This is a genomic window from Cellulophaga geojensis KL-A (assembly GCF_000568425.1).
Lineage (GTDB): Bacteria > Bacteroidota > Bacteroidia > Flavobacteriales > Flavobacteriaceae > Cellulophaga > Cellulophaga lytica.
This window is the reverse complement of sequence record NZ_ARZX01000001.1, coordinates 346,029-403,699: the sequence shown is the minus strand read 5'-3', so window position 1 is coordinate 403,699 and position 57,671 is coordinate 346,029. Positions and strand designations below refer to the sequence as shown.

Here is a 57,671-nt window from a genome sequence, read left to right as displayed (position 1 = left end):
AGTAATTCATACTCATCTTGGTCTAAAGGTTGTACTTCTATAGTAATGTTAGCAAACTCTTTTTTTAGCAATTTAATGGCGTTATTTATGTAATCTACACCAACGGTTTTGTTAGCCTCGCCAGTTACCAATAAAATATGGTTATACCCTTTACTACGCAAAAAGGCAGCTTCTTTTAAAATTTCAGCATCTGTTAACGTGCGTCTAGGTATTTTGTTGGTTAAGCTAAAACCACAATAAGTACATATGTTTTGGCACTCATTACTTAGGTACATTGGTGCGTACATTTGCATTGTATTGCCAAAGCGTTTTTTTGTTAACGCATTACTCATTTGTGCCATTTGCTCTAAATATGGTTTAGCAGCAGGAGAAATTAAGGCTTTAAAATCTTCTAAAGTACGTTTGTTATTTTGCAACGCAGCTTCTACGTCTGCATTAGTTTTACTGTAAATATCAGAAACAATGGCGTCCCAATTATAACTATTAAAAAGTGATGTAAAATTACTCATTTAAAAAAGAGGTTAAAGGTGAGCTTGCTTCTGCTGTTTGTTTTATAGGAGCTAGCTTTGCATTATAGGCTAAACGACCAGATTTTACAGCTAACTTAAAAGCATTTGCCATAGCAATAGGATTTTGTGATACTGCAATTGCAGTGTTTACCAAAACAGCATCTGCACCAAGTTCCATTGCATAGGCAGCATGTGAAGGAGCGCCAATGCCAGCGTCTACAATTACAGGAACGTTACTTTGTGCTATAATTATTTCTAAAAAATCTACTGTTTTTAATCCTTTGTTACTGCCAATTGGTGCGCCTAATGGCATTACGCACTGTACGCCAACATCTTCTAAACGTTTACATAAAACAGGGTCTGCGTGTATGTATGGCATAACTACAAAACCTTGTTTTACAAGTTCTTCTGCAGCTTTTAAAGTTTCTATTGGGTCTGGTAATAAATATTTTGGATCTGGATGAATTTCTAATTTAACCCAATTGGTTTCTAATGCTTCTCTAGATAATTGCGCAGCAAAAACAGCTTCTTTTGCAGTACGCACGCCGGAGGTGTTTGGTAAAAGATTTATTCTAGAATGATTTAAATGTGATAAAATATCGTCATCTTCATTAGCTACATCTACACGTTTTAGTGCTACGGTAACCAATTCACTTTCTGATGCTAGTAACGCATTTTTCATTACGGTTGAAGAACTAAATTTTCCTGTTCCGGTAAATAATCTAGAAGAAAACTCTTTGTCTGCTATTTTTAAATTATCGTTCATCATTTTTACTTTTATCAAATTTGTACACTTGCTCTTGTGTAGCTGGTGTGTTTAATATTTTATTTAGCGTGGCAATGCTATTAAAATTGGCAGTAATTTCTGTTGATGCTGCAATGCCGTAAATTCCTGTTTTTAAAAGCTCAGGAACATCTGCAATTGTAATGCCGCCAATGGCAATTATAGGGGTAGTTGTTTGTAACTCATCTAAAATTGCTTGGTATCCTTGTAGTCCTAAAGTTGGACTCAAATTTTTTTTAGTTTGTGTAAATCTAAATGGTCCAAGTCCAATGTAGTCTACTTCTTTTTTTAATAAATTTTCGCAATCCTCTAAGGTGTTTGCCGTGCCACCAATACTAATCCATTTTCCTAAATGCTCACGTGCCTCTAATGGGCAAGCATCTGTTTTTCCTAAGTGTACACCGTCTGCATTTACTTTTTTAGCAATTTTATAATGATCGTTAATAATTAATCTAGTCTGAAAATGTGAAGTTATTTCTCTTGCCTTTAGAGTGACTTGCAATAAGCTTTCTTCATCTACATTTTTTAAACGTAACTGTACCCAATCCGCACCAGAAGAACACGCTTTTTGTATGTTGGCTAAATGTACTTCTGGAGTCTTACCTTGACTTATATAATGTAATTTGCTAATCATTATTTTTTGTTTTATGTACTAGATAAAATGTTTCATCTATTTTTTTAAATGCCTCTACAGGCTTTTCTGCGCCCCAAACTCCACCTAAAACACCAACACCTTTGTACCCTAATGTGTTAAATTTGCTAAGGTTTTCTGCTGTAACCCCTCCCATACCAACAATTGTTTTGTTTATGTGATTTACATTAAAGCCACGCCCTTTGTAATCTTTTTTTGAAATGGAATTAAAAACAGGACTAAGCAGGTGATAATCAAACTCAAAATAACAATTGTTTAATTCTTCTTGATTATGAAATGAAGAACTTATTGTTTTGCCAAACATATTTAAGTTTTTAAAATACCGTGTAGGATTGTCTATAGTATCTCTACGTTTTTGTTCTTGAAAATGAATGCCTTTTAAGTTAAAGCTATTTATTAGCTCATGATAATAATGTACAACAATACGGTTGTGGTATTGTGACTCTATTTTATTTAGATAATTTGTATGCTGGTCTAGATCTTTAAAAGGTTTTCTTAAATGATAATACTGCAGGCCAGCGTTAAATAATTGATGAAGTATTTCTATTTCATTAGGTACATCTTTTTCTGGGGCTATTAGTACAATCATTTTTATTATTTTTTTTTAAGTTAGGGATTGTAGTGGCATCCTTTTGCCTTTTTTAGCAAAAGATATAACGGAAAGCCCGCCTACGCCTTACGTAGTAAAAGGCGTAGGAACTTCCACTTTATATTACAAATACACTTCTGATCCTTTGTCTTTAAATTCTTTAGCTTTTTCCTCCATACCTTTTGTGAAAACCTCGTCTCCTTTTATTTCGTTTACAGCGGCAAAATCTCTAACCTCTTGTGATATTTTCATAGAGCAAAATTTTGGTCCGCACATAGAGCAAAAATGGGCTATTTTAGCACCATCTGCAGGTAAGGTTTCATCATGGTATTCACGAGCTAATTCTGGGTCTAGTGCTAGGTTAAACTGATCTTCCCAACGGAACTCAAACCTTGCTTTACTTAAGGCATCGTCTCTGTGCTGAGCACCGGGATGACCTTTGGCTAAATCTGCCGCGTGTGCAGCTAATTTATAAGTAACAACACCTGTACGTACATCATCTTTATTAGGAAGGCCTAAGTGTTCTTTTGGTGTTACGTAGCAAAGCATTGCGCAACCAAACCAACCAATCATTGCAGCACCAATACCAGATGTAATGTGGTCATAACCAGGAGCTATATCTGTTGTGAGTGGGCCTAATGTGTAAAAAGGAGCCTCGTCACAAGCCTCTAACTGCTTGTCCATATTAGCTTTTATCATATGCATTGGTACATGTCCTGGGCCTTCTATAAAAGTTTGTACATCATGTTTCCAAGCAATTTTTGTAAGCTCACCTAGTGTTTCTAATTCGGCAAATTGAGCTTCATCATTTGCATCTGCAATGCAACCAGGGCGTAAACCATCTCCTAAAGAAAAAGCAACATCATAGGCTTTCATTATTTCACATATTTCTTCAAAATGTGTGTATAGAAAACTTTCTTTGTGGTGTGCCAAACACCATTTTGCCATTATAGATCCGCCACGCGAAACAATACCTGTAATACGTTTTGCTGTCATTGGTACATAGCGTAAACGTACACCTGCATGTATGGTAAAGTAATCTACACCTTGTTCTGCTTGTTCTATTAAAGTATCTCTAAAAATTTCCCAAGTTAAATCTTCTGCTACGCCATTAACTTTCTCTAAGGCTTGGTAAATAGGTACGGTTCCAATTGGTACCGGAGAGTTACGTATTATCCACTCACGAGTTTCATGGATGTTTTGTCCGGTAGACAAGTCCATTATGTTATCTGCTCCCCAACGGCAAGCCCAAACAGCTTTTTCTACCTCTTCTTCTATAGAAGATGTAGTGGCAGAGTTTCCAATATTTGCATTAATTTTCACCAAAAAGTTTCTGCCTAATATCATAGGTTCTGCTTCTGGGTGGTTTATATTGCTAGGGATAACTGCACGGCCACGAGCAACCTCGTCTCTTACAAATTCTGGTGTTATTTTAGCAGGAATGCTAGCGCCAAAATCTTGGCCAGGGTGTTGCTTAGATAAACGAGTCATTTCATCTATACGTTGGTTTTCACGAATAGCAACGTATTCCATCTCTGGAGTAATAATGCCTTTTTTTGCGTAATGCATTTGCGATACATTTTCTCCTTTTTTTGCGCGCATTGGTTTTTTTAAGTGTCCAAAACGTAAATGATCTAAGTTTTTATCATTTAAACGCTCGTTACAGTATTTAGAAGAAAAACCATCTAATTGTTCTACGTTGCCGCGGTCTAAAATCCATTGTTCACGTATGCGTTCTATTCCTTTATGAACGTCAATATCTTTATTAGGGTCTGTATAAGGACCAGAAGTATCATAAACAGTTACAGGTTGGTTTGGAGTACGACTTTTGGTAAGTGAATCTACGGTGTCACTTAGCTCTATTTCTCGCATAGCAACTTTTAATTCTGGAAATAGTTTGCCAGAAACATACACTTTTTTAGAATTAGGAAAAGGGTGTCTTGTAATACCGTCTTGTTTAGGTGCGGTGTCTTTTTTTTTCATAATAAAATCTTTTAAAGTTTTAGGTTAGCCTCCTTGAGCAGGACGTATTAACAATACATTGTCATGAGGTTGTAAAATAGTAGTGCTCCAGTCTGTTTTTGTTATTACATTGCCGTTAATAGCAATTGCAACACCAAAAATGGTAATTTCTAGAGTTTGTATTAATGTGGCTATTGTAGTGTCTGAGGAAACTACGTGCTCTTTGTTATTTACGTTTATGGGTACCATAACGATACATTTTAAGTGCTAGGGTATAGCGTTAAAAAAATCCAATTAAATCGTAAACTGTGTGTGAAAATGCAATCTCCAGAAACGGAAAAAACATTAAAAGATAGAAATCATAAAAAGAATTCAACTTTTCCCTTCGGCTGTACTAACAGCATCAGGTTCAAAGGGTATTTCTCAGTTCTTAAAAAGAACACCCCTAAAGTTTACATAACAAATGTATTAAATATTTTGTGATAAGACCTAATAAAAAACAAAACTCTTGTGCTTGTAAATAGATCTACATATTTTTAAAGTAGTTGTAAGTTTTTAATTGTGAATGTGTTGTGCTTTTGTTATTTGTGACGTACTTATTTTGTTGTTTAGCATCTATAACTCTGGCTTTTACATTGTCTGATAACTGAATTTGTAAAATATCTTTAACTATTTTAAAGTTGTCTTTATCTTCTACAGGAGTAATTACCTCAATTCTGTGTGATAAGTTACGTTTCATCCAATCTGCAGAGCCAATGAAAAGTTTTTCATTGCCTCCGTTGCCAAAAAGATACACACGCCCGTGCTCCAAATACCTGTCTAAAATACTTGTTACGGTAATGTTTGTACTTTGTCCTTTTATGCCTGGTACCAAGCAACAGATACCACGAATTAATAAGCGTATTTGTACACCAGCATTACTTGCCTTATATAGCAATTGAATCATTTTTTTATCTTCAAGGCTGTTCATCTTTAAAATAATTAAGCCTTGTTTGCCTGCTTGTGCCAATTCAATTTCTTTTTCTACCATTCTAGAAAAAACGTGTCTGCTTGTAAAAGGGGAAACCAGTAATTTTTTAGCCTTTGGAACAATTAAAACACCTTCTAAAACTAGAAAAACCCTATTTAGTTCTTTGCAAATTTTTGTATCTGCTGTCATTAAACCAAAATCTGTATACAAGGTGGCAGTTTTTTCATTAAAGTTGCCAGTTCCTATATAACAATAGGTTTTAAGCTTACCACTAACTTCTTTTTCTATGTATATTATTTTAGAGTGTACTTTTATGCCAGGATAACTATAAATAACTTTTGCTCCGTTATTTTTAAATATTTTACCCCATTTTAAATTGTTGTCCTCATCAAACCTAGCTTTTGCTTCTATAAACACAACCACATTTTTACCAGCTTTTGCAGCGTTAGCAATAGCAGTATTTAGCCTAGATGTTTTTGCCAAGCGGTACAGTGTTATTTTTATAGTTTTTACTTCTTTAGACGAGGCAGCTTCCTCTAGCAATTTTATAACAGGTTCAAAAGATTGGTAAGGGTAGTGTATCAGTTGGTCTTTAGTGTCTATTGCATTAAAAACTGAGTTGTGCTTAGTTAGTAAAGGGTGTGGTAATGGCTCTAGTTTAGTATTGCTTAATTGTTTTTTGGTGGGATTAGGGAAACTAAAAAAGTCTTTAAAATTATGATAAATGCCACCTAAAATAATGTCGGTATTGTACACGTTTAATGTGCTTTTTATTGCATTTAAAAGTGCTGTTGGTGCACTTGCATCTATTAAAGCACGTGTTGCTTGTCCGGTTTTTCTTTTGGGTAAAGCATCTATTATTTTCTGCATTAAATTGCCAGAGAACTCATCTTCAATATACAACTCTGCGTCTCTAGATATTTTTAAGGCGTAGTAATTGGTATTATTTTCTTTGTTTAAATTGTATTTTAAAACATCATCTATAAAAGTAACAAAGTAGGTTTGGTTTGTAGAAGGAAACACAATAAAACGAGGTTTGTTTTCAGGAATTTCTACAAGTTCTATTTCTTCATTATTTTTTAATGTAACTAGGTATGATGCTTCATTTTCTGCAAAAATAGAGTTTTTAGTTGCTGTTTTTTCTGTTTGTATACTAAGCGAATTTTTTAAGTTGGCATTGTAATAGTCTTCTGCAAACTGCTTTTGCTTTAGGGTAAAATCTTTATAATTTATAAGGTGTATTCCTTCTGCCTTTAAATCAGGAATAATTTCGTTTAAAAAAATAGCTCCAAATTCTTGTTGTTGTATATCTACTTGTTTTTTTATTTCGGCTAAAACCTTGTTGGGTTTGGTTATAAGCTTTTTGCGTAACGGCTTTTTAATGTCTTTTATTTGTCTAATGTCTGATACACGAACTTTAAAAAATTCATCTAAATTAGAAGAAAAAATTGCTAAAAACTTTATACGTTCGTACAAAGGATTTTGTTTGTCTTTAATTTCTTGTAAAACTCTGTGGTTAAAACGTAGCCAAGATAAATCTCTGTGGTAGTATTTAGAATTGTAAAGCTTGCTCATAAATAGTAAAATAAGCAATTTATATGTTTTATAATAAAGTTATGTAAGTATTTTGTTAAGTTATTGTTTATGCAGCTTTTAAGTAGTGTTTGTATTTAATACACTTACTAAATAACTTTTATTGCTTGTAAACCATTAAATTTGTGATGTGAAGTTACCACTAGTAAATAAAGAAAAAACAACGGCTTTAATTAAGGATGAAGCAAAACGCTTAGGGTTTATGTCTTGTGGCGTGTCTAAAGCTGAGTTTTTAGAGGAAGAGGCTCCACGATTAGAAAAATGGCTTACCAAAAATATGAATGGTCAAATGGCTTATATGGAGAACCATTTTGATAAGCGTTTAGATCCAACAAAGCTTGTAGAAGGTTCTAAATCTGTAATTTCTTTATTGTTAAATTATTACCCAGAAGATACGCAAAATAACGATGCATTAAAAATTTCTAAGTACGCTTATGGGCAAGATTACCACCACGTTATAAAATCTAAATTAAGAGAATTACAAGAGTTTATTACCAACAATATTGGTGAGGTAGAAGGTAGGGCGTTTGTAGATTCAGCACCTGTTTTAGATAAAGCTTGGGCTGCAAAAAGTGGCTTGGGTTGGATAGGTAAAAACAGTAATTTAATAACACAAAAAGTAGGTTCTTTTTATTTTATTGCAGAGTTAATTGTAGATATAGAACTGGCTTATGATAGTGCAGTAACAGATCATTGTGGTACTTGTACCGCCTGTATAGATGCTTGCCCTACGCAGGCAATTGTAGATCCGTATGTTGTAGATGGCAGCAAGTGTATATCATACTTTACAATAGAATTAAAAAATGAAATTCCTGCTGAGGTTAGAGGTAAGTTTGATGATTGGATTTTTGGATGTGATGTTTGTCAGGATGTGTGTCCTTGGAATAAATTTTCTAAGCCACACAATGAGCCGTTATTTAATCCGCATCCAGATTTGCTATCTATGACAAAAAAAGATTGGCAAGAAATAACAGAAGATGTTTTTAGAAAAGTTTTCAAGAAATCTGCAGTAAAGCGTACTAAATTCTCAGGATTACAACGTAACATAGATTTTTTAGATTAATATTATAATTTAATTGGTACTATACCCTTAAATTTGCACCTTAAAATTAGAAGCAATGAGCAACGAGAAGAATAGAAGAGAAGCTTTAATTTACCACGCAAAACCACAGCCTGGTAAAATAAAAATTGTTCCTACTAAGCCTTATGCAACACAAAGAGACTTGGCATTAGCTTATTCTCCTGGAGTAGCAGAGCCTTGTTTAGAAATAGAAAAAGACAAAGAAAACGCATATAAATATACATCTAAAGGTAATTTAGTTGCTATAATATCTAACGGTACAGCTGTTTTAGGATTGGGTGATATTGGTCCTGAGGCATCTAAACCTGTTATGGAAGGGAAAGCACTGTTATTTAAGATTTTTTCTGATATTGATGGTGTAGATATAGAGGTTGATACTAAAGATGTAGATAAGTTTGTAGAAACTGTAAAAATGATAGCACCTACTTTTGGTGGTATTAACTTAGAAGATATAAGTGCACCTGCTGCTTTTGAAATTGAGCGCAGATTAAAAGAGGAGTTAGATATTCCTGTAATGCATGATGACCAGCACGGTACAGCTATTATTTCTGCAGCGGCATTATTAAATGCATTAGAAATAGCAGGTAAAAAAATTGAAGAAGTACGTATTGTAATAAGTGGTGCAGGTGCTGCTGCTGTTTCTTGTACAAGGTTGTACAAAGCTTTTGGAGCTAAAGATGAGAATATTGTAATGCTAGATAGTAAAGGTGTTATAAGATCTGATAGAGGTAACTTATCTGAAGAAAAAGCTGAGTTTGCATCAGACAGAAAAATAGACACTTTAGATGAGGCTATGAAAGATGCAGATGTTTTTGTAGGACTTTCTATTGCAGATATTGTTTCTCCAGAAATGTTATTGTCTATGGCAAGTAACCCAATTGTTTTTGCAATGGCAAATCCTAATCCAGAGATTAATTATGATTTAGCTGTAAAAACAAGAAAAGATATTATAATGGCTACAGGAAGGTCTGACCATCCTAACCAGGTAAATAATGTTTTAGGATTTCCTTTTATTTTTAGAGGAGCACTAGATGTAAGAGCTACAGGTATTAATGAAGCTATGAAAATGGCAGCAGTTAAAGCCATAGCTAAGTTAGCAAAAGAGCCAGTGCCAGAGCAAGTAAATATTGCGTACGGAGAAACAAGATTAACTTTTGGTGAAGACTATATTATTCCTAAGCCTTTTGATCCAAGATTAATTGCAGAAATTCCTTTAGCTGTAGCAAAGGCTGCTATGGATAGTGGTATAGCAAAACAACCTATTGAAGATTGGGATAAATACAAAGAGGAATTAATTAGACGTTCTGGTAATGACAATAAAGTTGTACGTTTATTACACAACAGAGCAAAAGTAAATCCTAAAAGAATTGTTTTTGCAGAAGCAGATCATTTAGATGTACTAAAAGCAGCACAAATTGCTTATGAAGAAGGTATTGCAGAGCCAATTTTATTAGGTAAAAAAGAAACTATATTAGAGCTTAAAGCAGAGTTAGAGTTTGATGCAGACGTGCAAATTATAGATACTAAAGCAACAGAGTCTAAAGGGCAACGTACATTATACGCTACTAAGTTTTGGGAAAACAGAAAACGTAAAGGAGTTACCTTTTACTACGCCAAAGCTAAAATGAGAGAGCGTAACTATTTTGGATCTATGATGGTAGAAGTAGGTGATGCAGATGGTATGATTTCTGGTTACTCTAGGGCATACCCAACAGTAGTAAAACCTGTTTTTGAAGTTATTGGTAGAGCATCTAATGTGCAAAAAGCCGCAACAGTAAACATAATGGTTACAGATAAAGGACCTTTATTTGTAGCAGATACATCAATAAATATTAACCCTAATGCAGAGGAGTTAGCAGATATTGCTTTAATGACAGCTAACGTAGCTAAAACTTTTGGTTTTGATCCTGTAATGGCTATGACGTCTTATGCTAACTTTGGGTCTTCTAACGAGCCAAATGCTGTTAAGGTTAGAAAAGCGGTGGAAATATTACATACCAAACATCCAAACTTGGTTGTAGACGGAGAAATACAAATGGATTTTGCGTTAAATAAAGAGCTATTACAGAGTCAGTTTCCGTTTTCTAAATTAGCAGGTAAAAAGGTTAATACGTTTATTTTTCCAAACTTAGAGTCGGCTAACATTACCTATAAGTTGCTTAAAGAGTTAAATGATGCAGACTCAATAGGTCCAATTATGTTAGGCTTGCGAAAGTCTGTACATATTCTTCAATTAGGAGCAGATGTAGATGAAATGGTAAATATGACCGCAGTAGCTGTAATAGATGCACAAGAGAGAGAAAAAAGAAGAAAAGCTAAAAACAATCAGTAAATAAAATAATACAAACCAACCTATACCATTCATATGATTACACATTTAAGAGGAAAATTAGTAGAGAAAAATCCAACATTTTTAGTAATTGAGTGTAATGGTGTAGGTTACTTTGTAAACATATCACTGCATACCTTATCCAAGGTGTCTGATGCAGAAAATATTCAGCTGTATACGCATTTACAAGTAAAAGAAGACTCACACACACTTTTTGGTTTTGCAGAAAAATCTGAACGAGAAATTTTTAGATTATTAATTTCTGTATCTGGTATAGGCCCTAGTATTGCACGTACAATGTTATCATCATTATCACCTGCCCAGGTAAGAGATGCAATTGCGGGCGGAGACGTTGCAACTATACAATCTGTAAAAGGTATTGGAGCAAAAACTGCACAGCGTGTAATATTAGATTTAAAAGATAAAGTATTAAAAATATACGATATTGATGAAGTTTCTACTTCTTCAAACAATACAAATAAAGAAGAAGCGTTATCTGCTTTAGAGGTTCTTGGTTTTGCACGTAAGCAAGCAGAAAAAACTGTTGACGTAGTTGTTAGTCAAGACCCAACATTAAGCGTTGAAAACATTATTAAGTTGGCGCTGAAAAATTTGTAATAAGTTTGAAAACAGGGGCAAAAAAAAATCTTTCACCATTATATAGGTTATTAATTATATGTGTGCTTTTCTTAGGTGCGCCAACTTTTGCATTTGCACAAGATGGTGAAGAGCAAGAACAAGATTCTACAAAAACGGGTGTTGCACTTGGTAAAATTACTTTGCCTAATCCTAACAGTATTGTTTCTAAATATACTTATGACCCTGATCTAGATAAATATGTATATTCAGAAAAAGTAGGAGAGTTTAATATTAGTTACCCAATTTATTTAACTCCAGATGAATATTTTGAGTTGGCTCGTAAAGAGGGAATGAAAAACTATTTTAAAGAAAAAGCAGATGCTTTTTCTGGAAAAAAAGCAGGTAGTGAGGAAGCAAGAAAAAATTTATTGCCTAACTTTTATGTAAATAACAATTTTTTTCAATCAATATTTGGTGGTAATACCATAGAGGTTATTCCAACAGGTTCTGTTGCAATGGATTTAGGTGTTATTTGGCAAAAGAATGATAATCCATCTTTATCTCCAAGACAACGTACTAATACTAGTTTTGATTTTGATCAGCAGATACAATTAAGTATGCTTGGTAAAATTGGAGAAAGGTTACAAGTTAGTGCAGACTACAATACTGAAGCTACTTTTGATTTTCAGAATCTAGTTAAATTAGATTATACGCCAACAGAAGATGATATTATACAAAAAATAGAAGTAGGTAATATTAGTATGCCACTAAATAGCTCTTTAATTACAGGGGCGCAAAGTTTATTTGGTGTTAAAACACAGCTTCAATTTGGCAAAACGTTGGTTACAGCAGTTTTATCGGAACAAAGATCACAAAATAATACAGTTGTTGCACAAGGTGGCGGTACGGTAGAAGAGTTTTCTTTTACGGCTTTAGATTATGATGAGGATAAACACTTTTTTTTAGCGCAGTATTTTAGAGATAACTATGATGCAGCTTTAGAAAATTACCCATATATACGTAGTCAAGTACAAATTACAAGATTAGAAGTTTGGGTAACAAACAGAAGACAAGAAACATTAAATGTTAGAAATGTTGTTGCTATACAAGATTTAGGAGAATCTAACACAGACCAAACAAGAATAGGTAAAAGTGGTGGAGCTCCTGCAGGGTTTTTTAACGCTAGTGCAGCAGGTAATTTACCACTTAACAATGCCAATGATTATGACCCTGCTTTAATAGGTAACGGTGGTGCGTTAACAAGTCAAATTAGAGATATAGCAACCGTACAAGCTGGTTTTAATGTGCCAGGTTATACTGTTAACCAGGGCTTTGATTATACAATTTTAGAGAATGCAAGAAAATTAGATGTAGGAAAAGGAGAGTATACTTTTCATCCTCAATTAGGATATATCTCATTAAGTCAGCGTTTAAGTAATGATGAGGTTTTAGCTGTTGCTTTTCAGTACACTTACCAAGGTAATGTATACCAAGTAGGTGAGTTTGCAAATGGTGGTTTAGAGGCAACATCGGTTTCAGCAGGTGCTACTCCTGTGGTAGAAAACAATACTTTGGTGTTAAAATTACTTAAGAGTAATATTACTGCTGTGCAAGATCCTATTTGGGATTTAATGATGAAAAACATCTACAACACAGGTGCGTATCAACTAAGTCAAGAAGATTTTAAGCTTAATATTTTATATGCAGACCCAACACCAAGAAACTATATAACTCCTGTTGCAGAGGGCGCAGGTTCTGGGTGGCCTACAACACCAAAGCCATTACAAGAACGTATTTTATTAGATGTGTTTAATTTAGATAGGTTAAATGCGTATAATGATGTGCAATCTGGTGGAGATGGTTTTTTTGATTATGTAGAAGGTTTAACTATAGACTCTCAAAACGGAAATATAATTTTTACCAAAGTAGAACCTTTTGGTGAGTATATTTTTGATGAGTTAGGTGGTGGTGTTTATGATGTAGATAATGACCAAGGTTATAATGATAACCAAAAAAAGTATGTGTACAGAAATATGTACTCACGTACTAAATCTGCAGCCTTAGAAGATGCAGATAAAAATAAGTTTATAATTAAAGGTAAATACAAATCTCAGGGTATTAATGGCATTCCTATTGGTGCTTTTAATGTTCCAAGGGGTTCTGTACGTGTAACCGCAGGGGGCAGACAATTACAAGAAGGTATAGATTATACCGTAAACTATTCTGCAGGAACAGTACAAATTTTAGACCCTAGTTTGGAGGCTAGTAATACACCAATTAATATTTCGGTAGAAAATAATGCAGTGTTTGGACAACAAACTAGACGTTTTACAGGAGTAAATGTAGAGCATCAGTTTAATGAGAAATTTGTTTTAGGGGGTACTTTTTTAAATTTAAATGAACGTCCGCTTACTCAAAAATCTTCTTATGGTGTAGAGCCAGTTAATAATACAATGTTTGGTTTAAATGGAAACTTCTCTACAGAAATTCCTTTTTTAACTAGGTTGGTAAATAAACTGCCAAATATAGATACAGATGTTCCATCTAACTTATCTATACGTGGTGAGGTAGCTTTATTAAAACCAAACTCGCCTAAAAATGCAAATTTTGAAGGAGAAACTACAACCTATGTAGATGATTTTGAAGGAGCACAATCTTTAATTGATATAAGGTCTTCATTAGGTTGGTATTTGGCAAGTACACCTCTAGAGTTTGCAGATCCAAGTGGGCAATTGTATGGCAGTTCTCCAGATGATACAGAAAATCTTAGAAATGGATTTGGAAGAGCTAAAATGGCTTGGTATTCTATAGATCGTCTTTTTTATTCTAACCAAAGACCATCAGGAATTAATGATAATGATATTTCTTTAAATGCAACCAGAAGAGTTTTTATAGATGAGGTTTTTCCTAAGGTAGAAATTGCACAGGGACAATCTACAACTCAAGGAACTTTAGATTTGGCATACTATCCAAACCTTAAAGGTCCTTACAATAACAATGCAGACTTTAATACTACTGCTCCAGAAGATAAATGGGCAGGAATTATGCGTCCAATGAGTAGTACAAATTTTGAGCAAGCCAATGTAGAGTTTGTGCAGTTTTGGGTTTTAGATCCTTATGTAGATGGGGAAACCACAAGTTCTGGTGAATTGGTGTTTAACATTGGTAATATATCTGAAGATATTTTAAAAGATGGTAAAAAGCAGTATGAAAATGGTTTGCCAGGTATATCTAGCAACGATTTAGTTTCTGAAACATCATGGGGTAAAGTACCAGCAACACAGTCTCTTGTTTATGCTTTTGATGCAGAAGAAAACAACAGAACATTACAAGATTTAGGGTATGATGGTTTAAGTGATTCAGATGAAACATCAATTTTTACAAATAACCCTGCAGATGATCCTGCTTTAGATAATTATGAGTATTACCTAAATAAAGAAGGTAGTATTTTAGAGCGTTACATAAATTACAACAATCCGCAAGGCAACTCTCCTGTACAGGTAACCAATACAAACAGGGGTTCTACTACATTGCCAGATGTAGAAGATATAGATAGAGATTTAACAATGAATACTGTAAACAGTTATTATGAATACAGAATTCCTATTAAGCCTAACACTACTATTAATGATAAATATGTAACTGATATTAAAGAAGGCCAAACGCCAACTTTACCTAATGGTTCTGTTTTAAATAGAAGATGGATACAGTATAAAATTCCGTTAAGTGATTTTACAGATGCCATTGGAGGTATTACAGATTTTAGATCTATTAGTTTTATGCGTATGTATTTAACTGGTTTTTCTGATGATGTTGTAATGCGTTTTGCAACTTTAGATTTGGTTAGGGGTGACTGGCGTACTTATACAAAATCTTTAGAGCCAGATGTAGATAATAATCCTGATGATGATGGCACTTTTGTAGATGTTGCAACAGTTAATATTGAAGAAAACAATACAAGATCACCAATTATTTATGACTTGCCTCCAGGTTTGCGTAGAGAGCAACTTAATAATAACAATACTATTGTACAGCAAAATGAACAATCACTATCATTTAAAATAGAAAACTTAGAGTCTCAGGATTCTAGAGGTGTATTTAAAAATGTAAATATAGATGTAAGACAATATGAGCGTCTTAAAATGTTTATTCATGCAGAAGAAATTTTAGAAACCGATTTTCCTGATGGAGAAAGACCTTTGGTTGGTTTTTTAAGGCTAGGTACAGATTTTAGTGAAAACTTTTACCAAATAGAAGTTCCTTTGGAGTTTACTGCTCACGGAGAAAGTGACAGGGAAAAGATTTGGCCAGAGGATAATGAGATACTTATAGAGTTATCAGACTTAAACAAAATAAAGTCCTACGGTATAGCTGGGCAAACTTTAAGTCAAATAAACTATTATGAAATTATAGACGGTGAAGTTGTTCCTGTAAATGAGTTTGATGCTCGTGAGCCTGGAGTAATGCGTATAGGTTTAAGAGGTAACCCATCTTTAGGTAGTATACGTAGTATGATGGTGGGTGTAAAAAACACTAGTGATGCTGCTGCACGTGGAGAGGTTTGGTTTAATGAGTTGCGTTTGGCTGGTTTAGATAGCAATGGTGGCTGGGCAGCAATTGGTGCCGTAGATTTAAATCTTGCAGATTTTGCAGATGTTTCTGTTACAGGAAGCAAAAGTACATCTGGTTTTGGTGGTATAGATCAAATGCCAAATGAACGTGCCAGAGAAGATGCAATGTCTTATGATGCTGTTACAAATATTAACCTGGGGCAGTTGTTACCTAAAAAGCTAGGTATACAATTACCATTTAATTACGGAATATCTGAGCAGTTAATTACGCCAGAGTTTGATCCAGTTTATGATGACTTGAAGTTAGAGGATAGAATTGCAGCTGCACAAACAAAAGAAGAAGCAGATGCTATAGAAGAACAAGCAGAAGATTACACAAAAAGAACAAGTATAAACTTTATTGGTGTGCGTAAAAATAGAGGAGAAGAGGCAGATGCTAATTTTTACGATGTAGAAAACTTTACCTTTAATTATTCATACAATGAGGTAAACCATAGAGATTTTGAAATTGCTAAATTAAAAGACCAAAATGTGGTTGCTGGTTTAACGTATGCTCATAATTTTGAACCAGTAGAAATAGCACCTTTTGCTAAAAAAGATTCATTATTTACAGGTAAATATTTAAAATGGTTAAAAGACATCAATTTAAATTTATTACCAACAAGCATAGCAGTTAACTCAAATATAAATCGTCAGTTTAATCAACAACGTTTTAGAGATGTTGTAGAGCCAGGTGTAGATGCTTTAGCTTTGCCAGAGCTACAACAACGTAATTATATGTTTAACTGGCAATACAATATAAATTATAACTTAACTAAATCATTACGTTTTAATATATCTGCTTCAAACAACAATATAATACGTAATTATTATAAAGATGATATAGGAGTAGATATAGATGATCAATTAAATATTTGGGATGGCTTTTTTGATATAGGAGAGCCAAACAGACACGCACAACAGTTTGAGTTAAATTATGATATTCCGTTTAATAAAATACCAGCTTTAGATTTTATTAATGCGCAATATGTTTACACAAGTAATTTTGACTGGCAACGTGGTGGAGATGCTTTAAAAGAGGTAGCTGGTGAAGATATTAATAGAATACAAAACGCAAGTACACATACAATAGCAGCAAACTTAACTATGCAAAAATTGTATGATATGGTTGGGTTAAAAAAATCTAAAGGGAAATCTCAATTAACAACAACTCGCCAAGATAAAGCTGGTAATACGCCTAAAGCAAAAAATGGCGGATTTGGAAAAATTGCCACAGATTTAATTACAATGGTTAAGCGTGTAAACTTTAATTATACAGAAACTAGAGGTAAACAATTACCGGGTTATACAAACTCAATTGGTTTTGTAGGAACAACTAAACCTAGTTTAGGATTTGTTTTTGGTAGTCAAGAAGATATACGTTATGATGCTGCTAAGAGAGGTTGGTTAACAACATTTTCGGATTTTAATGAGCAGTTTGTACAAGAAACAAATAGACAGTTAGATATTACTGCGGTTGCAGAACCAATTAGAGATTTAACTATAGATATTACAGCAAACAGAAACTTGTCTGAACGTTACCAAGAAAATTTTTCAGTTGCATTTGAAAATGGAGAGTATGAGTATCAAAACCTTTTAGGAAACAATTATGGAAATTTTGGTATCTCTACAATGATGATAAAAACAGCTTTTACAAAAAGTGATGAGTTTGAGTCGGCTACTTTTGATCAGTTTAAAGAAAATAGGTTAGTTATTGCCAATCGTTTAGCAGGTAATACAGGAGCTAGGGATGCAGAAGGTTACCCAGAGCGTTACGGTAAAACTAGTCAGAATGTATTATTGCCTGCGTTTATTGCTGCTTACACAGGGCAAGATGCATCAAAAGTAAAGTTAGGAGCATTTAGAAACTTTCCTATTCCTAACTGGAGATTAAAGTACACAGGTTTAATGCGTGTAAATTGGTTTAAGGAAAAATTTAAGCGTTTCTCTATTAGTCACGGTTATAGGGCTTCATATAACATCAACTCTTTTCAAACTAATTTAGAAAGAGAAAATACAACTATAGATCCTGAAACTCAAGATTTCTTGCCAGAGAATATTATGGCAAACGTTGTGTTAACAGATCAATTTAACCCATTGGTTCGTTTAGATTTTGAAATGAAGAACTCTATGAGCGTTGTTGCAGAGCTACAAACAATGAGGGCTTTAACAATGAGTTTTGATAATAACTTACTTACAGAGCTTAATAGTAAAGATTATACTGTTGGTTTAGGGTATAGGTTTAAAGATGTAAACTTTGTTACCAATATAGGAGGAGATAAAATGCGTTTTAAAGGAGATTTAAACTTAAAGTTAGATGCTACTTTAAAGGATAATATTACCATTATTAGAAACTTAGAGTTAAATAATAATCAAATTACATCGGGTCAAAATGTGTTTTCATTAAAGTTTGGTGCAGATTATGCGTTAAGCAAATCGTTAGAGGTTGCTTTCTTTTATGATCATTCGTTCTCTAAATTTGCAGTTTCAACTGCATTTCCGCAAACTACAATTAATACAGGTTTTACATTTAAGTATAACTTTGGTAACTAATTTTTTATTTCAGTTTTGTAAGTGTTTTACTGGTAAATATTAAGTAGCTGTTTTAAAAAGAATTATTTCTTGTAATTTTTCAAAATAAATAATTTTCAAATCATTTTTTATCTGTTACATTTGCTGCATTAATTAAAATGATACTAAAATGAACATACCATCAGAATTAAAGTATACTAAGGATCACGAGTGGGTTAAAATAGATGGCGATGTTGCCACTGTAGGAATTACAGATTTTGCTCAGGGTGAGTTAGGAGACATTGTTTATGTTGAGGTAGAAACACTAGATGAGACCTTAGATAAAGATGAGGTTTTTGGTACTGTTGAAGCCGTTAAAACTGTTTCAGATTTATTTTTGCCATTATCAGGAGAAATAATTGAGTTTAATGAGTCTTTAGAAGATGAGCCAGAAAAGGTAAATACAGATCCTTATGGAGATGGTTGGATGATTAAAATTAAAATTAGTGATGCTTCACAGGCACAAGAATTAATGTCTGATGCTGATTATAAAGATTTAATTGGTGGTTAAAAAGCCAATTTATACCATATTATTTATAAGCTGGGTAGTGTTAATTACATTACTCAGCTTATTTTCTTTCAGTAATACAGATCTTCCTTCTGTTAAAATACCATATATAGATAAGCTAGTACATTTCACTTTTTATAGTGTAGCCACATTACTTGGTGTGTTGTCTTTAAAAGAGTTTTTTAACATAAAAAAAGTTAAAACATTAATTATTTGGTATTTAGCCTTTATTTTAATTGTATATGGCATAATTATTGAGATATTACAGCACACAATCACCGTTACCAGAAGCGCAGAATTTTTAGATTTTGTAGCCAATACAATAGGTGTTTTTGTAGGATTATTTGTTGCAAAGCAACTTTTTTTAAAAGAAAGAATATTAAAATGAAAAAATTAATTGCTTAATTAGATAATATTTATTTAAATTAGCGAACACTAAATTAAAACCTATGGAACCAAAGAAAAATCCACAAGCTGACTTAACAAAAAACAGCAGTCTTTATTTTGCAATAGGACTGGCTCTTGTTATGTTTATAGTTTGGCGTGCACTAGAGTACAAAAAATACGATGAAGATAATACATACGACATTACACAGAATGTTGATGATATGTTAGATGAAGAAGTTCCAATGACAGAACAGATTAAAACTCCACCACCTCCACCGCCACCACCAGCAGCACCAGAAGAAATTGCTGTTGTTGAAGATGATGTAGAAGTAGAGGAATCTGTTATTCAGGATACTGAGTCTGATGAGGAAGAGGAAGTAATGGATGTTGAAGATGTTGTTGAAGAAGAAGTAGAAGTAGATGTAGATGTACCTTTTTCTGTAATTGAAGATGTTCCAATTTTTCCTGGATGTGAAAAAGTAAAGAAAAAAGGAGCTAAGGCTTTAAGAGATTGTTTCAACGAAAAAATGAACAAGCACATTAGAAAGCATTTCCAATATCCAGAAATTGCTCAAGAAATGGGTATTCAGGGTAGAGTAAGTGTACGTTTTGTTATTCAAAAAGACGGTTCTATTGGTCAAGTTCAAATGCGTGGTCCAGATAAAAACTTAGAAAAAGAAGCTGCCAGAATTATTGGTAAACTTCCTAAGATGACTCCTGGTAAGCAAAGAGGTAGAGCTGTACGTGTTCCATTTAGTTTACCTATTACATTTAGATTACAATAAGCAAATACGCTTAAAAATATATAAAAAAAATCCGAACCAATTAGGTTCGGATTTTTTTATTCTTTTTTTTCTGTAAAAAATTAAACCCCAAGCTATTGCTTGGGGTTTTTTGGTATACTATTTGTGTTTTAACATAATTGTAACAAATAAAAATAGTATTATGAAAACAAACACAGAAAATTCTGTTGGTTTCCACGGCAATGGAAACAACAGAGCGTCTACCAATGCAACTCCAAAAAAGAGTAAGCACGATGCAAATTTACGAAAAAACAGCTTCTTAAACTTTCAAATTGGTTTAGTTGTGGCAATGGGCTTAGTTTATTTGGCTTTAGAGTCTTCTTATGCATTTGTAGAAGAAAATACTACTAAGCCAGTAGTGCAAGAGAGAGAAATGGTGGAGTACCACCCAGACCTTAATAATTTTAAAGTAGAAGAGGATAAACCAAAAGTTAAGGTTTTGGCAAAAACAGTGGTAAATCCTGATAAAATTAAAATTACTCCAGATAATGCAGTTGAGGATTTTACAGATTTTATAGACGATACTGAGTCAGACCCAGAAGAACCTGTAGCAGTTAGTAGCATTGTAGAACATAAAATTATAGAAGATCCAATAATTCCTTTAGATGTTGTTGAGGAGGTTCCAATATTTCCTGGTTGTGAAAAAGTAGCTAAAGAAAAAAGAAAGGACTGTTTTAATGAAAAAATGCAAAAGCACGTTAAACGCTATTTTAGGTATCCAGATGCAGCAATAGAAATGCGAGAGCAAGGTAGGGTAAGTGTAATGTTTAAAATTGGTACAGATGGCGTGGTAAAAGATGTTCAAATGAGAGGTCCGTCTAAAATATTAGAAAAAGAAGCACAACGCATTATTTCTAAGTTGCCACAAATGACTCCGGGTAAGCAAGGGAAAAGCAATGTTGTAGTACCTTATTCAATACCAATTAATTTTAAATTGGAATAGTGTTAATTGTCTATCAATATTAGGTCTGCTTATGGTAAATAAGCAGGCCTTTTTATTTGTATTGGGTAAAAATTTTAACAAAAATATAAACCTTCATAATTGGTTGTAAAGAAATCATTTAGGTTATATCTTTGCAGTCCATAAAAAATAAGAATGAAAACTGCGGTTGGTACAGTAAAAGAAGCTACAGATGTTTCGGCATTTGCAGATTTTAAAGAAATAACAAAGGCGAGGCTAGCTGTAAGTGTAGTTTTTTCTTCAATAGCTGGTTATTTCTTAGGCGCAGATAAAATAGATTTTACAGTACTATTACTTTTAGCTTTTGGCGGTTACTGTATGGTAGGGGCATCAAATGCATTTAATCAAATTATAGAAAAAGATTTAGATGCGTTAATGAACCGTACAAAAAACAGACCTATTCCTTCTGGTAGAATGACGGTTACAACGGCATCTGTAGTGGCAATAGCTATGACCATAGCGGGTATTGTTTCTTTGTATTTTGTAAATCCAAAGACAGCAATGTTTGGAGCAATATCAATATTTTTATATACCTGCGTTTATACACCGTTAAAAACCATTACTCCGTTAGCGGTTTTTGTAGGGGCTTTTCCTGGGGCAATACCTTTTATGCTGGGTTGGGTTGCAGCAACTAATGAATTTGGAATAGAACCGGGGACGTTATTTATGATTCAGTTTTTTTGGCAATTTCCTCACTTTTGGGCTTTGGGTTGGATGTTAGATGAAGATTATAAAAAAGGAGGATTTAAAATGTTGCCAACCGGTAAAAAAGACAAAGGAACAATTATTCAGATAATAATGTATACGGTTTGGATGATGTTAATTTCTGTAGTGCCTGCTTTTGGTGTTACTGGAACATTACAATTATCTGTAGTGGCAGCCGTAATTGTATTTATAATGGGTGGCGTAATGTTGTTTTTTGCTTTTCGTTTGTTTGATAATAGAGACAATGCATCTGCAAGAAAATTAATGTTGGCCAGTGTTACTTATATTACACTTATGCAAGTGGTATATGTGGTAGATAAGTTTGTGTAATAAAATAGTAGTGGGCAACTATAATATTGCCTTATAAAATAAATAAGTTTTACTAAATGGATTTAACTCATAAGTCAGAAAAACAAAAATCAGACAATGCTAAAAAAATGATGCTTTGGTTTGGTATTGTTAGTTTAATTATGGCATTTGCGGGATGGACAAGTGCTTACATTGTTAGTAGTTCTAGAGAAGATTGGTTAAAAGATTTTGATTTGCCATCTGCTTTTTTCTGGAGTACTTTAATTATTGTAGTAAGTAGTATTACATACTTTTTAGCTGTACAAGCAACTAAAAAAGATAAAAAGTCACAAGCAGCCATATATTTGTGGACTACTTTAGTGTTGGGTATAGCTTTTATAATATTACAATTTGTTGGTTTTTCTCAGTTAATAGGGAATGGTTTTTACTTTACAGGACCAACAAGTAGCATAACAATGTCTTATATATTTTTAATTGCTGTAGTACACGTTGCTCACGTAGTAGCCGGACTTGTATCTTTAATAGTGGTAATAGTTAACCAAATTAGAGGTAAGTACTCATCTACAGAGGTTAATGGTTTAGAAATTGGAGCAACCTTTTGGCATTTCTTAGATTTGTTATGGGTTTATTTAATCTTGTTTTTCTATTTATATCGATAATAAATAGAAATAAAGTTAATTTCAGTTAAAATTTGGTTTTTGTATAGCCGAAAAAAATGTAAATTTGCGAAACTTAATTAGACTTAAGGTTTATTTAAGTGTTTTTTAAAAATAATAGAGCGTAGTTAAGCGTTCTTAGTTTATAAATTTTAAATTGTATATGGATACTACGGTAACAACAGGTACAGCAGAAAGTGTTTGGAGCGGAGGAAGTAATAACAAACCTTTAGGCGCTAGCTATGGTAAAATGATGATGTGGTTTTTCATCGTTTCTGATGCATTAACTTTTTCGGGCTTTATAGCTGCTTACGGATTTTCTAGATTTAAATTTGCAGATAGCTGGCCTATAGCAGATGAAGTGTTTACACACGTTCCTTTAGTTCACGGTAACTATCCTATGATTTATGTTGCTATAATGACATTTATTTTAATTATGTCTTCTGTAACTATGGTATTAGCTGTAGATGCAGGTCATAAAATGAAAAAGAATAGTGTTATTTGGTACATGTTCTTTACTGTAATTGGTGGTATTATATTCTTAAGTTCACAAGCTTGGGAATGGGCTACCTTTATTAAAGGTGATTTTGGAGCTATTGAAACAAAAGGTGGTAGAATACTACAGTTTGTTAATGCAGACACAGGAGAGAGAGCTGCAATTAGAGATTTTGCAACTCCTTTACATGAAGAAAGAATAGACCATACAAATAATAAAGGTGTTTGGTTTTTTGGAGAAAGTGCTTTGCCATCATACTCAGTTAATGAAGTTGTAACAGGTTTTAAAGCAGATCCAAATATATTAGTAAGAGTAGAAAATATTAATGAAGACGGACATAAGATAGTTTTATCTAGAGAGGAATCTTTAAAAAGATTAGCTGGATCTAAATACGTAGTAGAAGGGGCAAACCTAATTCACAATGAGTACGGAAGCAGATTGTTTGCAGATTTCTTTTTCTTTATTACTGGTTTTCACGGTTTCCACGTATTCTCTGGTGTATTAATTAATATCATTATTTTCTTTAATGTAATTATAGGTACTTATGAGCGCAGAGGGCATTATGAAATGGTAGAAAAAGTTGGTCTTTATTGGCACTTTGTAGATTTAGTTTGGGTATTTGTATTTACCTTCTTCTACCTTGTATAATAGCAGTTTTTAAAAAAAAATTACATTACGTATAATAATATAGTATAAAATGGCACACGAACATAAATTAGAAATTTTTAGAGGGCGTTGGAAGTTTAAAAATAACATTCAAAAAATATGGGGTGTATTAGCATTCTTATCTTTTGTAACTTTAATAGAAGTAGTTTTAGGTATCTATAAACCAACGGTATTAATGAAACCATTAATATCTGCTTTTGAACCAGGTATACTTGGTTCTACAATGAATTTTTTATTGTCTCCATTTATCTATTTAAAGCCTCTAAACTTAATTTTTATTGTGCTTACAATAGTTAAGGCATATTACATTGCTTGGGACTTTATGCACTTACGTGACGAGAAAAAAGGATTTAGAAGATCTATAGTATGGACACCAGTATTTTTAATTAGTTATTTAGTGTTTATACTACTTACAGAAGGTAGTTACATTTATGATGTTTACCACAGTGGTTTTATAAAGTGGAACTTCTAACATTTAGCATCATTTAACAATACATAAAGGCGGTTTTTAGACCGTCTTTTTTTATTTTTGTACCATTATGAAAAAAACCTTTGTAATGGTAGTTTTATTTATACTACCAATTGTAGCTTACCTTTTTTTTGCCAGTGGCATACATAATTTTGGTAGGCTTCCTGTGCTAACAGAAAATGTTAGCGATTTAACAGCTTTTACTACAGATACACATTTAAAAAACAAAATATCTATTGTAGGTTTTTTGGGTAACAATGTAGATCAGAAAAAAGGAACTGCATTTAATTTAAATCAAAAAATATACAAACACTTTTTTGAGTTTAAAGATTTTCAATTTGTAATGCTTGTGGCCAATGGGCAAGAACAAGAGGTTGAAAAGCTTAAAAAAGAATTGTCTGTATTGGCAGATATTAAAAACTGGAAATTTGTTTACGGTAACGCATCTCAAATACAATCGTTTCATAAAGAACTAAAGACTGATATTGTTTTAGAAGACGATTTAAGCTCTCCTTATGTATTTATAGTGGATAAAGATTTAAATCTACGCGGTAGAACAGATGATGAAGATGAAGGTACTAAATACGGATTTAACACTATTTCTGTAGCGGAGTTAAATAATAAGATGGAAGATGACGTAAAAATCATTTTAGCAGAATACCGTATGGCATTAAAAAAGAATAACGCAGAGCGTAAGTAATAATAAACTCTATTGTATGAAGAAGAAAAATTATAACTATATCTGGATTTCGTTTATAATTTTAGTGTTCGGAATTATTTTTATACCTAAAATAGTAAGCAGAATTAAGGATGATGCCATAGTTGAGAATGACCGTATGAACAAAAAGGATAACAAAGGAGACCTTGCATACGTAGAAATCAATGGTAGTAAAAAAAGAGTGCCAGAGTTTACCTTTATTAATCAAGATAGTTTAGTTGTAACCAATAGAGATTATTTAGGTAAAGTGTATATTGTCGAATTCTTTTTTACTTCTTGTCCAACCATTTGTCCTGTAATGACCAAAAACTTAGTACAGATTCAAAATAGCTTTAAAGATGTAGAGAATTTTGGAATAGCATCATTTAGTATAGATCCTAAAACAGATACACCAACTACATTAAAAAAGTATACAGAAACTTACGGTATTACAAATTTAGATTGGCATTTAATGACAGGGCAAAGAGATGAAATATATAAACTTGCTAACCAAGGCTTTAATATATTTGCACAACAAAACCCTAATGTACCTGGCGGTTTTGAACATTCTGGTATGTTTGCCTTAGTAGATAAAAGAGGTTACATACGCTCTAGAGTAGATGAGTTTGGAAACCCAATTATATATTACAGGGGAACAATTTCTGAAGAAGAAGGTGCTAATGATGAAGGAGAAAAAGAACAAATTAGCATATTAAAAGAAGATATTAAAAAGTTGTTAGATGAGTAAGATTGAAGATGTGAATTTTAAGGAAAAAAGGTTTAATACAATAATTACTATTGTATCTATTATTGTGCCTGTTGTTGTAGCACTTTTGTTTCGTGTTAAAATACCTAACGTAGAACCTTTATCTTTTTTGCCTCCTATTTATGCTACTATTAACGGCGTTACGGCAGTGTTTTTAATTGCGGCTGTTATTGCTATAAAAAATGGCAAACAAAAACTACATCAAAATTTAATGACTACTTGTATTGTTTTCTCATTAGCATTTTTAGTGATGTATATAGCCTATCATATGACATCAGAATCTACGGCTTATGGTGGAGAGGGTATTGTTAAGTACATTTACTTATTTATACTAATTACACATATAATACTATCTATTATAATAATTCCTTTAGTTATGAAAACCTATGCTAAAGCCTATTTAAAACAGTATAATGCGCATAGAAAACTCGCAAAAATTACATTTCCAATTTGGTTGTATGTAGCTGTTACGGGTGTTATTGTATACGTAATGATATCTCCTTATTATGTTTAAACCTACCGTTATGAAAAAAATATTATTTTTTGCTGTTATATTCTTGTTTTTAATTCCGCAGACATCAGAAGCACAATGTGCTATGTGTAGGGCTGTTTTAGAAAGTGAAGGAAATGTTGCTGTAGCAGAAGGCGTAAATAATGGAATAAAGTACCTTATGGCTGTGCCCTATGTTTTAGTAGGTGTATTATTTTATTTTGTTTACAAAAAAATGAAGGCTTAGTTACTTTTAACATTCCGTTAGTAATAACGTTATATAATTTTAGTTTTCTTAGCATACTTGTACCAGTATTTTACTATTGTAACTTTTTTTATAATTTCTTATAGGTTATAAAAAGTACATTTTTAAAGACTTTAGGGCTATTGTGATTGTACCGTATTTAACTTTAACATTTTTTTCACATTTTATGTGTAACTAAATATAAGTTGGGTAGTCTTACAGATGTACTAAGTACAAAGCCAAAAAAACTAACACCAATGATAGAAATAAAAGACCTTCATAAGTCTTACAAAATGGGTAGCAACTCGTTACACGTTTTAAAAGGCATTAATTTTAATGTAGAAGAAGGAGAACTTGTAGCCATTATGGGTTCTTCAGGATCTGGAAAATCTACACTCCTAAACATTTTAGGAATGTTAGACGTTTTAGATGAAGGTACTTACACTTTAGATGGTGTGCCAATTGTAAATCTTAATGAAACAAAGGCGGCTAAGTACAGAAATAAATTCTTAGGGTTTATCTTCCAATCTTTCAATCTTATCAATTACAAAAGTGCAGCAGAAAATGTAGCACTTCCTTTATATTACCAAGGTGTTAGCAGAAAAGAACGCCAAGTAAAAGCACTTAAGTATTTAGAGCAAGTAGGCTTAAAACAATGGGCAGGCCATTTACCTAGTGAGCTTTCTGGAGGACAAAAACAACGTGTGGCTATTGCTAGAGCCTTGGCAGCAGAACCTAAAGTATTAATGGCAGATGAGCCAACAGGTGCCTTAGATAGTAAAACGTCTTATGAGGTTATGGATCTTTTACAAAAGATTAATGACGCCGGAAATACTATTTTAATAGTTACGCACGAGCCAGACATTGCAGATATGTGTAAACGTATTGTGCACTTAAAAGATGGTGTAATTGTAGAAGATAAAAAGGTGGACCAAGTAAGAGCTTCGCAGTATGTTTAGTAGAGACGCTTGGAAAGAAATTTTTGAAACTATTCAAAAAAATAAGCTTAGGACTTTTTTGTCTGGTTTTACAGTAGCAATAGGTATTTTCATTTTTGTTGTACTTTTTGGCTTTGGTAACGGACTTACAAATACGTTTGCTAAATTTTTTGGAGATGATGCAACCAACGTATTCTTTATATTTCCTGGTAGAACATCTGTTCCTTATTCGGGTTACAAAGCAGATAGGCAAATAGAGTTTGATAATAGTGACCTTGAGGACATTGAAAAAAACTTTGCAATGTTTGTAGACTATGTTACGCCAAGAATTACTAGGGGCGGTTTGGTTAAATACAAAAACGAGTCTAATAATTATACTAATATGGGTGTAGCTCCTTCTCATCAATTTAATGAGAAGACTATAATAATGAAGGGTCGTTATATCAACAATCAAGATATAAAAGACAAAACCAAGTATGCAGTTATTGGTAGGTTGGTAGAAAAAGATTTGTTTAAAGGAGAAGAATCTCTTGGAGAATATATTGATATTGCAGGTAGTTCTTTTAAAGTTATAGGGGTTTTTCAGGATGATGGTGGAGATAATGAAGAACGAAAAATTTACATTCCGTACACTACAAGGCAACTTATAGAAAAAAACACAGACAAAATAGGTCAAATAGTTCTTGGTTTTAGGCCACAAATAGGATACTCTGGAGCTATGTCTTTAGAAAATAGCTTAGAAAAATATCTTAAAAGCAAAAAGTTTATCAATCCTAATGATGAAAATGGGTTGTTTATTAGAAACATTGCAGATCAGCTAAAGCAAAATCAGCAACTAGCAAGTGTGTTGCAAATTATAGTTTCTTTTGTAGCATTTGGGACTATTATAGCGGGTATTATAGGTATTAGTAATATTATGGTTTTTGTTGTTAAAGAGCGTACTAAAGAATTAGGTATACGTAAAGCACTAGGTGCTACGCCTAAATCTGTAATTAGTACCATTTTGTTAGAGTCTATTTTTATTACCACAATATCTGGTTTTATAGGGATGATTTTAGGTACAGTACTCCTCAATGCAATGGGAGATACTTTAGAAGATTATTTTATTACCGACCCATATATAGACACCGGAATTGCAATTTTTGCAACCATTCTATTAATAATATGTGGTGCACTTGCAGGATATGTGCCAGCCAGAAAAGCGGCCAAGATTAAACCAATTGTAGCATTAAGAGACGAATAGTATGAAGTTTATATTTGATAGTAATACTTGGCAAGAGATTTTTGGTTCTATTGGAAAAAATAAAACCAGAACAGCAATTACCGTAGTTGGTGTGCTTTGGGGAATTTTTATATACATAGCCTTAGCTGGTGCAGCAAAAGGTTTGGATAACGGTTTTGAACGTGCTTTTGAGAGTACAGCAATGAACAGTATGTTTGTTTGGGCACAGAGTACAAGTATGCCTTATGAAGGGTTTAAAACGGGACGTTCTTTACAATTAAAATTAGATGATGTAAATACATTAAAAAACAGAATTCCTGAAATACAATACATAGCTCCAAGAAACGCAAAAGGAGTATTTGGTGGTAGCCAGGCAGCAGTGGTTAGAGGACAAAAATCTGGTACAGCACCTGTTTACGGAGATTTTCCTATTTATACAAAAATAGCAACCAAGAAAATATATGATGGTGGTCGTTTTATAAATGATGAAGATATAGAGCAAGCTCGTAAAGTTGTAGTTATAGGAGAGCGTACAGAAAAAGAACTTTTTGAAGAAGGAGAAAACCCAATAGGAGAATTTGTTAGGGTAGATAATATTTATTTTCAAATAGTAGGTGTACATAAATACGTTCCTGGTGGTGGCTTTGAAGGCGATACAGATATGTATATACCGTACTCTACCTATAAAAAATTATACAATACAGGAGAAAATGTAGATTGGCTAACAATTGCAGCTTATGATGATGCAGATGTTATACAAGCAGAAAAAGATGTAAAAGCGGTATTAAAAAGTATACACAGAGTTAATCCTGATGATGAAAGAGCTATTGGAGCTTTTAACTTAGGAGAAATTTTTAATAGAATTACTGGCTTTGCAAAAGGACTTACATTTTTGTCTTTAATAGTAGGCATAGCAACCATATTAGCAGGTGTAATTAGTATTGGTAATATATTACTAATATCTGTAAAAGAACGTACTAAAGAGTTAGGTGTTAGGCGTGCTTTAGGAGCAACACCTAGAGAGGTACGTAACCTAATTCTACTAGAGTCTGTTTTTTTAACAGTTGTTTCTGGTATTATGGGTATTGTGTTAGGGGCATTTGTATTGTTTTGTATAGATGCGGCTACGCAAGGAACAGATTTTCCATATACAAACCCTACTTTACCAATATCCTATGTGTTAGGTGCATTAGGTATAATGGTAGTTTTGGGAACATTAATAGGCTTAATACCTGCGCAAAGAGCTGTAAGTATTAAACCAATAGATGCATTAAGAGAAGAATAAAATAATAACTAAATATAACTAAATCAATCAAAATGAATAAAGTGCTAAAATATACACTAATAGTGGTAGCTGTATTGGCTGTATTGTGGGCAGCAGCCTTCTTTATTAAGACAAATAGTAAGTCTTCAATTTCTTATGAAACAAAAAAACCATTTATCTCTAGTATAGAGAAAAAATCTGTTGCTACTGGTAAATTAGTACCGGAGGAAGAAGTAGAAATTAAGCCTCAAATTTCTGGAATTATTGAAAAAATATATTTAGAAGAAGGAGTAGAGGTTAAGTCTGGAGATTTAATTGCCGTTATTAAAGTTGTGCCTAATGAGCAGTCTTTAAACCAAGCTAGTGGTAGAGTTAAAACTGCCCAATTGGCATTAAATAATGTAAAATTAGAGTTTGAAAGAAATAATTTGTTATTTGAAAAGGACGTTATTTCTAAACAAGAGTTTGATAATATTAAACTAAGGTATGACCAAGCTCAACAAGATGTATCTAATGCACAAGCAGATTATCAAATTATTAGAAAAGGTTCTGCTGGTGGTTCTTCTAGTGCAAATACAAATATTAGAGCAACAGTAAGTGGTACAATTTTAGAAATTCCTGTAGAGGAAGGAGACCAGGTAATTGAAAGTAATAACTTTAATGATGGTACAACTATAGCATCTATTGCAGACCTTAAAAAAATGATTTTTGAGGGTAAAGTAGATGAAGGTGAAGTAGGAAAACTTAAAGTTGGTATGCCTTTAAAAGTTAGTTTAGGAGCTGTAGATGATAAGGAATTTGATGCTAAATTAAGATTTATTGCGCCAAAGGGAGTGGAAGAAACAGGTGCTGTTCAATTTAAAATTGAGGGTGATGTTGTGGTTGATGAAGGTGTAATGATACGTGCTGGTTATAGCGCAAATGCATCTTTTATATTAGAAAAGAAAAATGATGTTATGGTATTACCAGAAGCATTATTACAGTTTGATAAAAATACAGATAAACCTTATGTAGAAGTTGCTAAAGGTGATCAGCAGTTTGAGCGTAAAGATATTGAAATTGGTATTTCTGATGGTGTAAACGTAGAAATACTATCTGGACTTACAGAAAATGATGCTGTTAAAATTTGGAACAAAACTGAGCCTATTAAAAAAGGTGATGATGAAGAAAAAACTACTGACGAAGAATAGTAGGTAAAAACAGTAAAATCATCAAACTAAAATATATGAAACTTAAAATAACAATAGTACTGCTTCTATTTGTTGTTGGGCTAACTAACGCACAGCAAAAAAAATGGAGTATTGAAGAGTGTATAAATTATGCACTAGAAAACAATATAGACGTAGAACAATTAGAGCTGCAATTGCAAAGTGCAAAATTAGGAGAGTCTGATGCTTTGGGAGATTTTTTACCAAACTTAAATGGTTCAACTAATGGTTCATGGAGTAAGGGTTCTGGTTTTGATCAAACTACAAATCAAAGGGTGTCAGGTACGTTTTTCTCTTTAAACGCTGGTGTATCTTCTGGAGTTACACTTTTTAACGGTTTACGTAACATACATAACTTTAATAAAGCAAAATTAAATACCATTGCTAGTCAATATAGGTTAGATGGTATAAAAGACAACATTGTGCTTAATGTAGCAAATGCTTATTTAGATATATTAGCAGCCAAAGAGTCTTTAAAGGTGGTAGAACTTCAGGCAGAAATTTCTGATCAAGATTACGAACGTACAAAAGCACTAGTTGAAGCTGGTACTGTGCCAAAAGGAGATTTGCTAGAGCTAGAAGCTACTATTGCAGATTATGAGCAACAAAAAGTAAATGGAGAAAATAATGTTGTTTTAAGAAGGTTATTTTTGGCTCAATTATTACAAATTACAGATTATCAAAATTTTGATATAGCAGAGTCCACTTATAATGTTCCTCCATCAGAAATATACAATTATACGGCTAAGGAAGTGTATGATAAAGCACTTACAATTAGAGGTAATATAAAATTGGCAGAGACTAATATAGATATAGCAGAAAAAGATGTTAAAATAGCTAAAGGGGCTCTGTATCCTACACTTAGTGCATCTGTTGGTTATAATACTAGTTACTCTAGTTTTGTTAAACGTATTACTAATGCAAGTTTTACAGATCAGTTATCAGAGAATGATGGTATTGGTTATGGTATGAGTTTAAGTGTGCCTGTTTTTAACGGTTTTAGTGTACGTAATAACATTAGAAGGTCTAAACTTAATTTAGAGCAAACTAAACTGCAAGCAGAGCAAGAAAAATTAGCATTAGAAGCAAACATTAACCAGGCTTACTTAGATGTTAGGTCTTTTGGAAAAAGATATGAGGCAGCGCAAAAAACGTACGATGCAAGGAAGCAAGCGTATGATTTTGCTAAAGAACGTTTTGATGTTGGTTTAATGAATGCTTTTGATTTTAGTCAGTCACAATCTAGATTAGATAATGCAGCTATAGATGTTGTAAACGCAAAGTATAATTACATCTTTAGAATTAAAATATTAGAAATTTACTACGGTATACCAGTTACACTAGAGTAAACTTACTATACAACATAAAAAGTCCGTTGAGCTAATTGTTTAATGGACTTTTTTTGTGTTATAACTTGTATATTTGTAAGCTATGGCAATTATCTTAAATATAGAAACAGCTACTACTAACTGCTCTGTAAGTGTGGCTAAAGACGGTAAAATGTTAGCGCTAAAAGAATTTAATAGCGCTAGTTTTTCGCATGCAGAACAGTTGCATATTTTTATAGAGGAAGTGTTACAAAATGCATCATTATCAATAACAGATATTAATGCAATTGCAGTAAGTAAAGGTCCTGGTTCTTATACAGGGTTAAGAATTGGAGTTTCTGCAGCTAAAGGATTATGTTTCTCTTTAGATATACCACTAATTTCTGTTGCCACGTTATCTAGTTTAGCGCATCAAACAAAACCAAAAAAGAATGAGGCTGTTGTTGCTGTTTTAGATGCAAGGCGTATGGAAGTGTACTCTGCTGTTTATGACACAGATTACAACCAAGTTACACAAACAGAGGCAAAAATTATTGATGAAACTTCCTATGAAGATGTGCTAAGCACGTATAATAAAGTACATTTTATAGGTTCTGGAGCAGCCAAAATTAAAGATACGTTACAAAGTAATAAAGCAGTATATATTTTAGATGCTGTACCTTCTGCAAAAGAAATGTGTGCATTGTCTTTTGTAAAGTTTACAAATGTAGCTTTAGAAGATGTGGCTTATTTTGAGCCTTATTATTTAAAGGATTTTATGCTTCAAAAACCTAAATCCAAAAAATAACCTCATTTAACGGTAGTTAAATGAGGTTATGGTTTTATTTATTTAAAATTTAATTATTGACCTTGATACATAACACGTTGTGGAAAAGGAATTTCAATGTTATTATCATCAAACCTAAGTTTTAATTCTTCCATAACGTAAAAGTGTGCTTCCCAAAAATCTTCGTTTTTAGCCCAAAAACGTAATGAAAGGTTTACAGAGCTATCTGCAAGTTCTGCAACATATACCTCTGGCGCAGGATCTTTTAATATTGTTTCTTTTTCGCTACAAATTTGTAAAAGTATTTCTTTAGCTAGTTTAATATTAGAGCTATAACCAATGCCAACTGTAATTTTATCTCTACGTGTACTTTCTATATTGTAGTTTACAATGTTGTTGTTAGACAATTCGCCGTTTGGTATAATTGCAACTTGGTTACCAAAAGTATTTAGCTTGGTAGTAAAAATAGATATTTCTTTAACTGTACCGTCTATACCTTGTGCTGTTATAAAATCTCCAACCTTAAAAGGCTTAAACAATAAAATTAAAACACCACCAGCAAAATTAGCTAAAGAACCCTGTAAAGCTAAACCAATTGCTAAACCAGCGGCACCTATAACAGCTACTAGAGAAGAAGATTGTACGCCTAATTGTGTAATTACTAATACAAATAAAACTACTTTAAGAGCAATTTTTATAAAGCTCTGTAAAAAAGATTCTAGAGTTGGGTCATAATCCTTAACCGAAAAGAATTTAGCAACCATACGATTAATAAATTTAGTAACCCATAATCCAACAATTAATATTAAAGCTGCCGCTATTAGGTCTGGTAAAAACTCCCAAAACTTTCCTATAAATTTTTCTGCATATTCTTCGTAGTCTGATAAGAAATCCATCTTCATATTTATTTAATGTTTTTATGCAAAGCAAAGAAAAAATATAGTTTTATAAATGGGCTTTAACATTATATTCATACTCATTTTAATGGTTTAAAAATAATGCCGTGTAACTTTATTAGGCTGTCTTTATCAATTGTTTATTTGTTGTATTGGTAATTGTATGTAAATTTTAATTTAAGACTGTAAAGACCTTGTAATGGCTTATTTTATTAATAATTACTAATAGTTTAAAAAGTTAATTTAAAGTAAAATTAATAGTGCTTTAAAATGCAAATAGCGCCCGTTAGGCACTATTTGTTTGTGTTATTCTGTGTAGTAAACGTTATTTTACTTCAAAAGTAATTTTAAGGTTTACTCTAAATTCTGTTACTTCACCATCATTTACAATTGCGCTTTGGTCCTGCACATAAACAGATTTAATGTTTTTTACAGATTTAGATGCTTGCACAACTGCTTTTTTTGTTGCGTCTTCCCAACTCTTATCAGAGTTAGATAATACTTCAATAACTTTTAAAATTGCCATAATTAATGTGTTTAGATTTCTCTAAAAATAGCAAAATTAATTCACATTTAAAACTGATTGTTAACCATTTAAGGCAACTACCTCTCCAATTTTGTCTCCCATCATATTTTTTAGCATATTTTCTATACCGTTTTTAAGGGTAAAAGTTGAAGACGGACAACCACTACATGCTCCTTGTAAAATTACATTTACTTTTTTGGTATTTTCATCATAAGACTTAAACATAATGTTGCCGCCATCACTAGCTACAGCAGGTTTTACATACTCTTCTAAAATATCTATAATTTGTTTAGAGGTATCGTCTAAGTTTTCATCTTGTAATTGTGTAGCAGGCGCTTCTTGTTTTTGCTTACTTATGCTATTGGCAGATACAACTTCTTTTCCTTCAGTTAAAAAAGCCTGAATGCTTTCTCTTAATTCTAGCGTTATTTCATTCCAATCTGCTTCATCTGTTTTTGTAACAGAAACATAGTTTTCATCTAAAAAGACTTCTTTAACATATGGGAATTGAAATAAAGTTGTAGCTAAGTCAGAATCTTTTGCTTCTTCTTTGTTTTTAAACTCAAAAATTGTTGGTACAATTAATTTATTAGCCACAAAACGCATAGCTGCTGGGTTAGGTGTGTTTTCTGCGTATACTGTTGCAGGCACACTTTGTGGATCTTCTTGTTCATGTACCACAACTTCGCCACTATTTAAATAATCTACTAATTGTTGTGCAACTTCATCTCTAACATCATCCCAAGCAACAATATCAAAACGCTCTAATGCTATAAAGTTACCAGATATATAAACAGTTTTTATAAAAGGTAAATAAAATAACTGTTGTGCTAGAGGCGAGTTTTTAGCTTCATCAATATTTTTATACTCGTAGCTATTATTTTTTGTTATAAAGTGATTTGTTTCAAACTTTAAAATAGCCGGATTTGTTGTTGTATATATAGTTATATTGTGCTCTTTCATCTTAAAAAAATAATTTTTACAAAAGTACAAACAAAATCACTCATAGCATACATAATAATATTGTGGTTGTAAACGTTTTAATATAAATTTAATACTTTTGGACTTTTAGCCCTTATTTATGAAAAACATATACTTGGCCTTGTTTTCTTTCTTGTTGCTTGGTGTTTCTAGTGTAACAGCACAAGAAGGAATACCGGTCTATTTTGATTATTTATCGGATAACTATTACTTAGTGCACCCGTCTATGGCAGGTATAGGTGAAGGAGGAAAAATTAGAGCAACTATTAGAAAACAATGGTTTGATGTAGAAGAAGCTCCTAACTTACAAACTATAAATGCACATTTTAGATTAAATGAGAAAAGTGGTGTTGGTGCAATTATCTTTAATGATGCTAACGGTTACCATTCACAAACAGGTGTAAAATTAACTTACGCACACCATTTGCGTTTTTCTAGAGATTTACGAAACTTAAATCAGCTTTCTTTTGGTATTAGTGCTGGTATTATGCAGAGTAATTTAGATGAAAGTGAGTTTAATTCTGTTACGCCAGACCCTATTATTACTGGTGGAAACATTAGCTCATCATACTATAATATGGATTTGGGAGCATCATATAACTATATGGAGTTTTATGCGCATGCTACTATTTTAAATGTATTAAATAGCAAGCGTAATGTGTATTATAAAGACAGAGCAGATGACCCAAATGCTACTGTTGTAGACAATTTAAGAAGATACGTATTGTCTGCAGGCTATGTTTTTGGCAAAGGAGATTGGCAATTAGAGCCATCTTTAATGTTGCAAATGACAGATTTTACCAAAGAAAAAACTATAGATATGAATGCTAAAGTTTACCGTAGTATGGACTTTGGTACACTTTGGGGAGGAATATCATACAGGCGTAGTTTTGATGGTGCTTTGTACCAAAATACAAGCGGAAGTACTAAAGAACAAAGATTACAATTAATTACACCTATTGTAGGTGTAAACTATAAAAACTTTTTAGTGTCTTACAATTACTCTTATCAAATGGGAGATATTAGGTTTGATAATGGAGGTTTTCATCAACTAACTTTAGGTTATAATTTTGGACAAGTATCAGAAAAAAGATTTGACTGTAAGTGCCCTGCTGTAAATTATTAAAAAAAATAAAATATATAAAAGCCTGTGATCTTTTAATCACAGGCTTTTTTTTATCTGTAGTTTATTTGTCCCAAGTGTAATTTTTGCTTTTTCCTTGCTTTACAATGGCAGAAATCATTGCATTTTCTAACTCGCCTTTAGAACCTTCTTTTTGGTTTTTAGCAATATAAGCTTCACGTTTTTGGTTTGCTTCTTTAATTTGTTGCTGAATATTTTTTCGTTCTATTTTTTTAGTTTCAATAAAAGCTTCAATTTCTTTATTAGTTTTATTTTGTAGCTCTTTTGGTAATTGCTTTTTCTCTATCTTAGATACATTAAAGTTTTTGTTTTTAGAAGCATCCACTAAATCCCAAGAGGCATTATTATACAGTCTGGAGCTTTTGCTAACTGCTCTTTTTACTATAACAGCTTCTTCCATTTCTGCAGCTTTATCATCTTGTACAGATTGTAATGCCATTTTAGAACTGCCTAAACTACCGTAAGACACATATGTTTTGTTTAATTTTTTATTAAGCGTAATAATTACATCATCATAAGGTGTATCTATATGTATAACTTTTTTATTGTGGTTAATAGCAATGTATTCTCCACCTGTTAATTGTGCACCACTTTTCCAGTAGCTATTTGCACCTTGGTTATAGTCTCCACAAAAAATAGTATTTACTATTATACCTTTTTCCTTAGCATCAGACGTAGCATCTTTATAATCTATTTTGCCTTGGTTAAAGGGTTCGTTGCCAGCAATAAATATCATTTTTAAGTTATCAGGGTTTTTGCCCCAATCTAAATCTTTAATAGACGTGCTTATTGCTTGGCCACAATACTCATCTCCACCATTGGTAGTTAAAGAAAATAGCTTTTCAGATATTTCATCCAAATCTGTACTAAAACCAATTACTTGTTTAATGTAACCGTCTTGTTTTTCAATAGTACTGTTACCGTACTCATACAATGCAATTTGTAATTGGGGTCTGTCTTCATTACCACATTTTACATAGCTAAATTTATTTACAATATCCCAAAGCTGTGCCTTTGCTTGGTTTATTAATCCGTCCATACTATTACTAGTGTCTAATAACAAGGCTACTTTAACTACATTTTTATCTGGCTTTTTAGTTTCTACTAAAGCTTGTGTGGCTAAAGTTATTTCCTTTTTACTTTTTGCCTCGCAACTTAAAGTGCTTCCTACAAAAAAGGTTAGTAATGCTATGCTTGCTATTTGTTTTACATTTTTCATCTTGTTACTTTTTTATTTGTTACAGGGTAAAAGTATTTTTAATGTTTATAATTAAAAACAGGTAATGAGGGAACTGGTATTTTGAGTGAGTAAACAAACCAGTAAACTTTGTAAGGAGGTCTTAAGCAGAGGTTTTTATAGCTAAAGCAGCATTTTAGCATTTTTTATAGTCAGATAAAACAACTAAGTTTACCATATCTAATTGTAAAAATGAAGTTAAAAAAGCACATACTATTTTTATTGTTGTTTGTAACAGCAATTGCTTTTTCTCAGGTTAATACTACTAAAAAACTTACCATAAAGGGTACAGTAAAAACTAAAGAAAAAAGAAGTCCTATTTCTGGTGTAGAAGTTTCTGCTACTAGTGGCAGTGTTGTATATACAGATGCTTTTGGAGCTTACCGCATAAAAGCAGAAGTTGGAGATTATTTATTGTTTAAAAGTTTAGAATTTGAAACTGTAGAATATCGGATTAAAGATGATGAAGATGTAGATGTTTTGGTAGAAGGTTTAGATGAGGATACGCAAATAAGCAAAAGTGCTTTGCATAAAATGTATATAGATTCTGCCAAGCAATTTAAAAAAACAGATATAGGGAAAAGTATAGACTATATTAGGCTTTCTTTGGAGCAATTAGGTAAAAGAGGTAATAATAAAGAGCGTGCAGTATCTTACGCCTTATTAGGTGAAATATACCAATATCATAAGCAGTACGACCTTGCTGTTGATAATTACAAGGAGTCTTTAACTTATAACACTACAGGTGAGTCTCAGTTATTGTTAGCCAATGCTTATCTTTTAAATAAAGAATACAAAAAATCACAGACACTTTTTACAACGTTACTAAGCAATAAAAAACTGTCTATGTACCAAAAAATACTTGTGTATGAAGGTTTGGGTGATGCTTATAAAGGGGTGAAAAATACCCAACAAGCAGTAGGTAACTATACTAAAGGTTTAGACATAGCTAAAAAAGAACTTGTAAAGCCAAAAATTACAGATTTAAATACCAAAATAGCAGAGGCTTATGGTGATGCTAACCAAACTAAAGAGGCAGTAGGTTACTTTAAAAACTCGTTAAAATCTGCTGAGTCAGAGGCTCCACAACGTGCTTTAGAGGTAAGTGAAAGAGCTGCAGATTTTTATAATAAAAACAATCTGTATAATGAAGAAATGAAGCTTAGAAAGCAGAGTTTAGAAGACATAGAGCTTTTAGAAAACTCAGCTAAGAAGAAAGTAGAAAAAAGAAGTACTACATTAGATAAAGTAGAGGTGCCAATAACTAGGCAACGCATAAATTACAAAATTGCAACTAACTTAATTGTACAAGATAAGTTAGATGAGGCTATACCGTATTTAGAAGAAAGTATTTCTGAAGCAGCTATTGAAGATGATTTAGTAGTGCAAAAGGACGCAACACGCAAACTATCTGAAGTGTATGATGATAAGGGAGATTATACTAGAGCTTTAGAAACCTATAAAAAATATGCAGCTGTAGCAGATACGTTGTATGCGCGTAAAGAACAAGAAATATCTAGAGCAGAGCGCTTAAGTAAACAAATAGCAGAAAAGCAAAACCGTATAACTGGTTTAGAAAAGGATAAGGAACTTTATGAAAGTAAGTCTAGTTTGGAACAGACTAAGCAAGATTTGTACACAACAACATCTACCAAGCAAAAAATTATAATTTACGCTTTAGTTTTGGGTATGTTTCTTTTTGGTATTGCAGCATTTTTCTTTTACAGAAGCAATAAGCAGCAAAAGTTAGCAAACAACCTTTTGGCATTAAAATCATTACGCTCACAAATGAATCCGCATTTTATTTTTAATGCCCTTAATTCTGTTAATAATTACATTTCTAAGAGTGATGAACGTAGTGCAAACCGTTTTTTAAGTGAGTTTTCTACCTTAATGCGTGCCGTTTTAGAAAATTCTGAGGAAGATTTTATACCGTTAACAAAAGAGTTAGAGTTGTTAGAGTTGTATGTTAAGTTAGAACATTCTCGTTTTCCAGATAAATTTAATTACTCTATAACAACAGACCCTAATATAGATGTTGCAGCTTTTCAAATTCCGCCAATGCTGCTTCAACCTTATATAGAAAATGCTATTTGGCACGGATTACGCTACAAAAACGAATTAGGGTATTTAAACATCAACCTAAAACAAAAAAATAAAGAGGCAATAGAAATTACTATAGAGGACAATGGTATAGGAAGAAAAAAATCTGCCGAGTTAAAAACGCAAAATCAAAAAAAGCAACGCTCTAAAGGAATGGGTAATATTAAAAAAAGAGTTGCTATTTTAAATAGTATGTATAAGGATAAGGTAGATGTTGTTGTTACAGACTTAAGCAGTAATGGAACAGGAACAAAAGTTACGCTAACCTTAAAAAAAGATTAGTAGTAGTTGGTTATTAAAAAATAAAGAAATGAAATTAAACGCAATTATAGTTGAAGACGAAGCTAATAGTAGAGAAATTTTAACCAATTACTTATCTAAATATTGTGCTAGTGTAAATTTACTTGGTGAAGCAGCATCTATAAAAGAAGGCTTAGAGCTGATAAATAAACACCAACCCGATTTAATTTTTTTAGATGTAGAAATGCCATTTGGCAATGCTTTTGATTTGCTAGACCAAGTGCCTAACAGAACTTTTGAAACTGTTTTTGTTACCGCATATAACCAGTATGCAATGGATGCTTTAAATAGTCATGCAGCGTATTATTTAATGAAACCCATTAATATAGACGAGTTAATTAAGGCGGTAGAATATGTAGGTGAAATTAGAAGTAAAGAAAATGCTTTGGAAGACCAAATTTTACAGCCAAAAACTAATAAAATAGATGGTAAAATAACATTACCGCAGCAAGATGGTTTTCAGGTTTTAAATGTTGCTGATATTCTTTTTTGCAAAGCCGATGATAATTATACCGAAATTTACCTAGATAATAAAAAGATATTAGTAAGTAAAACACTAAAGTATTTTGAAGAAGCAATGGAAGATTTTCCGTTTGCACGCATTCATAAATCGTACCTAGTAAACGTAAATGCTATAGCTAAATATAAGAAAGGTAAAGGTGGTAGTGTGGTTTTACACAATGGTAAAGAGTTATTGGTTTCTGCATCTAAAAAGAAAGCGCTTTTATCTTATTTTGAATAATTTTTTAAACTTTATACGTAAATGATTTGTAAAGAAGTAAATGGTAAATCACCACAAATAGGAGAAGACTGTTTTATAGCAGAAAATGCAACTATTGTTGGTGATGTGGTAATGGGTAAACAATGTAGTGTTTGGTATAATGCTGTATTACGTGGAGATGTACATTTTATAAAAATGGGAGATAAAGTAAACGTACAAGACGGTGCAGTTGTACATTGTACTTACAAAAAAAGTCCTACTACAATTGGTAATAACGTATCTATTGGCCACAATGCAATTGTGCACGGTTGTACTATTAAAGACAATGTTTTAATAGGTATGGGAAGTATTGTAATGGATGATTGTGTGGTAGAAAGTAATAGCATTATTGCTGCAGGCGCAGTTGTAACAAAAGGTACGCATATACCTTCTGGAACGGTATTTGCAGGTATGCCAGCAAAGAAGATTAAGGATATAAGCACAGAATTGAGCGAAGGAGAAGTGAACCGCATAGCTAATAATTACGTAACATATTCTAGTTGGTTTAAAGACAAGGAATAAACTTTGATAAAAGCAATATGCGTTCTACATAAGTTTACTTATTTTTGTCAATCAATTTAAAAAATAAAAAAGATGAATGCATATATATTTCCTGGTCAAGGAGCACAGTTTGTAGGAATGGGGTTAGACCTTTATGAGAAGTACCCTTTGGCACAAGAATTATTTGAAAAAGCAAATGACATATTAGGTTTTCGTATTACAGACATTATGTTTGAAGGTACACCAGAAGACTTAAAGCAAACTAAAGTTACACAACCAGCAATATACTTGCACTCTGTTATAATGAGTAAAGTAATGGGAGATACTTTTAAACCAGATATGGTTGCAGGGCATTCATTAGGAGAATTTTCAGCATTAGTAGCAAATGGAACACTAACTTTTGAAGACGGTTTAAAACTAGTATCTAAAAGAGCTTTAGCAATGCAAAAAGCTTGCGAAATGCAATCTAGTACAATGGCAGCTGTTTTAGGTTTAGAAGATGCTGTTGTAGAAAAAGTTTGCGAAGAAATTGACGGTGTTGTTGTTGCTGCAAATTATAACTGTCCAGGGCAATTGGTTATTTCTGGAGAAGTAGAAGCAATTAATGCTGCTTGTGAAAAATTAAAAGAAGCAGGTGCCAGAAGGGCCTTGTTATTACCAGTTGGTGGCGCATTTCACTCGCCTTTAATGGAGCCAGCAAGAGAAGAGTTAGCTGCAGCTATAGAAAATACAACTTTTAGTGAGCCAAGTTGCCCAATTTACCAAAATGTACCTACTACGGCGGTAAAAAATGCAGAGGAAATAAAGAAGAATTTAATATCACAATTAACAGCTCCTGTAAAATGGACACAAAGTGTGCAAAATATGGTTGCAGATGGTGCAACATTATTTACAGAAGTTGGTCCTGGTAAAGTTTTACAAGGCTTGGTGAAAAAAATTAATAGAGCATCAGAAACTACATCGGCAGAATTAGCTTAAATGCCTCACAAATAAATAAGTAAAGTTACAGGCAATAACTGTTACTTGGGGGTAAAATATGTCCTTTGTCGATTATGTTTATCGACGAATGGCATTTTGTTTAATATTGTAGTCTATCTGTTATAAATTATAGTTGAGTAACACTATCTATAAAAGAAAAATGAAAATTAAACAATTAGGCAGTTTTAAATGTATTAAAAAGCAAAGGACTTTAAGTCTTTTAGTGATGTTCTTTTGTTTTAGTTTTTTAGCTATAGGACAACAAGTTTCTGTGCAGAGTATTACTAACGCAGAAGAAGCAGGGCAAGTACCTGGTAGGTTTAGAATTTCTAGAACGGAAGGAATATTTACTGGTGGTTTGCGTGTAAATTTCACCATTTCAGGTACAGCTACAAACGGAACAGATTATAGCTCTGTAGGAGGTGCTATTTTAATTCCTATTTTTAATAGCAGTGCAGATTTAGATATAGATGGTATTGTAGATGATACTTTAATTGAAGGAGATGAAACTGTAATTATTACACTATCTGAAAACTCAGAATACAATATAAACCCTTTAGCAGCTTCTGCTAGGATTATTATTGTAGATAACGAGCCTGTTTGTGCAACAGCACCAGATGCTCCAGAGTTAAGAACTGGTGAAGAAACTACTTTTTGTGATAGTTTTACTAAAGATTTAAATGACTATGTAGCCAGTGCTACACCAGCAGGTACAGTGCTTACTTGGAGTAGTAGTGATGATTTGTTAGATGATTCTTCTTATTATGATAGTTCTATAATAGGATTTTCGGGAGAATTTTATGGGTTTTATTTAGATGAAGCTAACAATTGTGTTAGTCCGCCTTTAAAAATTACAATAGTTCAAAATAGTAGCCCAACTGTTACAGGGACTTCTGATTCTAGATGTGGAGAAGGTTCTGTAACATTAACAGGAACCACAACAGATGGTTCTTTATTATGGTATGACGCTCCTTCTGGAGGAACATTGGTGCATACAGGATTAAATTTTGATACTCCATCTTTATCAGTTACTACATCGTATTACGTAGAGGCTACAGCAAACGGTTGTACTTCAGATAGGGTAGAGGTTGTGGCAACAATAAATACACAACCTTCTTCTGGTACAGGTACAGATGCTACAGCTTGTTCTTTACCAGGTAATGGAAGAGTAACGGTAGTAAATTTAGATGATCAATTAACAGGTGCAGATACTGGTGAGTGGACATTAACTTCGCAACCTGCATCTAGTTCTATTACAATAGATGCAAATAGTGTAGATTTTGCAAATCAGCCATTAGGAGAGTATCAATTTACATATACAACAACAGGTTTTGTTGCTCCTTGTACAGCAGAGTCTACTACTATAACTATTACGGTGTTAGATTGTGCACCTACAGATACAGATTTATCTGTAACAAAAATAGTAGATAGAGATGAAGTTTTTACAGGTGAAGATGTAGTTTTTACTATTACTGTAGAAAACTTAACCGGAGATCCTGTAACAGCTATAGAAATTACAGATGTTTTAGATGAAACTACTGGTTTTGAATATGTTTCTAATATAGCACAATTAGGTAGTTTTAATAACGCTACTGGCATTTGGTCAATTGCAGAATTAGCAGCAGGTGAAAGTACCTCATTAGAAATTACAGCTACTGTTATAGATGGTGGTACACACATAAATACCGCAGAAATAACAAGTAGTAACCCTGTAGATACAGCAACAGCAAACAACCAAAGTTCTGCTACAGTTGCTATTAAGCAGATAGATATGTCTATTTCTAAGTCTGTAAACAAAGTAACAGCCACTGTAGGTGATGTTGTTGTTTTTACAATTACATTAACCAATGAAACAGATGGTTTGGTTACAGATATAAGTGTTACAGATATTTTAAATAGTACAACTGGTTTTACACACGTATCTAACACAACTACTATGGGTAATTATGATGCTACAACAGGCGTATGGACGTTAGATGAAATTTTAGGGAATGATACTCAGGTTCTAGAAATTACAGCTATGGTTTTAGAAGAAGGTACACACGTAAATACTGTAGAAATTACAGATTCTTTTCCTATTGATGAGGCTAATGTAGATAATAACATAGCATCTGTTGCCCTAAGTATAGAGCCAAGAAGTAATGACGAGTGCGGATTTATGTTTAATCAATTTTCTCCAAATTCAGACGGAGTTAATGATTTTTTACGCATTAATTGTATAGAGACTTATCCAAATAATACTTTAACTATTTTTAATAGATTGGGTAGCGAGGTTTATAGCGTAACCAATTACCAAAACAATTGGGACGGTACTTGGAAAAAAGGAGACTTGCCAAACGGAACTTACTTTTATGTGTTAGATTTGGCAGATGGCTCAGAAGTTAAAAAAGGATGGATTCAAATCATAAGATGATATAAAAACAAATGAAAAAATCCCTTCATATATACAAGTGCCTAAGTATACTAATGTTGTTTTTTATTGCAGCTAATTCCTATGCTCAAAAAGAACCACAGTATACGCAGTATATGTACAATATTGGTAGTTTTAACCCTGCTTATGTTGGTAGTGTAGAGGATCCAGAAATTATAAGTTTGTATAGAACCCAATGGGTAGGTGTTCCTGGTGCACCTACCACAATACGCTTAGGAGCAAATATTCCTTTTTCTAATGAAAAAACAGGACTTGGTTTTAATGCATATTCAGACAAGTTAGGACCAATGAGTCAGTCTTTAATAAATGTATCATACTCTTACCAGGTAAAATTATCAGACAATGTAAAATGGTCTTTTGGTATAAATGCAGGAGCATCAATTTTAGATATCGATTTTACAAAAGGAGATTTTGAATATGAGAATGAACCAGCAATACAAGATACACAGTACAATGAGTTTTACCCAATTATTGGCGCAGGTACATTTGTATATGCAGACAATTGGTATTTAGGGCTTTCTGTACCTAACTTGCTAACAAGTACGCTGTATAATGATGAGGTTGCTGTTATTGAAGAAGATAAAACTCAGGTTAACTTTATTGGTGGTGTTGTTTTTGATTTAAGTGATGAACTAAAGTTTAAACCAGCATTTTTGGTAAATTATATTACCGATTCTCCTTTAAACGTAAACTTATCTACTAATTTTTTAATTAGTGATTTGGTGACCGTAGGTGCATCATACAGGTTTGATAATGCGGTAAGCGGTTTAGCAGGTTTTCAAGTGTCTAACTCTATTTATGTAGGATATTCATATGACTATTCTACAAATGCATTTAAAAACTATAATGATGGCTCTCATGAGGTTATTTTAAAGTTTTATTTAGGTAAATCTGGCGGAACAAAAAGGAGTAAAGGCCCAAAAGACAATAAAAAACCTAAACAAATAGACACACCAAGATTCTTTTAATACAAACAATATGAAATTTAAACTTAGCTTTTTACTTTTAAATTTAGTTGTACTATCTGTTTGTGCTCAAAATTTGAAGTCTGCAGGAGATCGTTATTTCTTTCAATATAAGTATGAGCAGGCAGTTAAAGAATATGAAAAAGAGAGTAAAGAAACTGTACTTACCACGCAACAGTTTTTAAACTACGCAGAGGCATATTTTAATACAAAACAGTTTAAAAAAGCGTGGCAAACTTATGAAATGATTTTGGAAAGTGATGCCATAGTTACTCCGTTTCATTACAACAAAATGCTACGTAGTTTATACGCAATATCTGGAAAAGATGAAATGAATAAGTATTTAGAAAACGATACTATTTTAAAAGAAGCATCTTGGGCAGAAAATGCAAAGTTTAATTTTGATATTGAAAATAAAAAAGACGTAGTACTACCTAACTATACTATTTTTAATATAAAAGGAAATAGTATTGCGGCAGACTTTTCACCATCATTTTATAAAGATAAATTACTTTTTACTAGTGATAGAGTGCTTACTTTAGCAAAGAAAAAAAAGAAAAAAGAAGAGAGAATATACTTAGATATTTATGAAAGTGAAATAGAGGATGATGGTGATATTACCAATGTAAAACCATATAACAGTATTCCTAAAGCTAACTTTCATGAGGCAACACCATATTACTCTGCAGAGTTAGATAAGTTATTTTATGTGCTATCTAATGAAAAAAATGGTGAAATGCTGTATGATGAAAAAGGAAAAAATGCACTTTCTATTGCAGAAGTAGACCGTAACAATAGGTTTAATTTTATACTTAAGCACTTAAGTACTAGCTTTTATTATCCTTTTTACGATGCAAATTCTCAGCGTTTATATTTTGCTGCTAATTTTGAAGATAGCAGCTATGGTGGTACAGATATTTATTATGTAAATACCAGCAATGGACAAATTATGTCTGCGCCAATAAATTTAGGACCAAGGGTAAATACTCCTGGAAATGAAATTTCTCCTTTTGTTTTTGAAAACGGATTATATTTTTCTTCTGATGTTTTTTATGGCTACGGAGGTATGGATATTTACAAGTCTAATTTAAAGGCAGATGGCAGTGCAGGTCTACCAATAAATTTAGGAAAAGGTATTAACTCAGCTAAAGACGACTTTGGTTTTATTGTAAAAAATAATACTACTGGCGGCTTAGAAGGTTACTTTTCATCTAATAGAGATGGTGGTAAAGGTAAAGATGATATTTACGGTTTTACAGTAGCAGAAAAGCCTAAACTTAATACCATTGTATTGCAGGGTAAAACTTTAAATCCACTAACTAATATTAGGATTGGTAATGTAGCTATAAAAGTACTAGACCAAAATAATAAAGTAATAAAAGAGTTAGAGTCTGCAGAAGATGGTTCTTATGAAATAGAAGTGCCTTGGCAAGAAAAAATTACAGTAATAGCTTCTAAAAAGAAATACTCTTTATTTAGACAGTTTTATACTGCTGAAGAATTAAAAAATAAAAAACAAACTCCTATATACTTAGACTTTGCAGATGATTTTGTGGTAGAAAAAGAAGGAAAGTCTATGCTTAAGTTAAATAAGTTTATTTTTAAAACCAAAAGCAGTAAACTTACACCAGATATTATAAAAGAGTTAGATAAGGCAATAACAATAATTAAAAAGTTCCCAGAGTTTAACCTTCAAATAGAATCGCATACAGATAGTAAGGGAGGTTCTTCATCTAACTTTAGAATTTCACAAGCACGTGCAGATAATATTAAAAAATACCTTTTAAATAACGGTATACCTTCTAAAAATATTTTATACACTATTGGTTACGGAGAAGATCATGTACTAAACAAATGTGTAAATGGTGTGTATTGTATAGACTACTTTCACGCAGAAAACCGTAGGTGCAACATTGTTGTTTTAAATTATAAAGAGCTGTATTAATACAGCTCTTTTTTTGTAATTATAGTATGCTTAAATGTATTTCTTATAACTAGTTAAGTTTATTGAATATTACTATAATTTTTTTGTGCTAATTAAACGAATACTTTTCTATATTTTCCTATATTTAATAATTCAATTAATTTTATAGGAAATCATTCTTTAAAACATAGTTTTAAGAGCAAAAAATCACATATTTAGCAAATTTATTGTGTTTGTGTTTTTAGTTCTTTTAGGTTGATGTGCATTATCATCAAACAAAATAACTATTGTTTTATTGATGCAATACTAGTTATTGGTAACCATAAGCACAAAACAAATAACGTATGAGTAATTATCACATTAAGCATTTAGAGGAGTATTTTCAGGTATACCGAAAATCTGTACGTAACCCAGAAGCATTTTGGGAAGAAATAGCTGAAGAACATTTTTTATGGAGAAAAAAGTGGGATAATGTTTTAAGTTGGGATTTTTCTAAACCAGAGGTTAAATGGTTTGAAAATGCAAAACTGAATATTACGGAGAATTGTATAGACAGACATTTAACAACTAGAGGAGAAAAAACAGCAATTCTTTTTGAACCTAACAACCCTAATGAGGAAGCGCAACACATTAGTTATTACGAGTTGCATAAGCGTGTTTGTAAAATGGCTAATGTATTAAAAGAAAACGGCGTTAAAAAAGGTGATAGGGTTTGTATTTACTTACCTATGATTCCGGAATTAGCAGTTTCTTTATTAGCTTGTGCAAGAATAGGAGCTATACATTCTGTTGTTTTTGCAGGCTTTTCTTCTAATGCATTGGCAACAAGAATTAATGACTCTGATTGTAAACTTGTAATTACCTCTGATGGTTCTTTTAGAGGTAAAAAGTCTATTGATTTAAAAGGTATTGTAGATGTTGCTTTAAATGATTGTCCTGGGGTAAAAACTGTTTTGGTAGCAAAACGTACCAATGCAGAGATTACAATGGTAGAAGGTAGGGATAAGTGGTTACAACCACTGTTAGATGAAGCTTATGGAGATTGTGTGGCAGAAATAATGGATGCAGAAGATCCATTATTTATTTTATATACATCTGGTTCTACTGGTACGCCAAAAGGTATGGTACACACTACAGGTGGTTATATGGTGTATACAGCGTATACGTTTAAAAATATTTTTCAGTATAAAGAAAATGATATTTATTGGTGTACAGCAGATATTGGGTGGATTACTGGCCACTCTTACATTGTTTATGGTCCTTTAGCAAATGGCGCTACTACAGTAATGTTTGAAGGTGTGCCTTCTTATCCAGATTTTGGACGCTTTTGGGAAGTTGTAGAAAAACATAAAGTGACTCAGTTTTATACCGCACCAACAGCTATTAGAGCTTTAGCAAAAGAAAATATGGATTTTGTAGAAAACCATGATTTATCTTCCTTAAAAGTATTGGGCTCTGTAGGCGAACCTATAAATGAGGAAGCCTGGCATTGGTATAACAATAATGTAGGTAAAAATAATAGTCCTGTTGTAGATACGTGGTGGCAAACAGAAACTGGTGGAATTATGATTTCTCCTATACCGTATGTTACACCAACAACACCTACATATGCAACGTTGCCTTTTATTGGTATACAACCTGCCTTAATGGATGAAAACGGACAAGAAGTAAAAGGAAATCAAGTAGAAGGGCGTTTGTGTATTAAATATCCCTGGCCTTCTATTGCAAGAACTATTTGGGGTAATCATGAAAGATATAGAGATACCTATTTTTCTGCCTATAAAGACAAATATTTTACAGGTGATGGCGCATTAAGAGATGGTGTTGGTTATTACAGAATTACAGGTCGTGTAGATGATGTTATTATTGTATCTGGACATAATTTAGGTACCGCACCAATTGAAGATACCATAAATGAGCATCCGGCTGTAGCAGAATCTGCAATTGTAGGTTTTCCGCATGATGTAAAAGGAAATGCTTTGTATGGTTATGTTATTTTAAAAGAGTTTGGTGAAACTAGAGATAGAGATAATTTACGAAATGAAATAAATCAGCAAATAACAGAACACATTGGACCTATTGCTAAGCTAGATAAAATACAATTTGTAACTGGCCTGCCTAAAACAAGAAGTGGTAAAATTATGCGTCGTATTTTGCGTAAAATAGCTTCTAATGATACGGGGAATTTAGGTGATATTAGTACGTTGCTAAATCCAGAAATTGTTAAGGAAATTATGGATAACTCACTATAAAACACAGTATGTAGTTTAAACCGACTTTTTACAGAGTCGGTTTTTTTTATGCAATAATTTCTATATAACAATAGTAAACAGCAAAAAGACTTAAAAATAAAATGCCCAGGTAAGTTAGTATTTGTAACCACTTTTTAGGCTGGTGCTCTTTAGCTACATCTGTACTTAGTACATTTTTTAAATTCATATAACCAACTACAGGAGCTACTATAAAAGATACAAATGTAGCCAAAGCTACTACTTTTCCCATATTAGAATTAAAAAATACAATTACAGCCAAATTTATAACCGTAAGCACAAGTACGGCTATCGTAAAATAAGATTTACTTTGTTTTTTTGTTTCTTCAGTGGTATTATTTGGTTTGTTTTTTAGTTTTTGTAATACATCAATACTAACCCTTGCAATTGCATCATGAGCCGTCATACAAGAACTAAACATTGTTGCAAAAGCAGCTGTAGCAACAAAAATGGTTGTCCACTCACCAATATGTACAGTAAATAAATTAATTAGTTGATCTGCAAAACCTACAGCACTACTACTCATTTCTGTATTTGTGCCATAAAGAGATAAACACCCAATTGTCATAAAAAATATAGCAAGTATTGCAGTAACAATGTAGCCAAAGTTAAATTCAGACAATGCTTCTTTAAGGTTTAATTTTTTGTTGGTTAGTTTTTGCTTTTCAATGGTCCACATACTTAACCAACTAGAGGTTTCTACGGCAGTAGGCATCCAACCAACTAAACCAATAATAAATAAAATGCTGGCATTGCTAAAAAGTGACGGAGGATTAAAGTTGGCAACTTCATTAACCTTACCCTTAAAAATAACCATAGCAGTTGTAGCTAAAAGCGCAATTCCTAAAATTGAAACTATAATTTTTAAAGATTTTTCTAAAAAAACATATTTACCAATAATAAGTAGTGCAGATATAAAAGCAAATAAAGCAAATGCAACTAGGGTTATAGATGCATTTGTGAAATTTAAAAGATTTATAAGTAAACCAGAAGTTACCAAATACAAAGCTGCTAAAATGGTAAATGTAGACACAAGTGTAATTAGTGCATAAAACCATAAATACCCTTTACCACGATTTAAATAGCCCTCTATAAGTGTTTTGTTAGTAGCGTTGGTATACCTAATACCAAACTCAAAAAAAGGGTATTTTAAAATATTAGCAAGTATAATAGGTACTAACATTATCCAACCATATTGTGCCCCAGCTTTGGTAGACAATACTAGGTGAGAGGTGCCAATTGCCATACTTGCAAAAAGTAACCCTGGCCCTAAATTTTTAAGTAAAGTTGTAATTTTTTGCATTGTAGTATGTACTATTCTATCACTATTTTTTCGCCGTAAAATTTAGGTTCAGTATTAAATAATATGTCTAAAAACACTTTAACACGTGCTAAATATTCTCTGGTTTGTACTTTTAAACCTGCTTTTCCGTTTAAGTCTTTAGCATTAAAACCAACAGCAGTAAGGCCTTTTTTTTCTGCAATATAAATAGCTCTTTCATTATGAAACTTTTGAGATATTACAGTAACATTATCTAAGCTAAAAATAACGTGTGCACGCACCATAGAGTCTAAAGTTCTAAAGCCGGCATAGTCTAAAAATATTTTTTCTGCAGGAATACCTTTTTTTATAAGATCTCTTTTAAAAGTATCTGGCTCATTATAGTACTTACTGCCATTATCACCACTAACCAAAACAAAGTCTATTTTTTGCGCTTTGTACAAAGCAATTGTTGCATTTATACGGTGTACGTAATAAGGGTTAGGACTCCCATTTGTTAGTTTGCTAGTTGTGCCTAAAACCAAGCCAACTCTATTGTGTGGTACAGTGTTTACTGCATAATAGGTTTTTCCATTAGCGGCATTTTTAATAACGCTATTAGAACAAAAAATTGCCAATAAAGGCAATGCAATTAGTATAAAAAGGAGTATGGCAATTTTTTTCTTCATACAAGTTAAAGGTACAAAATAGAGACTTAGGATTGATGAAAATAAAATATTGTTAAAAATTATTTTCGATGTATTCAATAATTTAACTTTATTGGCATAAAATATGTTATGTTTTTTAATAAAAAATATAAAGTCAAACCACTAAACCACAAACCTTTGATAAAAATTTTATATTCCTTTTTAGTATTTGTGTTGCTTATTTCTTGCGCAAGTGTAGATAAACACAACAAGCAAATAACTAAGTTGCATAATGTAGAAGAACTGCATAAAGATGTTGATGTAGCCTACCGAAAACTACAAAAATTACACCCTCAATTATATATTTATACGTCTAAAAAGGAGTTAGATGCAAAATTTAAAACCTTAAAGGATAGTATTACAAAGCCTATGACAACTTACGCTTTTTATGAAAAATTAGCTCCTGTTGTAGCAGAGGTTAGGCAAGGACATGCAGGTATTTCTGTGCCAACAAAAAAATATAGACGTAAAGAAGGTAAAGCTTTAAATAAACTAAAAAATGAATGGTCTTATTTAAGGTTTGAGAATGTAGAAGATGCAGTTTTGGTTAAGAATACTCTTGGAGAAGACAGTACAATGGTAGGTAGTAGAGTGGTAAAGTTAGGAGATGATTCTGTTGATGACTTGCTAAAAAAATACAAAACTTATTTTTCTTCAGACGGCTATAACACAACTTTTCATAACAAATATTCTGCGCAGAAATTAGCTAGATATTACTATTATGATAAAGGTAGATTAGATAGTTTAGAGGTTACATTTTCTAAAAATGATAGTTTATATACTAAAATTTTTAGAAGAATACCAAGAGACTCTACAAGGTTTCCTAAAGCAAAAAAAGATAGTTTAAATGATAAAAAACCAATTAAAAAGACGAAAGAAGAACGAAAACTTGCTTCAAAAAAGTTAAAGAAAGAACTAAAGGATTATCATAAATACGGATATAGTTACTCTGAAAAGTATTATAACAGAAATTTAGATTTTATAGGTGAAGATAGTAGCGTTGCTTATATGAAAATTAGAAGCTTTACTAGAGGTGATTACGAAGCTTTTTATGAAGAGGCTTTTAAAAAAATAGACTCAGCAAAAACTGAAAATTTAATTATAGACTTACGTGATAATGGAGGTGGTAGATTGGTAGAAATTCACGATTTATATTCTTACTTAGCAAAGGATAAATTTAAGTTTATTGAGGAAGGAGAGGTAAACACAAGATACCCAATGATAAAGTCTTATATGTCTCGTAACAAAACAGTTTATGGAGCAGCATACAAGTCTTTATTTGTGCCGTTTCTATTTTTTAAAGAAGTTTTTAAGACGCACAAAAAAAATGGTAAGCTAGTATATAAGTTTAAGGAATCTAAGATAGCAGCACCTAAAGAAAATAATTATAAAGGTAATGTGTATGTATTAATAAATGGCCGTTCTTTTTCTGCATCTTCTGTATTTTCTAATGTTATAAAAGCACGTAAAAGAGGCATTATTGTTGGTGAGGAAACAGGCGGTGCTTATAATAGTACTGTTGCAGGCCAAACAAAATTGGTAAGACTGCCAAATTCTAAGCTAATGTTATACTTTGGATTAATGGTTTTAGAAACACCTTTTAAAACTGAAATTGAGGGGTATGGCGTTAAACCAGACATAGTTATTACACCTACTTTAGAGGATCGTGCAAACAATTACGATCCAGAGCTAAATTGGATTTTAAATTCAATAAATAAATAAGTTTTTAATGTACAACTTTATAAAACAGTTGTTCTACAACGGTAAACAAGTGTTTTGCAACATTAATTATGCATCTTTTATGTAAGCGTTTAGTTTTGGCAATAAATAACTAAACCCCAAACAAAAAATGAAAAAAATTACGTTACTAATTGTGTTTGCAGTATTGGCTGTAAACTTATCTGCACAAGAAGGATTAAAAATAGGTATACAAGGTGGTATTCCTTTAGATGATTATACAGATAATGTAAGTTTAATGGTTGCTGCAGATATAGGCCATATGTGGGCATTGGGAGAAGTAGTAGACTTAGGTGTAACTGGTGGCTACATACACGGCTTTGCAGAAAAATACCATACAGGCACTATTACTAATGATTTACCTGATATTCAGTTTTTAAAAGCTGCAGCTTCTGTGCGTGTTTGGACATCCAATTCTTTTTCTTTTGGCGCAGATTTAGGTCAGGGTTTTGGACTTAATGATGGTAATGACGGAGGCTTTTATTACAGACCTCAAATAGGTTATTTAATGGGAGAAAGTACAGAGCTTAATTTATCATATACAGGCATACAATTAGGAGATAATACAGAATGGTCTACGGTATCTATAGGTATTATGTACACTATAAAAACAATAAAGAGATTCTAAATAAAAAACACAAGATTTTTAAACACTTACATTATATCTAAATTGGTATAGCGTAGGTGTTTTTTATTTCTCCCATTACAAATGTGCTGTGTGTACTTCCTACACTTTTTACTGATCCTAAACCATTTAAAACAAAGTCTTGGTAATGCAGCATATCTTTTACTTGCACTTTAAGTAAAAAATCAAAATCACCAGAAATATTGTAACACTCTGTTACTTCTTTAATAGACTTAATTTCTTTTACAAAATTGTGCCCTATATCTTTTGTATGTTGCTTTAGTTTAATATTACAAAACACAGTTAATCCTTTCTCTAACTTTTCGGCATCTAAAACAGCAACGTATTTTTTTATATATCCGTTTCTTTCTAACCTTTTTATTCTTTCAAAAACTGGCGTTGTAGATAAATTTACTTTGTTGGCCAATTCTTTAGAAGTTAGGTTAGCGTTTAATTGTAGTAATCGTAAAAGTTGTACATCTATCTGGTCTAAGTTGCTCATAGAAAATTTATCTAAAAATTGATTTGAAACAAATGTATAAAAGATTATTATTCTTTTTACTACATATTTTGTAGTTGTTATTTCTAAAATCAACAACTTATTTAGCTAAAATATTTATTATACTAAACTTTGCATAGAATAATAAATTTACAATGCTATGAAAACTAATGTTTTAGGTTACCCAAGAATTGGAGCTAAAAGGGAGTTAAAAAAAGTAAGCGAGAAGTACTGGAAAGGTACAGCTACTAAAACCGAATTGGTAGAAATGGGTAAGCAGTTAAAACTTTACAATTGGAAATTAATGCAAAAGGCAGGAGTAGATCTTATTCCGTCTAACGATTTTTCTTTTTACGATCAGGTTTTAGATGCTACCTTAACCTACGGTTGTATTCCTGCAAGATATCAGAAAATAAAAGAAAAAGAATCTAAGCTGAACTTATATTTTGCTATGGCAAGAGGTTTACAAAATAATGAGTTTGATGTTACTGCTATGGAAATGACTAAATGGTTTGATACCAATTATCATTATTTAGTACCAGAGTTTACAGCTAATCAAGATTTTGAATTGTTCTCTTTAAAACCTGTAGAGGAGTTTAAAGAAGCATTAGCACATAACATTGCCACAAAACCAGTAGTATTAAGTCCGGTTACTTATTTGCTTTTAGGAAAGGAAAAAGAGGGGGGCTTTAATAAAATAGATTTGTTAAACAATTTGTTACCTGTATTTTTTGAGTTGATAACAGAGTTGGTTGCAGCTGGGGCAACACACGTACAATTAGATGAACCTTGTTTGGCATTAAACCTTACAGCTAAAGATAGGCAGGCAGTAACTAAATTGTATACCCAATTAGCCGGTAAATTTCCTGACTTAAAAATTATTTTAACTAGTTATTTTGATTGTTATGGAGATAATTTAGAAACTGTACTTCAGTTACCAGTATACGCTTTACATTTAGATTTGGTGCGTTGTTCTTTACAATTAGATGATGTTTTAAATGCGACTAATTTTAAGAAAGATAAAATACTTAGTTTAGGTTTGGTTGATGGACGAAACATTTGGAAAAATAACTTTGAAGCAACCTTAGCAACCGTGCAAAATGTAGTGGCAAAATTAGGGGTAGATAAGGTTTGGCTTGCTACATCTTGCTCATTATTACATACGCCCTACGATTTAGATTTAGAACAAAATGAAGAAACACTACCAACTAGTGTAAAGCAATGGTTGGCTTTTGCTAAGCAAAAAATTGATGAATTAGTTACACTTAAAAAACTTGCAACAGCAGACAAAAGCAAAGAGGTTGTTGCTAAATTATTAAGTAACACTAAGGCGCATAAAGCAAAAAAAGAATCTTTAGTTATACATAATGCTGCGGTAAAAGCAAGAATAGGTTTGTTAACTGCAAATGATAGTGAGCGTAATGCAGAGTTTTCATCACGTCAAAAAATTCAAAAAAATAAACTAAAGTTACCAGTATACCCAACAACAACTATTGGGTCTTTTCCACAGACAAAAGAAGTAAGGAGTTGGCGATCTAAATTCAAGAAAAAAGAACTTAGTTTGGATGCTTATAATACATTAATTCAAAAAGAAATTGAAGAAACCATACGTTTTCAAGAAAAAATAGGGTTAGATGTACTTGTACACGGTGAGTGTGAGCGTAATGATATGGTAGAGTATTTTGGAGAAAAACTAGATGGTTTTGCTATCTCTAGCTTTGGTTGGGTACAAAGTTATGGTAGTAGAGCTGTAAAACCACCAATATTATTTGGAGACGTATCTAGACCAGTGGCAATGACAGTTAACTGGTCTGCCTATGCACAGTCTTTAAGTTCTAAAGTAGTAAAGGGTATGTTAACAGGGCCGGTTACTATTTTACAATGGTCTTTTGTACGTAATGACCAACCAAGGTCTGAAACCTGTAAGCAAATAGCCTTAGCAATTAGAGATGAGGTTGTAGATTTAGAAAAAGCAGGTTTACAGGCTATTCAAGTAGATGAACCTGCTATTAGAGAAGGTTTACCATTACGAAAAGAATATAGAGATGCATATTTAACTTGGGCTGTAGAGAGTTTTAAAATAGCTACTTCTGGAGTGGCAGATAAAACGCAAATACATACGCATATGTGCTATTCTGAGTTTAATGATATTATAGAGCATATTACTAAATTAGATGCAGATGTAATTACTATAGAAACCTCTAGATCTAAAATGGATTTATTAAACGTATTTGTAGATTATAAATATCCTAATGAAATTGGTCCTGGTGTTTATGATATACACTCGCCACGTGTACCTACATTGCAAGAGATAGAAGATCTTTTAGAAAAAGCAAGTAAGTTGTTGCCTGTAGATAATATTTGGGTAAATCCGGATTGCGGATTAAAAACTAGAGATTGGCCAGAAACAAAAGCTGCTTTAGAAAATTTGGTGGCTGCTGCAAAAACAATGCGTTCTAAATTAAAAACTACCTATTAAAATAAGCTGAATAAAAAAGCCTTTAGATTTTACTAAAGGCTTTTAATTTTTTACTTTTTGGTAAGTAGTTCGTTAATTACTTCTGTAAGCTTAGCTTTATCTGTGATGTATTTTTCTAGGTTTACTATTTCTACTTTTCTAAAATCTACAGGATGACTCTCACTTTGTAAAGAGATGCTACCACTAGTTAATGGTTTTCCTTCTTTGGCTCCGTTTACAGGGTCTAGTTGAGGTT

At 32.4% G+C, this 57,671-nt stretch carries 49 protein-coding genes and 1 riboswitch (2 of these 50 cut by a window edge); of the genes, 34 read left to right on the top strand and 15 right to left on the bottom strand.

The window, feature by feature from the left end:
• The 7 genes from thiH to ppk1 form a co-directional block, all read right to left on the bottom strand.
• On the bottom strand, positions 1-509 hold the 5' portion of the coding sequence (thiH, locus tag KLA_RS01855) for a 2-iminoacetate synthase ThiH (RefSeq protein WP_034643181.1). 601 nt of this gene lie to the left of the window's left edge; only the first 509 of its 1,110 coding nucleotides appear in the window; its start codon is at positions 507-509; its stop codon lies off the left edge, out of view.
• On the bottom strand, positions 502-1,275 hold the full coding sequence (locus tag KLA_RS01850; protein WP_034643178.1) for a thiazole synthase: 774 nt from the start codon (positions 1,273-1,275) through the stop codon (positions 502-504). The genes thiH and KLA_RS01850 overlap by 8 nt, the downstream gene beginning before the upstream one ends.
• A complete protein-coding gene (gene thiE / locus KLA_RS01845) occupies positions 1,265-1,927 on the bottom strand; it encodes a thiamine phosphate synthase (RefSeq protein WP_034643176.1) in 663 nt (220 codons plus the stop codon). Before thiE ends, KLA_RS01850 begins: the two co-directional genes overlap by 11 nt.
• Positions 1,920-2,534, bottom strand: a complete 615-nt coding sequence (locus tag KLA_RS01840) for a thiamine phosphate synthase (RefSeq protein WP_034643175.1) — start codon at positions 2,532-2,534, stop codon at positions 1,920-1,922. The genes thiE and KLA_RS01840 overlap by 8 nt, the downstream gene beginning before the upstream one ends.
• Positions 2,535-2,657: 123 nt before the next feature.
• Positions 2,658-4,517 carry a phosphomethylpyrimidine synthase ThiC gene (thiC, locus tag KLA_RS01835; RefSeq protein ID WP_013621439.1) on the bottom strand — a complete coding sequence of 620 codons (1,860 nt, stop codon included), beginning with the start codon at positions 4,515-4,517 and terminating at the stop codon, positions 2,658-2,660.
• Positions 4,518-4,541: 24 nt separating this feature from the next.
• Entirely contained in the window at positions 4,542-4,745 is a 204-nt protein-coding gene (gene thiS, locus KLA_RS01830; protein ID WP_034643173.1) for a sulfur carrier protein ThiS, read from the bottom strand.
• A gap of 114 nt (positions 4,746-4,859) precedes the next feature.
• Positions 4,860-4,953, bottom strand: a riboswitch (TPP riboswitch).
• A gap of 69 nt (positions 4,954-5,022) precedes the next feature.
• Positions 5,023-7,041: a polyphosphate kinase 1 gene (gene ppk1 / locus KLA_RS01825; RefSeq protein ID WP_034643170.1), complete on the bottom strand. Its 2,019-nt coding sequence runs from the start codon at positions 7,039-7,041 to the stop codon at positions 5,023-5,025.
• Between the two features lie 148 nt (positions 7,042-7,189).
• On the opposite strand from ppk1, the gene queG reads away from it, so the two are divergent.
• The 22 genes from queG to tsaB all read left to right on the top strand — a co-directional run bounded on the left by queG (position 7,190) and on the right by tsaB (position 33,133).
• Complete coding sequence (queG, locus tag KLA_RS01820; RefSeq protein WP_034643168.1) at positions 7,190-8,122, top strand: tRNA epoxyqueuosine(34) reductase QueG; 933 nt, start codon at positions 7,190-7,192, stop codon at positions 8,120-8,122.
• Between the two features lie 55 nt (positions 8,123-8,177).
• Positions 8,178-10,472, top strand: a complete 2,295-nt coding sequence (locus KLA_RS01815; protein WP_013621443.1) for an NADP-dependent malic enzyme — start codon at positions 8,178-8,180, stop codon at positions 10,470-10,472.
• 33 nt (positions 10,473-10,505) lie between these two features.
• Positions 10,506-11,087 (top strand): Holliday junction branch migration protein RuvA, encoded by a 582-nt coding sequence (gene ruvA, locus KLA_RS01810; protein ID WP_013621444.1) that lies wholly within the window; start codon positions 10,506-10,508, stop codon positions 11,085-11,087.
• A 5-nt stretch (positions 11,088-11,092) separates the two neighbouring features.
• On the top strand, positions 11,093-18,211 hold the full coding sequence (gene sprA, locus KLA_RS01805; RefSeq protein WP_034643163.1) for a cell surface protein SprA: 7,119 nt from the start codon (positions 11,093-11,095) through the stop codon (positions 18,209-18,211).
• A 148-nt stretch (positions 18,212-18,359) separates the two neighbouring features.
• Entirely contained in the window at positions 18,360-18,740 is a 381-nt protein-coding gene (gene gcvH, locus KLA_RS01800; RefSeq protein ID WP_013621446.1) for a glycine cleavage system protein GcvH, read from the top strand.
• Positions 18,733-19,125 carry a VanZ family protein gene (locus KLA_RS01795; protein ID WP_051456020.1) on the top strand — a complete coding sequence of 131 codons (393 nt, stop codon included), beginning with the start codon at positions 18,733-18,735 and terminating at the stop codon, positions 19,123-19,125. Before gcvH ends, KLA_RS01795 begins: the two co-directional genes overlap by 8 nt.
• A gap of 61 nt (positions 19,126-19,186) precedes the next feature.
• On the top strand, positions 19,187-19,909 hold the full coding sequence (locus tag KLA_RS01790; protein WP_013621448.1) for an energy transducer TonB: 723 nt from the start codon (positions 19,187-19,189) through the stop codon (positions 19,907-19,909).
• 160 nt (positions 19,910-20,069) lie between these two features.
• Entirely contained in the window at positions 20,070-20,870 is an 801-nt protein-coding gene (locus tag KLA_RS01785) for an energy transducer TonB (RefSeq protein ID WP_051456019.1), read from the top strand.
• Between the two features lie 153 nt (positions 20,871-21,023).
• Complete coding sequence (gene cyoE, locus KLA_RS01780; RefSeq protein ID WP_013621450.1) at positions 21,024-21,923, top strand: heme o synthase; 900 nt, start codon at positions 21,024-21,026, stop codon at positions 21,921-21,923.
• Positions 21,924-21,979: 56 nt separating this feature from the next.
• The gene (locus KLA_RS01775; RefSeq protein WP_034643161.1) at positions 21,980-22,561 is read left to right on the top strand and encodes a heme-copper oxidase subunit III; all 582 of its coding nucleotides are present in this window, start codon (positions 21,980-21,982) and stop codon (positions 22,559-22,561) included.
• 160 nt (positions 22,562-22,721) lie between these two features.
• Positions 22,722-23,702: a cytochrome c oxidase subunit 3 gene (locus tag KLA_RS01770; protein WP_013621452.1), complete on the top strand. Its 981-nt coding sequence runs from the start codon at positions 22,722-22,724 to the stop codon at positions 23,700-23,702.
• A gap of 49 nt (positions 23,703-23,751) precedes the next feature.
• The gene (locus KLA_RS01765; protein WP_013621453.1) at positions 23,752-24,192 is read left to right on the top strand and encodes a cytochrome C oxidase subunit IV family protein; all 441 of its coding nucleotides are present in this window, start codon (positions 23,752-23,754) and stop codon (positions 24,190-24,192) included.
• A 67-nt stretch (positions 24,193-24,259) separates the two neighbouring features.
• Positions 24,260-24,889 carry a hypothetical protein gene (locus KLA_RS01760; protein ID WP_013621454.1) on the top strand — a complete coding sequence of 210 codons (630 nt, stop codon included), beginning with the start codon at positions 24,260-24,262 and terminating at the stop codon, positions 24,887-24,889.
• Between the two features lie 16 nt (positions 24,890-24,905).
• The gene (locus KLA_RS01755) at positions 24,906-25,634 is read left to right on the top strand and encodes an SCO family protein (RefSeq protein ID WP_034643160.1); all 729 of its coding nucleotides are present in this window, start codon (positions 24,906-24,908) and stop codon (positions 25,632-25,634) included.
• The gene (locus KLA_RS01750) at positions 25,627-26,166 is read left to right on the top strand and encodes a DUF420 domain-containing protein (protein WP_013621456.1); all 540 of its coding nucleotides are present in this window, start codon (positions 25,627-25,629) and stop codon (positions 26,164-26,166) included. Before KLA_RS01755 ends, KLA_RS01750 begins: the two co-directional genes overlap by 8 nt.
• Before the next feature lie 10 nt (positions 26,167-26,176).
• Positions 26,177-26,389: a hypothetical protein gene (locus KLA_RS01745; RefSeq protein ID WP_013621457.1), complete on the top strand. Its 213-nt coding sequence runs from the start codon at positions 26,177-26,179 to the stop codon at positions 26,387-26,389.
• Positions 26,390-26,643: 254 nt separating this feature from the next.
• Complete coding sequence (locus tag KLA_RS01740; RefSeq protein WP_013621458.1) at positions 26,644-27,345, top strand: ABC transporter ATP-binding protein; 702 nt, start codon at positions 26,644-26,646, stop codon at positions 27,343-27,345.
• On the top strand, positions 27,338-28,567 hold the full coding sequence (locus tag KLA_RS01735) for an ABC transporter permease (protein WP_013621459.1): 1,230 nt from the start codon (positions 27,338-27,340) through the stop codon (positions 28,565-28,567). The genes KLA_RS01740 and KLA_RS01735 overlap by 8 nt, the downstream gene beginning before the upstream one ends.
• 1 nt (position 28,568) lies before the next feature.
• Positions 28,569-29,831 (top strand): ABC transporter permease, encoded by a 1,263-nt coding sequence (locus tag KLA_RS01730; RefSeq protein ID WP_013621460.1) that lies wholly within the window; start codon positions 28,569-28,571, stop codon positions 29,829-29,831.
• A 32-nt stretch (positions 29,832-29,863) separates the two neighbouring features.
• The gene (locus KLA_RS01725) at positions 29,864-31,000 is read left to right on the top strand and encodes an efflux RND transporter periplasmic adaptor subunit (protein WP_034643157.1); all 1,137 of its coding nucleotides are present in this window, start codon (positions 29,864-29,866) and stop codon (positions 30,998-31,000) included.
• A gap of 35 nt (positions 31,001-31,035) precedes the next feature.
• Positions 31,036-32,367 carry a TolC family protein gene (locus tag KLA_RS01720; RefSeq protein WP_034643154.1) on the top strand — a complete coding sequence of 444 codons (1,332 nt, stop codon included), beginning with the start codon at positions 31,036-31,038 and terminating at the stop codon, positions 32,365-32,367.
• Positions 32,368-32,449: 82 nt separating this feature from the next.
• Positions 32,450-33,133: a tRNA (adenosine(37)-N6)-threonylcarbamoyltransferase complex dimerization subunit type 1 TsaB gene (gene tsaB / locus KLA_RS01715; RefSeq protein ID WP_013621463.1), complete on the top strand. Its 684-nt coding sequence runs from the start codon at positions 32,450-32,452 to the stop codon at positions 33,131-33,133.
• Positions 33,134-33,186: 53 nt separating this feature from the next.
• On the opposite strand, the gene KLA_RS01710 is transcribed toward tsaB, so the two are convergent.
• From KLA_RS01710 to KLA_RS01700, 3 genes are all read right to left on the bottom strand, one after another.
• On the bottom strand, positions 33,187-34,008 hold the full coding sequence (locus tag KLA_RS01710) for a mechanosensitive ion channel family protein (protein ID WP_013621464.1): 822 nt from the start codon (positions 34,006-34,008) through the stop codon (positions 33,187-33,189).
• A gap of 325 nt (positions 34,009-34,333) precedes the next feature.
• Positions 34,334-34,534 (bottom strand): dodecin family protein, encoded by a 201-nt coding sequence (locus KLA_RS01705; protein ID WP_013621465.1) that lies wholly within the window; start codon positions 34,532-34,534, stop codon positions 34,334-34,336.
• 60 nt (positions 34,535-34,594) lie between these two features.
• Entirely contained in the window at positions 34,595-35,497 is a 903-nt protein-coding gene (locus tag KLA_RS01700) for a NifU family protein (RefSeq protein WP_034643151.1), read from the bottom strand.
• Positions 35,498-35,615: 118 nt separating this feature from the next.
• On the opposite strand from KLA_RS01700, the gene KLA_RS01695 reads away from it, so the two are divergent.
• Complete coding sequence (locus KLA_RS01695; RefSeq protein WP_013621467.1) at positions 35,616-36,641, top strand: type IX secretion system membrane protein PorP/SprF; 1,026 nt, start codon at positions 35,616-35,618, stop codon at positions 36,639-36,641.
• 61 nt (positions 36,642-36,702) lie between these two features.
• Here KLA_RS01695 and KLA_RS01690 read toward each other — a convergent pair whose 3' ends face one another.
• Positions 36,703-37,878, bottom strand: a complete 1,176-nt coding sequence (locus tag KLA_RS01690) for a vWA domain-containing protein (protein ID WP_034643149.1) — start codon at positions 37,876-37,878, stop codon at positions 36,703-36,705.
• Positions 37,879-38,088: 210 nt separating this feature from the next.
• On the opposite strand from KLA_RS01690, the gene KLA_RS01685 reads away from it, so the two are divergent.
• The 8 genes from KLA_RS01685 (at position 38,089) to acs (ending at position 50,110) form a co-directional block, all read left to right on the top strand.
• Positions 38,089-40,281 carry a histidine kinase gene (locus KLA_RS01685; RefSeq protein WP_034643147.1) on the top strand — a complete coding sequence of 731 codons (2,193 nt, stop codon included), beginning with the start codon at positions 38,089-38,091 and terminating at the stop codon, positions 40,279-40,281.
• Between the two features lie 28 nt (positions 40,282-40,309).
• Positions 40,310-41,041, top strand: coding sequence for a LytR/AlgR family response regulator transcription factor (locus tag KLA_RS01680; RefSeq protein ID WP_013621470.1), 732 nt, complete (start codon positions 40,310-40,312; stop codon positions 41,039-41,041).
• Positions 41,042-41,062: 21 nt separating this feature from the next.
• A complete protein-coding gene (locus KLA_RS01675; RefSeq protein ID WP_034643145.1) occupies positions 41,063-41,581 on the top strand; it encodes a gamma carbonic anhydrase family protein in 519 nt (172 codons plus the stop codon).
• Between the two features lie 72 nt (positions 41,582-41,653).
• A complete protein-coding gene (gene fabD / locus KLA_RS01670; protein WP_013621472.1) occupies positions 41,654-42,538 on the top strand; it encodes an ACP S-malonyltransferase in 885 nt (294 codons plus the stop codon).
• A gap of 271 nt (positions 42,539-42,809) precedes the next feature.
• Entirely contained in the window at positions 42,810-44,951 is a 2,142-nt protein-coding gene (locus KLA_RS01665) for a gliding motility-associated C-terminal domain-containing protein (RefSeq protein ID WP_161633449.1), read from the top strand.
• 11 nt (positions 44,952-44,962) lie between these two features.
• Complete coding sequence (locus tag KLA_RS01660; RefSeq protein WP_034643142.1) at positions 44,963-45,937, top strand: type IX secretion system membrane protein PorP/SprF; 975 nt, start codon at positions 44,963-44,965, stop codon at positions 45,935-45,937.
• 10 nt (positions 45,938-45,947) lie between these two features.
• Positions 45,948-47,879, top strand: a complete 1,932-nt coding sequence (locus KLA_RS01655) for an OmpA family protein (RefSeq protein WP_034643140.1) — start codon at positions 45,948-45,950, stop codon at positions 47,877-47,879.
• Between the two features lie 323 nt (positions 47,880-48,202).
• On the top strand, positions 48,203-50,110 hold the full coding sequence (acs, locus tag KLA_RS01650) for an acetate--CoA ligase (protein WP_034643137.1): 1,908 nt from the start codon (positions 48,203-48,205) through the stop codon (positions 50,108-50,110).
• 46 nt (positions 50,111-50,156) lie between these two features.
• Here acs and KLA_RS01645 read toward each other — a convergent pair whose 3' ends face one another.
• Both KLA_RS01645 and KLA_RS01640 read right to left on the bottom strand, forming a co-directional pair.
• A complete protein-coding gene (locus KLA_RS01645) occupies positions 50,157-51,431 on the bottom strand; it encodes an NRAMP family divalent metal transporter (RefSeq protein WP_034643134.1) in 1,275 nt (424 codons plus the stop codon).
• 11 nt (positions 51,432-51,442) lie between these two features.
• Complete coding sequence (locus KLA_RS01640; protein ID WP_034643132.1) at positions 51,443-52,078, bottom strand: vancomycin high temperature exclusion protein; 636 nt, start codon at positions 52,076-52,078, stop codon at positions 51,443-51,445.
• A gap of 156 nt (positions 52,079-52,234) precedes the next feature.
• Here KLA_RS01640 and KLA_RS01635 point away from each other — a divergent pair, with 156 nt between their 5' ends.
• Together KLA_RS01635 and KLA_RS01630 are read left to right on the top strand one after the other, a co-directional pair.
• Positions 52,235-53,818, top strand: coding sequence for a S41 family peptidase (locus tag KLA_RS01635; protein ID WP_034643360.1), 1,584 nt, complete (start codon positions 52,235-52,237; stop codon positions 53,816-53,818).
• Between the two features lie 127 nt (positions 53,819-53,945).
• Positions 53,946-54,461 (top strand): hypothetical protein, encoded by a 516-nt coding sequence (locus tag KLA_RS01630; RefSeq protein WP_034643130.1) that lies wholly within the window; start codon positions 53,946-53,948, stop codon positions 54,459-54,461.
• Positions 54,462-54,498: 37 nt separating this feature from the next.
• Here KLA_RS01630 and KLA_RS01625 read toward each other — a convergent pair whose 3' ends face one another.
• Positions 54,499-54,960, bottom strand: a complete 462-nt coding sequence (locus KLA_RS01625; RefSeq protein WP_034643358.1) for an Lrp/AsnC family transcriptional regulator — start codon at positions 54,958-54,960, stop codon at positions 54,499-54,501.
• A gap of 157 nt (positions 54,961-55,117) precedes the next feature.
• Here KLA_RS01625 and metE point away from each other — a divergent pair, with 157 nt between their 5' ends.
• The gene (gene metE, locus KLA_RS01620) at positions 55,118-57,436 is read left to right on the top strand and encodes a 5-methyltetrahydropteroyltriglutamate--homocysteine S-methyltransferase (RefSeq protein WP_034643129.1); all 2,319 of its coding nucleotides are present in this window, start codon (positions 55,118-55,120) and stop codon (positions 57,434-57,436) included.
• 50 nt (positions 57,437-57,486) lie between these two features.
• Here metE and KLA_RS01615 read toward each other — a convergent pair whose 3' ends face one another.
• On the bottom strand, positions 57,487-57,671 hold the final stretch of the coding sequence (locus KLA_RS01615) for a DUF1080 domain-containing protein (protein ID WP_034643127.1). 634 nt of this gene lie beyond the right edge of the window; 185 of the gene's 819 nt are visible here — the last part of the coding sequence; its start codon lies off the right edge, out of view; its stop codon occupies positions 57,487-57,489.

Bases quoted from the DNA above. Each gene is read 5' to 3' on its own strand.
- KLA_RS01850 (WP_034643178.1), bottom strand. From the start codon at position 1,275: ATGAACGATAATTTAAAAATAGCAGACAAAGAGTTTTCTTCTAGATTA.
- thiE (WP_034643176.1), bottom strand. From the start codon at position 1,927: ATGATTAGCAAATTACATTATATAAGTCAAGGTAAGACTCCAGAAGTA.
- KLA_RS01840 (WP_034643175.1), bottom strand. From the start codon at position 2,534: ATGATTGTACTAATAGCCCCAGAAAAAGATGTACCTAATGAAATAGAA.
- thiC (WP_013621439.1), bottom strand. From the start codon at position 4,517: ATGAAAAAAAAAGACACCGCACCTAAACAAGACGGTATTACAAGACAC.
- thiS (WP_034643173.1), bottom strand. From the start codon at position 4,745: ATGGTACCCATAAACGTAAATAACAAAGAGCACGTAGTTTCCTCAGAC.
- ppk1 (WP_034643170.1), bottom strand. From the start codon at position 7,041: ATGAGCAAGCTTTACAATTCTAAATACTACCACAGAGATTTATCTTGG.
- KLA_RS01815 (WP_013621443.1), top strand. From the start codon at position 8,178: ATGAGCAACGAGAAGAATAGAAGAGAAGCTTTAATTTACCACGCAAAA.
- ruvA (WP_013621444.1), top strand. From the start codon at position 10,506: ATGATTACACATTTAAGAGGAAAATTAGTAGAGAAAAATCCAACATTT.
- gcvH (WP_013621446.1), top strand. From the start codon at position 18,360: ATGAACATACCATCAGAATTAAAGTATACTAAGGATCACGAGTGGGTT.
- KLA_RS01790 (WP_013621448.1), top strand. From the start codon at position 19,187: ATGGAACCAAAGAAAAATCCACAAGCTGACTTAACAAAAAACAGCAGT.
- KLA_RS01785 (WP_051456019.1), top strand. From the start codon at position 20,070: ATGAAAACAAACACAGAAAATTCTGTTGGTTTCCACGGCAATGGAAAC.
- cyoE (WP_013621450.1), top strand. From the start codon at position 21,024: ATGAAAACTGCGGTTGGTACAGTAAAAGAAGCTACAGATGTTTCGGCA.
- KLA_RS01775 (WP_034643161.1), top strand. From the start codon at position 21,980: ATGGATTTAACTCATAAGTCAGAAAAACAAAAATCAGACAATGCTAAA.
- KLA_RS01770 (WP_013621452.1), top strand. From the start codon at position 22,722: ATGGATACTACGGTAACAACAGGTACAGCAGAAAGTGTTTGGAGCGGA.
- KLA_RS01765 (WP_013621453.1), top strand. From the start codon at position 23,752: ATGGCACACGAACATAAATTAGAAATTTTTAGAGGGCGTTGGAAGTTT.
- KLA_RS01760 (WP_013621454.1), top strand. From the start codon at position 24,260: ATGAAAAAAACCTTTGTAATGGTAGTTTTATTTATACTACCAATTGTA.
- KLA_RS01755 (WP_034643160.1), top strand. From the start codon at position 24,906: ATGAAGAAGAAAAATTATAACTATATCTGGATTTCGTTTATAATTTTA.
- KLA_RS01750 (WP_013621456.1), top strand. From the start codon at position 25,627: ATGAGTAAGATTGAAGATGTGAATTTTAAGGAAAAAAGGTTTAATACA.
- KLA_RS01745 (WP_013621457.1), top strand. From the start codon at position 26,177: ATGAAAAAAATATTATTTTTTGCTGTTATATTCTTGTTTTTAATTCCG.
- KLA_RS01740 (WP_013621458.1), top strand. From the start codon at position 26,644: ATGATAGAAATAAAAGACCTTCATAAGTCTTACAAAATGGGTAGCAAC.
- KLA_RS01735 (WP_013621459.1), top strand. From the start codon at position 27,338: ATGTTTAGTAGAGACGCTTGGAAAGAAATTTTTGAAACTATTCAAAAA.
- KLA_RS01730 (WP_013621460.1), top strand. From the start codon at position 28,569: ATGAAGTTTATATTTGATAGTAATACTTGGCAAGAGATTTTTGGTTCT.
- KLA_RS01725 (WP_034643157.1), top strand. From the start codon at position 29,864: ATGAATAAAGTGCTAAAATATACACTAATAGTGGTAGCTGTATTGGCT.
- KLA_RS01720 (WP_034643154.1), top strand. From the start codon at position 31,036: ATGAAACTTAAAATAACAATAGTACTGCTTCTATTTGTTGTTGGGCTA.
- tsaB (WP_013621463.1), top strand. From the start codon at position 32,450: ATGGCAATTATCTTAAATATAGAAACAGCTACTACTAACTGCTCTGTA.
- KLA_RS01710 (WP_013621464.1), bottom strand. From the start codon at position 34,008: ATGGATTTCTTATCAGACTACGAAGAATATGCAGAAAAATTTATAGGA.
- KLA_RS01705 (WP_013621465.1), bottom strand. From the start codon at position 34,534: ATGGCAATTTTAAAAGTTATTGAAGTATTATCTAACTCTGATAAGAGT.
- KLA_RS01700 (WP_034643151.1), bottom strand. From the start codon at position 35,497: ATGAAAGAGCACAATATAACTATATATACAACAACAAATCCGGCTATT.
- KLA_RS01695 (WP_013621467.1), top strand. From the start codon at position 35,616: ATGAAAAACATATACTTGGCCTTGTTTTCTTTCTTGTTGCTTGGTGTT.
- KLA_RS01690 (WP_034643149.1), bottom strand. From the start codon at position 37,878: ATGAAAAATGTAAAACAAATAGCAAGCATAGCATTACTAACCTTTTTT.
- KLA_RS01685 (WP_034643147.1), top strand. From the start codon at position 38,089: ATGAAGTTAAAAAAGCACATACTATTTTTATTGTTGTTTGTAACAGCA.
- KLA_RS01680 (WP_013621470.1), top strand. From the start codon at position 40,310: ATGAAATTAAACGCAATTATAGTTGAAGACGAAGCTAATAGTAGAGAA.
- KLA_RS01675 (WP_034643145.1), top strand. From the start codon at position 41,063: ATGATTTGTAAAGAAGTAAATGGTAAATCACCACAAATAGGAGAAGAC.
- fabD (WP_013621472.1), top strand. From the start codon at position 41,654: ATGAATGCATATATATTTCCTGGTCAAGGAGCACAGTTTGTAGGAATG.
- KLA_RS01660 (WP_034643142.1), top strand. From the start codon at position 44,963: ATGAAAAAATCCCTTCATATATACAAGTGCCTAAGTATACTAATGTTG.
- KLA_RS01655 (WP_034643140.1), top strand. From the start codon at position 45,948: ATGAAATTTAAACTTAGCTTTTTACTTTTAAATTTAGTTGTACTATCT.
- acs (WP_034643137.1), top strand. From the start codon at position 48,203: ATGAGTAATTATCACATTAAGCATTTAGAGGAGTATTTTCAGGTATAC.
- KLA_RS01645 (WP_034643134.1), bottom strand. From the start codon at position 51,431: ATGCAAAAAATTACAACTTTACTTAAAAATTTAGGGCCAGGGTTACTT.
- KLA_RS01640 (WP_034643132.1), bottom strand. From the start codon at position 52,078: ATGAAGAAAAAAATTGCCATACTCCTTTTTATACTAATTGCATTGCCT.
- KLA_RS01630 (WP_034643130.1), top strand. From the start codon at position 53,946: ATGAAAAAAATTACGTTACTAATTGTGTTTGCAGTATTGGCTGTAAAC.
- KLA_RS01625 (WP_034643358.1), bottom strand. From the start codon at position 54,960: ATGAGCAACTTAGACCAGATAGATGTACAACTTTTACGATTACTACAA.
- metE (WP_034643129.1), top strand. From the start codon at position 55,118: ATGAAAACTAATGTTTTAGGTTACCCAAGAATTGGAGCTAAAAGGGAG.